This is a genomic window from Burkholderia sp. USMB20 (assembly GCF_000949135.2).
Lineage (GTDB): Bacteria > Pseudomonadota > Gammaproteobacteria > Burkholderiales > Burkholderiaceae > Burkholderia.
Window position 1 is genome coordinate 399,863 of the sequence record NZ_JTAN02000003.1, and the last position, 57,352, is coordinate 457,214.

Here is a 57,352-nt window from a genome sequence, read left to right on the forward strand (position 1 = left end):
CTGCCGGATGCGTCGATCGACCTGATCGTCGCCGATCCGCCGTACGGGCTCGGCAAGGACTACGGCAACGACTCGGACAAGCGTTCGGGCGACGATTTCCTCGCGTGGACGCGCGAGTGGCTCGAGCTCGCGATTCCGAAGCTCAAGCCGAGCGGGTCGATGTACATCTTCTGCACGTGGCAGTACGCGCCGGAAATCTTCAGCTTCCTGAAGACGAGGCTCACGATGGTCAACGAGATCATCTGGGACCGGCGCGTGCCGAGCATGGGCGGCACGACGCGCCGTTTCACGTCGGTGCACGACAACATCGGCTTTTTCGCGGTTTCCAAAGCGTATTACTTCGATCTCGATCCGGTCCGCATCCCGTACGACGCCGACACGAAGAAGGCCCGCTCGCGCAAGCTGTTCGAAGGCAGCAAGTGGCTGGAGATGGGCTACAACCCGAAGGACGTCTGGTCGGTCTCGCGCCTGCATCGGCAGCACGCGGAGCGCGTCGATCATCCGACCCAGAAGCCGCTGGAAATCATCGAGCGGATGGTGCTCGCAAGCTGCCCGCCGGGCGGCCGCGTGCTCGATCCGTTCATGGGCAGCGGCACGACCGCGGTGGCCTGCGCACGGCAGGGGCGCGACTTCGTCGGCTACGAGATCAACGAAAGTTATTGCGCGATCGCGCACGAGCGCGTGAGCGCGCTCGTCGCGCCGGCGTGCGCGTGAGTCGCGCCGCCGAGTCGCCGATCGCATCAAGGAAAATTGCCATGTCCTCCCGTATCCAGCAGACCTTCGCCGCACTCGCCGAACAAGGCCGCAAGGGCCTGATCCCGTTCATCACGGCCGGCGACCCCGATCCCGCGAAGACCGTCGAATTCATGCACGCGCTCGCCGAAGGCGGCGCCGACGTGATCGAGCTCGGCGTGCCGTTCTCGGACCCGATGGCCGACGGCCCCGTGATCCAGCGCTCGTCGGAACGCGCGCTCGCGCGCGGCGTCACGCTGAAGAGCGTGCTCGCCGACGTGAAGCGCTTCCGCGAGACCGACCAGAAAACCCCCGTCGTGCTGATGGGCTATGCGAACCCGATCGAGCGGATGGGCGTCGACGCGTTCGCGGCCGAAGCGCAGGCGGCCGGCGTCGACGGCGTGCTCGTCGTCGACTATCCGCCCGAGGAAGCGGGCGTGTTCGCCGAGAAAATGCGTGCCGCGCAGATCGATCCGATCTTCCTGCTCGCGCCGACGTCGACCGACGAACGCATCGCCGACGTGGGCAAGATCGCGAGCGGCTACGTGTACTACGTGTCGCTCAAGGGCGTGACCGGCGCCGGAAATCTGGATGTTTCGAGCATTGCGGGTAAAATCCCGGCCATCAAGTCGCGCGTGCCGGTTCCGGTGGGCGTCGGCTTCGGCATCCGCGACGCCGAAACGGCGCGCGCGGTGGCCGAAGTGTCGGACGCCGTCGTGATCGGCAGCCGCCTGGTGCAGCTGCTCGAGAGCGCCGCGCCGGAGGGCGCCGCCGCCGCGCTGAAGACTTTCATCGCCGAGCTGCGCGCCGCCCTGGACGGCGCCGGCAACACGGCGCGATAAACACAACACAGGAAGCGGGAACGGGCCGGTCGGCCCGCCCCGCCACGGAACAGGAAACCATACGATGAGCTGGCTCGACAAACTGTTGCCGCCGAAGATCAAGCAGACCGACCCGAAAAGCCGCAAGGGCATTCCGGAAGGCCTGTGGGTCAAGTGCCCGTCCTGCGAGGCCGTGCTGTACCGCAACGACGTGGACGCGAACCTGCACGTGTGCCCGAAGTGCGATCACCACATGCGCATCGGCGCGCGCGAGCGCCTCGACGGGCTGCTGGATCCGGAAGGCCGCTATGAAATCGGCCAGGAAATCGTGCCGGTCGACTCGCTGAAGTTCAAGGACAGCCGCAAGTACCCCGATCGTCTGAAGGAAGCGATGGACGAGACGGGCGAGACCGACGCGATGGTCGTGATGGGCGGCGCGATCCACACGCTGCCCGTCGTCGCGGCCTGCTTCGAGTTCTCGTTCATGGGCGGCTCGATGGGCTCGGTCGTCGGCGAGCGCTTCGCGCGCGGCGCGCAGAACGCGCTGGAGCAGCAGGTGCCGTTCATCTGCTTTACCGCTTCGGGCGGCGCCCGGATGCAGGAAAGCCTGCTGTCGCTGATGCAGATGGCGAAGACCACCGCGATGCTGACCAAGCTGGCCGAAGCCAAGCTGCCGTTCATTTCGGTGCTGACCGACCCGACGATGGGCGGCGTGTCGGCGAGCTTCGCGTTCCTCGGCGACGTCGTGATCGCCGAGCCGAAGGCGCTGATCGGCTTCGCCGGCCCGCGCGTGATCGAGCAGACGGTTCGCGAAAAGCTGCCGGAAGGCTTCCAGCGCGCGGAATTCCTGCTGAAGACGGGCGCGATCGACATGATCGTCGATCGCCGCAAGATGCGCGACGAGATCGCGCAACTGCTCGCGCTGCTGCAGCGACAGCCGGCCGACGCGCTGGCCTGATTGGCGCGGCGTTGTGAACTGCGCGCGTCGCCCGGCTGAACCGCCGGGCGGCGCGTTTCGTTTTTTGGCGTAGTGGCGGTACCGATTCAGATTTGATCCGATGAGCACTTTTCCCACTCTCGACGCGTGGCTTTCGCATCTCGAACGCGCGCACCCGGTCGGCATCGACATGGGCCTCACCCGCATCGGGCAGGTCAAGGCGGCGTTGCAGCTCGAATTCGCGTGCCCCGTGATCACGGTCGGCGGCACGAACGGCAAGGGTTCGACCTGCGCGTTCCTCGAGGCGATCCTCGTTCACGCGGGCTACAAGGTCGGCTGCCACACGTCGCCGCACCTGCTCGAATTCGGCGAGCGTGCGCGCGTGAACGGCCAGCAGGTCAGCGACGCCGAGCTGCTGCCGCACTTCGAAGCCGTCGAAGCGGCGCGCACGTCGCTGCCGGAGCCGGTGTCGCTCACGTACTTCGAATTCACGACGCTCGCGATCCTGCACCTGTTCGCGTCGCGCGGGCTCGATGCGGTGATCCTCGAGGTCGGCCTCGGCGGCCGGCTCGATGCGGTCAACATCATCGATGCCGATTGCGCGATCGTCACGAGCATCGACATCGACCATACCGAATACCTCGGCGACACGCGCGAGAAGATCGCGTTCGAGAAGGCGGGGATCTTCCGCGCGGGCAAGCCGGCGATCTGCGGCGATCCCGCGGTGCCGAACACGCTGGTCGAGCATGCCGAAGCGATCGGCGCCGACCTGTGGCTGGTCGGCCGCGATTTTCGCTACGAAGCGCAGCCGGGCGCGGAGCGCCAGCAATGGAGCTACCTCGGCCGCGAGAAGCGCTATCCGGCGCTCGCTTACCCGGCGCTGCGCGGTGCGAACCAGCTGATCAATGCATCGGCCGCGCTGGCCGCGCTCGAGGCGCTGCGCCCGGTGCTGCCGGTGTCCGCGCAGGACATCCGGCTCGGGCTCGCGAACGTCGAGCTGCCGGGGCGCTTCCAGGTGCTCCCGGGCAAGCCGGCGATCGTGCTGGACGTCGCGCACAACCCGCATGCGGCGGCCGTGCTCGAGCAAAACCTCGGCAACATGGGCTTCTTCCCGTACACGTACGCGGTGTTCGGTGCGATGCACGACAAGGACATCGACGGCGTGCTGCGGCACCTGAAGGGCGAGATCGACCACTGGTGCGTGACCGACCTGCCGCTGCCGCGCGCGGCGAGCGCGGAGCAGCTCGAAGCCGCGCTGCGCAAGGCCGGCGTGGAAGATGGCGCCGATTCGAGCGTGACGCGCTTCGCGTCGCCCGCCGAAGCGTTTCGCGATGCACTAAAAAGAGCATCCGAGAATGATAGAATCGTGGTTTTCGGCAGTTTCCATACGGTGGCGGGTGTGATGGCCTACCGGAAATCGCAGCAACACTGACTGAAGGGCAGTTTCGGACTCAGCCATTCATGGGAATTTTCTCGTTCGGCAAGAAAGACGACGACGCGCCCCCGCGGCGCGGCGGTCGTACCGGGGCCTCCCGGAACGTGCGCACGGAGCGCACTGAACGCGTCGAGCGGCGCACGCGCCGCACCGAGCGTCCGGAATCGGACGCGCTGCTCCTCGATCCGACCCTTCCTGAAAAGCAACGCGCCCGCCGGCGCCTCGTCGGCGCGATCGCGCTCGTCGTCGCCGCGGTGATCGTGCTGCCGATGGTGCTCGATTCGCACCCGAAGCCGGTGACGGACGACATCGCGATCGACATTCCGAACCGGCCCGCGCATCAGGCGATCGCGCCGCGTGACGACGACGCGTCCGACGTGCAGGCGGGCGTCGCGCACGACGAGCCGCCGGCCTCCGACGCCGCGGTGGCGGCCGTTCCGGCCCCCGCGGAGAAGGACACGGCCAAGCCGGCCGCGAAGCCCGAACCCTCGACGACCACGGCGAGCGTGACGCCGCCGAAGCCCGCTGCGAAGCCGGCCGCGGCCGCACCCGCGCCGAAGCCGGCCGCGCCGAAGCCGGCGCCTGCGGCGGTCGCGAACGCCGACGCCGCGGCCGACAGCGGCGACGCATCGTCGCCGGCGTCGCCGGCCGGTGCGCGCTTCGCGGTGCAGCTCGGCTCGTTCAAGGACGACGCAACGGCCCGTTCGTGGGCCACCAAGTTGAAATCGGCGGGCGTGCCCGCATATGTCGAGCATCGCAAGCAGGCGGACGGCAGCACGGCTAGCCAACTGCGTGCCGGCCCGTTTGCGGATCGCGCGGCGGCGTCCGCCGCGATCGCGAAGGTGCGCGAAGCCGGACTCACGCAGTAACGTGCGATGCTGACGGCTTTCGACTACGCTGTATTGGCGGTGATCGCGTTGTCTGCGCTGCGTGGCGCGTGGCGCGGTTTCGTCTCCGAGATTTTCGGGCTGATCGGCTGGATCGCGGCGATCGCGATCGCCGCCCGCTATGTCGGACTGGTCGTGCCGTATATCCCGGCGAACTGGCCGGGCGGCGCGCTGACGCAGTGGGTGATCGCGTTCGCGCTGATCGTGATCGGCGTCGTGTTCGTCGCGGGTGTCGCGAACGCGCTGTTGTCGCGGATCGCGCAGGCGACGGGCCTCGGCGGGGTCGATCGCTCGCTGGGCATGATGTTCGGGCTCGTCCGCGGCTGCGTGCTGGTGGTGCTGCTGGTCGCGGCGGCCGGGCTGACCGAATTGCCCAAACAGGATTTCTGGCGCAATGCGCTATTGCGTCCTTTCGCCGAACAGGGCGTGCACGAGCTGAAGCAGCTCCTGCCCGACGGCATGGCCCAGTATGTACGCGTGTGACGACGCGGCCGGGCAGGACGGAACCGATTTTGTCATCTTGAAGGACATGCCATGTGCGGCATCGTAGGTGTTATCTCCCAAGCCCCCGTCAATCAGCTGATCTATGACAGCCTGCTGCTGCTGCAGCATCGCGGTCAGGACGCAGCGGGCATCGCGACGGCGGACGGCAGCAATTTCCACATGTACAAGGCGAACGGCATGGTGCGCGACGTGTTCCGCACGCGCAACATGCGCAGCCTGCCCGGCACCTTCGGCATCGGCCAGGTCCGCTATCCGACGGCCGGCTCGGCGTCGAGCGAAGCCGAGGCGCAGCCGTTCTACGTGAACGCGCCGTTCGGGATCATCCTCGCGCACAACGGCAACCTGACGAACTGGGAACAGCTCAAGGACGAGATGTTCCGGATCGACCGCCGGCACATCAACACCAATTCCGACAGCGAAGTGCTGCTCAACGTGTTCGCGCACGAGCTGCAGCTGTCGACGACGGGCCTCGAGCTCGATCCGGCCGCGCTGTTCAAGGCTGTCGAGGGCGTGCATCGCCGCCTGCAGGGCTCGTACGCGATCGTGTCGCTGATCGCCGGCTACGGCCTGGTCGCGTTCCGCGATCCGTTCGGCATCCGCCCGCTCTGCATCGGCAAGCTCGAGACCGAACACGGCACCGAATGGATGGTCGCGTCGGAGTCGGTGGCGGTCGAAGGCATCGGCTTCGAATTCGTGCGCGACGTGCAGCCGGGCGAAGCGATCTTCATCGACAAGGCCGGCAACTTCCACAGCCAGCAGTGCGCGGAGAACCCGACGCTGAATCCGTGCATGTTCGAATACGTGTATCTCGCGCGTCCGGATTCGTGCCTCGACGGCGTGCCCGTCTACAACGTGCGCCTGCGCATGGGCGACTACCTCGCCGAGAAGATCAAGCGCGAGCTGCCGAACGTGCCGATCGACGTCGTGATGCCGATTCCCGATTCGTCGCGTCCGGCTGCGATGCAGGTCGCCGCGAAGCTCGGCGTCGAGTATCGCGAAGGCTTCTTCAAGAACCGCTACGTCGGCCGTACCTTCATCATGCCGGGCCAGGCCGTGCGCAAGAAGTCGGTGCGCCAGAAGCTCAATGCGATGAGCATCGAGTTCAAGGACAAGCACGTGCTGATCGTCGACGATTCGATCGTGCGCGGCACGACCTCGCACGAGATCGTGCAGATGGCGCGCGATGCGGGCGCGAAGTCGGTGATCTTCGCGTCGGCGGCGCCGCCCGTGAAGTTCCCGAACGTGTACGGCATCGACATGCCGACGCGCGGCGAGCTGGTTGCACACGGCCGCACCGACGAGGAAGTCGCGAAGATCATCGGTGCCGACCACCTGATCTATCAGGACGTCGACGACCTGCGCCGCGCGGTGCGCGACATCAACCCGAAGCTCGAGGGCTTCGAGGCGTCGTGCTTCGACGGCAACTACATCACCGGCGCCGTGACGCCCGAGTACCTCGATGCGATCGAGCGCGCCCGTCTCGCACCGGCGTCGCAGGCCGATCGCGACACGGCAGGCGACACCGCGCGTTCGCAGATGAACCTGCAGTTGTCGGTCGAGTGATGCCGGCGCACGCTTCGGATGAAGCGTGATAGGATGTGGCCTTGCGTCGATTTGATTCAGCTTGCGGACGCGGGGCGACTTCCCAAAACAGCTAAAGCGAAGGCCGGCGGCAGCCGGCCCGAGTCGATCGCTGTCGTACCGCACCGAAGCCCGCTGATGCCGACGCATAGCGGGCTTTTTGTTTTGGCCTGATTTTTGTGGCTGGGCGCGCGCCCGATGCACGACCCTCGGCGCGACCCCTCGAATACGGATAACGGAACATGGACGACTCCCTCAACTTCGACACGCTCGCCGTGCGCGCGGGCACGCTGCGCAGCAGCGACTTCAACGAGCACTCGGAAGCGCTGTTCCTCACGTCGAGCTTTTGCTTCACGAGCGCGGCCGAGGCAGCCGAGCGCTTCGCGAATTCGGAAGACTACTTCACCTATTCGCGCTTCACGAACCCGACCGTCACCATGTTCCAGGATCGTCTCGCCGCGCTCGAAGGCGGCGAGGCCTGCATCGCGACGGCGTCGGGCATGGCCGCGATCATGTCGGTCGTGATGTCCGCGCTGCAGGCGGGCGATCACCTCGTCAGCTCGCGCAGCCTGTTCGGCTCGACGCTCGGGATGTTCTCGCAGATCTTCAGCAAGTTCGGCATCACGACGACCTTCGTCGATCCGACCGACCTGAACGCATGGCAGGAAGCGGTGCGGCCCGAGACGAAGATGTTCTTCCTCGAAACGCCGTCGAACCCGCTGACCGAACTCGCCGACATCGAGGCGATCGGCAAGATCGCGAAGGCCGCGAACGCGCTGTTCGTCGTCGACAACTGTTTCTGCAGCCCGGTGCTGCAGCAGCCGCTGAAGCTCGGCGCGGACGTCGTGATGCACTCGGCGACGAAGTTCCTCGACGGCCAGGGCCGCGTGCTCGGCGGCGCGCTGGTCGGCTCGAAGGAATTCATCATGGGCAAGGTGTTCCCGTTCGTGCGCAGCGCGGGCCCGACGCTGTCGGCGTTCAACGCGTGGGTGCTGCTGAAGGGGATGGAGACGCTGTCGCTGCGCGTCGAGAAGCAGTCGGCGAACGCGCTGGAAATCGCGCGCTGGCTCGATTCGCATCCTGCGGTCAAGCGCGTGTTCTATCCGGGGCTCGAATCGCATCCGCAGCATGAGCTGGCGAAGCGCCAGCAGAAGGCGGGCGGCGCGATCGTATCGTTCGAGCTGAAGGGCGACACGCCGGAGCAGCAGCGCGCGAACGCGTGGCGCGTGATCGACAGCACGAAGCTGGTCTCGATCACCGGCAACCTCGGCGACACGCGCACGACGATCACGCATCCGGCGACGACGACGCACGCGCGCATCACGCCGGAAGCGCGTGCGGCCGCGGGGATCACCGAAGGGCTGATCCGCCTCGCGGTCGGCCTGGAAAACGCGGGCGACCTGCGCAACGATCTCGCGCGCGGCCTCGAGGGCTGAGCGCGGCGGCACTGATTTCAGGGCCGGCGTGACGACGGGCCGCTCGACATGAACTGCACCCCAAAAGTTGGACTAGATCCAATCTTTGGGGTGTTTTTCATGACGAAGTACGACGAACGTTGCCGGAATCAGCCGGCCCGCGCGTCGCGCATCGCGTCCATCATCCAGCGCAAGGTTTCGTCGAGCGGCGTCACGGGCAGCTCGCCCACCGCGCGCCGCAGCTTGTCGCGCGACCCGCTCAGGCTCTTTACTTCGTTATGCCGAACGAAGCGCGGATCGATCGTCACGTCGATCACGTAACCGGCGATTCGCGACAGCATCGCCAGCACTTCCTTCAGCGAATACGCGCGCTCCGAGCAGATGTTGAACGTCTCGCCGGCCGGCGCGGCTTCGAGCAGCTTCAGATAGGCGGCCGTCACGTCGCGCACGTCGGAGAAATCGCGGCTCACGTCGAGATTGCCGAGCGAGATGCGCGGCGCGTTGCGCGCATAGTGCGATACCAGCTTCGGCAGCAGATAGGCATCGTCCTGGCCGACGCCCGTGTAATTGAACGGCCGCGCGATCACGATCGGCAGGCGGTCGGCCCACAGCTTCGCCGCGTATTCCATCGCGAGCTTGCTGACCGCGTAGTCGTTCGCGGGCGCGGGCGCGACGCTTTCGTCGAGCACGCCGGCCGTCGAATTGCCGTAGATGTTCGCGCTGCTGGCGAGCAGCACCGCCGACGGGCGGCGGTCGAGGCCCGCGAGCGCGGCCAGCAGGTTGCGCGTGCCGACGATGTTGACCGCGTAGGTCTGCGACGGCTCGTCCTGCGCGACGTGCGCGCGCGCGGCGAGATGCACGACCGCATCGGGCCGCGCATCGGCGAGCGCCGCACGGGTCGCGTCCGCATCGAGCAGGTCGACCGGCAGCAGCGTGCAGTGGGCGAGCGCCGGATCGTCGGGCTGCGCCGCGCCGGGTGCCACGGTGCCCCACACGTCGTAGCCGGCCGCAGCGAGCCGCTGCGCCATGTAGCGGCCGGTGAAGCCCGCCAGGCCCGTGACGAACGCCCGGCGCGACGGGCGCCTGGCTTCAGTACGTGTCATGGTGCCGATTCCGCGTCAGATCCGCTTCGACCATCATCTGGCAGAGCTGTTCGAGCGTCGTCTCCGGCGCCCAGCCCAGCTTGGCTTTCGCCTTGTCGGCGGAGCCGATCAGCAGGTCGACTTCGGCAGGGCGGTAGAACTTCGGATTCACTTCGACGAGCACGTCGCCGTTCGATGCGTCGAGGCCGCGTTCCTGCTCGCCCTTGCCGGTCCATTCGATCTGGTAGCCGGCGGCCGCGAACGCCATCTGCACGAAGTCGCGCACGGTCTCGGTGCGGTTGGTCGCGAGCACGTAGGTGTCGGGCTCGTCGGCCTGCAGCATCCGCCACATCCCTTCGACGTATTCGAGCGCGAAGCCCCAGTCGCGCTTCGCGTCGAGATTGCCGAGCTCGAGCCGGGTCGCCTTGCCGAGCTTGATCTTCGCGACGGTGTCGGTGATCTTGCGCGTGACGAACTCGCGGCCGCGCAGCGGCGATTCGTGGTTGAACAGGATGCCGCTGCAGCCGAACAGGCCGTAGGACTCGCGGTAGTTCACGGTCATCCAGTGCGCGTACAGCTTCGCGACGCCGTACGGGCTGCGCGGGTAGAACGCGGTGGTTTCCGTCTGCGGGATCGCCTGCACCTTGCCGAACATCTCGGACGTCGACGCCTGATAGAAGCGCGTCTTCGGGCTCACCACGCGGATCGCCTCGAGCAGGTTCAGCGGGCCGACGCCCGTGACCTCGGCAGTCGTCGCCGGCTGGTCGAACGACACGCCGACGAAGCTCTGCGCGGCCAGGTTGTACAGCTCGTCGGGCTGCGTGCGTTCGAGCAGCCGCAGGCTGGAGCCGGCATCCGTCAGGTCGTGCTCGACGAGCGACAGGTTCGGGTGCGTGTCGACGCCGAGCTCGGCGATGCGCCAGAAGTTGACCGAGCTGGTGCGGCGGTAGGTGCCCGTGACTTCGTAGCCCTTGTCGAGCAGCAGCTTGGTCAGGTAGGCGCCGTCTTGCCCGGTGATCCCCGTGATGATGGCCTTCTTGCGAGTTTGGCTCATGGCAATGTCCTGGTCGAAACGATGGATTGAGAAAGTCAGGCGGTCGTGCGCGCGGCGGCGGGTACCGTGCTGCGCGCGGGGCCGCGGGTCAGGCGCCGCTCGAAGCCGTACCAGCTCACGGTGGCGTATACGAGCGTGATGGCCAGCGCGAGCGCGGCCGTGACGAAGCGGTTCAGGTGCAGCGGCCACAGCGCGTGCAGCACGCTCAGGTGAATCAGGTAGACGGTGTAGCTGACGGTGCCGACGTACACGAGCAGCGGGTTCGTCAGCACGCGCTGCACGACGCCGCGTCCGCGCAGTGCGATCACGACGATCGACGTGCACAGCAGCAGCGAGATGCTGTAGAGCGCGGCGTTCGACAGCGGCGTGTTCGCGGCGCGGAAACGCGGGAACGACAGGTGCAGCCAGCCGAGGATCGCGAGCGACACGAGCGCGCCGACGATCGCGAGCGGATAGAACGGCTCCAGCGCGCGCCGGTCGCGGCGCAGCACGATCGCGAGCAGCGCGCCAGCGGCGAGCAGGTCCATCCGGAACGGCGTCAGGTAGTAGATCGGCCAGAACGAATCGAACCACGGCGTCGCGATCGCGCGCAGCACGGGCGCCGCAACGATCAGCGCGGCGGCGATCCACAGCAGCGCGCGCTCCGAACACCACAGCACGACGAACGGCCAGAAGATGTAGAACTGCTCCTCGACGGCGAGCGACCACAGCACGTTCAGGCTGTCGTGGCCGATGCTGCCGAGCGACAGCCCGATGTTGGTCGAGAAGAACGCGAACCACGGCCAGTGCGGCAGCCAGCTCGCGCCGAACAACAGCGTCGACACGACCAGCAGCAGCACGTACGGCGGCAGGATCCGCCGCACGCGGCGCGCGTAGAAGTGGCTGAAGTACGACTGCCCGCGCGCCTTGCGCTCGAGCAGGATGCCGGTGATCAGCAGGCCGCTCAGCACGAAGAACAGGTCGACGCCCATCCACAGCGGCGCCTTCAGCGCGTGTTGCAGGAACACGGCGCCGACGGCGATCGCGCGCAGCCCGTCGAGCTGCACGATGCGGCCGTGTTGCGGCGGGGCGAGGTCGGCGGTGCGCGAGATGCCCGTCATCGCGCGACTCCTTCGCGACGCGCGGCCGATGCCGACGCGCGCCGCGTATTCGATGCGTGAACGTAATGCATGCGTTTAAAGGAAATATTGATTCGAAATCGATTCTAGGGAAAAGAAATCGGCAAAAAAACGCATGTCATTTATTCGGCTGAAAACATTCAAATGCCGATCGTTTCAATCGCGAGATGAAAGATTTGCAGGCCAGGTAGCCCGTCGGACGGGCCGGAGCGGAATTTTCTACGGATCGTCGCGTGAAAGGCGGTCGTTATTTCCGCTTCGCCGGGGCTATTCGGGACGATTCCGGTTCAATATTTCAGGCGGAAACATCCCCAAATATTTCAAAATTTCTTGTGATTATTTTTGCTTGTAACCTGCATCGCGACGTTTGAAACCTATTTAGCGACAGGTCATCCAGGCAGGCAGCACGCCACGGCGCCGGTCGCTTTTGCATCGAGTCTGGAGAGCGCATTGCGACGTCTGATTCTGGTTGGCATGACGGTATGCGCGGCGTTGTCCGCGAGCGCCGCACCGGCTGAAACCGTGTTGCCCGCGACCACGTCGTGGATCGGCAACACGTTCGGCTATGGCGACGGCAGCTGGACGCAGATCGACATTCGCGCGATCGCGGTGACGCCCGACGGCAAGGTGTATACGAACGCGCCGTGGGACGAGAGCGGCGCCGAGGCGAGCGTCTACCAGGACGGGAAGATGCTCGGCTTCGCCGGCGGCACGCATGGCTGGGGCAATCTCGGCGGCAACGCGGTCGCGGTGAACGGCAAGTATGCGTACGTCGCGATCGGCGTCGGCAACGAGCGCGGCCATCTGCAGTCGCCCGGCATCTGGCCGGACAAGGGCAAGCAGTGGTACGGCATTTCGCGGCGCACGATCGGCGACATGAAGCAGCCCGCGCCGTTCCGCGCGGCGCCGCAGGTCGCGCCCGGCGGGCGCGCCGATGCCGGCCGTGCGCGGATGGCCGCGAGCTTCATGGTGATGAACGAGGTGGCGGCACCCGCGCGGTCGGAGGTCGGTGAGCTGAAGGCGGAAGTGGGCGGCCTCGCGGCCGACGACAAGACGTTGTTCGCGACGAATCCTTCGCATGACGAAGTCGACGTGTACGACGCCGAAACGATGCAGAAGAAGGGCACGTGGAGTGCGCATGAGCCGGGCCGCATCGCGCTCGCCGGCGACGGCACGCTGTGGCTGCTCACCGATACGCTCGGCGGGCCCGCGCACCTCGTGCACGTGCGCGCGGACGGCCGCAAGCTCGACGACGCGCCCGCGCTGCCCGAGGGGACCGACGCGGTGGACGTGGCGGTCGACGCGAAAGGGCGCGTGCTGGTCGCGGACAACGGCCCGCGCCAGCAGGTGCTGATTTTCTCGAAAGGCGGCAACGGCTATGCGCCGTCCGGCACGCTCGGCGAGCGCGGCGGGATCTTCGCGGGCCCGGTGCCGGGCCGCCCCGGGCCGCAACGTTTCAACGGGCTGACGGGCGTGGGCGTCGATCGCGCGGGCAACGTGTACGTGTCGATGAACGGCATCGGGCCGCGCCACGACACGATCGGCGCGGGGCTCGGCGCGGTGCTCGAGAGCTACACGCCGGACGGCAAGCTGCGCTGGCAGGTGCAGGGGCTGCTGTTCGTCGATGGCGCGTGGCTCGATCCCGCACGGCCGAACAGCGTGTACACGGGCAACAAGCGCTTCGAGCTCGACCTGTCGAAGCCGCCCGGCCAGGACTGGAAATACGCCGGCTTCCTGTCGAACCGCTTCAAGTATCCGGACGATCCCGTGTTCCACACGGACCAGTACCCCGGCATGCCGTTCGCGCGGCGCGTCGACGGCCGCACGTTCCTGTACCTGACCGACATGTACGCCGATCACCTGAAGATCTACCGCTTCGACGCGAAGCGCGACGGCGAGGTCGCGATTCCGTCGGGCCTGATCGCCGGCCGTGCGCGGCCGGTCGACAAGGTGCCGAACAAGCCGCCGGGCGGCGACTGGATCTGGCGCGACGCGAACGGCAACGGCCGGCTCGACGAGGACGAGTTCACGACCAACACGACCGGCAAGGCGAAGGCGGGCGGCTGGGGCTGGTGGGTCGACACGAAGGGCGACATCTGGCGCACGAGCGACGTGCGCGGCATTCACCGCTTCGGCTACGGCGGCGTCGACAAGGCCGGCAACCCGATCTATTCGTACGACAAGGTCACGACCTATCCGATGCCGCAGCCGTTCACGCAGCTGCGCCGCGCGATCTACGAGCCGCAGACGGACACGCTGTACGTGACGGGCTACACGGCCGACGCGCCGCCGCAGCCCGGCATCAACAAGGAAGTCGGCCGCGTGCTGGTGCGCTTCGACAAGTGGTCGAGCGGCTCGCCGGTGGTGCGCTATACGGTCGCGCTGCCGTGGCAGCTCGACGCGAAGCCGATCCTCGATCTGATCGGCATCACGGTCGAGGGCCGCTACATCTTCACGGTGGAACCGGTCGGGAAGATCCACGTGTACGACAAGGAAACCGGCAAGGAGGTCGGCGTGATGAGCCCGGGCGCCGAGGTCGGCAAGGCGTCGGGCTGGGTCGACGTGCCGTTCGGCATCAGCGCGTTCCGGCGCGATAACGGCGAATACCTGGTGTTCGTCGAGGAAGACGCGCGCGGCAAGGTGCTGATGTATCGCTGGAAACCGTGACGGGCGGCGCACCGTCGTTGCAGTCGCCGTCACACAAGGCAGAAGCATGGACAAAGGCATACTCAAGAACGTTTCGATCAACTTCATCGGGCTGATCCTGCCGACCTTCGTGTCGCTGGTGACGGTGCCCGCCTATATCCACACGCTGGGCGTCGAGCGCTACGGCGTCGTCAGCCTCGTGTGGACGCTGATCGGTTATTTCGGGATCCTCGATCTCGGGATGAGCATGGCCGCGCAGAACCACATCTCCAAGGCGCTCGCGAGCGGCGACGCCGACGAAAGCGCGCGCGTGTTCTGGAGCGCGTTCTGGCTGAATCTCGGCACCGGCATCGTCGGCGGGCTGCTGATCTATTTCGGTGCGTTCATCTACACCGAGTACTTCACGAAGGTGTCGGCGGCGATGCAGCACGAGGTGTATCTCGCGCTGCCGTGGCTCGCGCTCGCGATTCCGCTCGCGAACGTGTCGTGGGTGTTCGCCGGCGCGATCAACGGCGCCGAACGGTTCGGCGTGTTCAACACGAACCAGACGATCGGCACGTTCCTGTTCCAGCTGCTGCCGCTCGGCGCCGCGTGGTGGATCGCGCCGAACCTGCAGACGGTGCTGGCCGCCGCGGTCGTCGCGCGGCTGATCGCGGCGGTGATGCTCGGTCACGCGAGCATCAAGGTGCTCGGGATCCGGCGCATCGACCCGCCGCAGTGGGGCACCGCGAAAGGGCTGTTCAACTTCGGCGGCTGGATGCTGATCGCGAGCATGGCGAGCATGGTCGCCGATACGCTCGATCGCGTGATGCTCGGCGCCGGCATGGGCGCGAAGTTCGTCACCTACTACACGGTTCCGCAGAACCTCGTCACGCGGCTGAACATGCTGCCGAACGCGCTGGTGCGCACGCTGTTCCCGCGCCTGTCGGCGGTCGGCCGCGATCACGCGGACACGCTCGCGCGCCAGTCGCTCGAATTCCTGAACGGCGTGTTCACGCCGGTCGGCATCGTCGCGATCTTCGCGCTCGCGCCGTTCCTCACGCTGTGGGTCGGCGCCGATCTCGCCGCGCATTCCGCGCCGGTCGGGCGCGTGCTGGTGATCAGCGTGTGGCTCGTCGGACAGGCGAGCGTCACGCGGATCCTGATCCAGTCGCAGGTCAACCCGGCGCGCGCCGCGTTCGCCGGGCTCATCGAGATGCCGTTCTTCGTCTGCGGCCTGTGGTTCGGCATTCATCACTTCGGGCTGATCGGCGCGGCGGTGGTCGTCGCGACCCGCGCGCTGGTCGACTACGGCGTGCTGCTTTATCTGTCGGCGATCCGGATGCGCGCGATCGTGCTCGACATGCTCGCGCATCTCGCCTTCCTGCTCGCGAGCCTGTTTCTCGCGCAAGCGTGGTCGGGGCTCGGCGAGTCGATCGGCCTCTGCGCGGTCGTGCTGGTGCTGAACCTGGCGTGGTCGTTCACGATGACGCCGGCCTTGCGCGCGCTGGTGCGTGACCTGTTCGTCCGTCTCAATGCGAGGAAAACCGTATGAATCGCGATCTGGCGGAACACGCCATCCTGAACCTCGCCACGGCCGATGCCGCCGCGGCCGAAGCCGGCGACGCCGCCACGCTGCGCCGGGCCAAACCGGCCGGGCAGGCGAGCGCACGCGATGCGTCGCGCCCGCTGCGCGTGGCGATCGTCCACGACTGGCTCGTCACGTACGCCGGCGCCGAGCGCGTGCTCGAACAGATCGTCGCGTGCTTTCCCGACGCGGACCTGTTCAGCCTCGTCGATTTTCTCGACGACCGCGCGTTCGTGCGCGGCAAGCCGGTGACGACCTCGTTCATCCAGAAGCTGCCGTTCGCACGCACCAAGTACCGCAGCTACCTGCCGCTGATGCCGCTCGCGATCGAGCAGCTCGACGTGTCGGACTACGACCTGGTGATCTCCAGCAGCCACGCGGTCGCGAAGGGCGTGCTGACCGGGCCGGACCAGATGCACATCAGCTACGTGCATTCGCCGATTCGCTACGCGTGGGACCTGCAGCACCAGTATCTGGAACAGTCGAACCTGACGCACGGGCCGAAGTCGCTGCTCGCGCGGATGATCCTGCATTACATCCGCAACTGGGACACGCGCACCGCGAACGCGGTGGACGGCTTCGTCGCGAATTCCGCGTTCATCGCGCGCCGCATCCGCAAGGTGTATCACCGCGACGCGGCGGTGATCTTCCCGCCGGTCGACGTGGACGGCTTCTCGCTGAACGAGGTGAAGGACGATTTCTACCTGACCGCGTCGCGGATGGTGCCGTACAAGAAGATCGACCTGATCGTCGAAGCGTTCTCGCGCACGCCGGAGCGCAAGCTCGTCGTGATCGGCGACGGCCCGGAGATGCAGAAGATCCGCGCGAAGGCCGGCCCGAACGTCGAGATCATGGGCTACCAGCCGTTCGCAGTGCTGCACGACCGGATGCGCCGCGCGAAGGCGTTCGTGTTCGCGGCCGAGGAGGATTTCGGGATTTCGGTGGTCGAGGCGCAGGCGTGCGGCACGCCCGTGATCGCGTACGGCAAGGGCGGCGCGCTCGAGACCGTGCTCGAGCCGCGCTCGCACGCGCAGCCGACCGGGCTGTTCTTCGACGAACAGACGCCGCATGCGATCGTCGCGGCGGTCGACGATTTCGAGCGCGCGCCGCAGCGCTTCACGGCGCACGCGTGCCGCGCGAATGCGGAGCGCTTTTCCGCCGACACGTTCCGGCGGCGCTTTCTCGATTACGTGGAGACGGCGCTGCCCGGCTCGACCGCGCAGCGCGGCACGGCCGTCGCGCCGATGCCGGCCGCGCGCGGCCCGGCGACGCTCGTGCTGGACCAGAGCGGCGTGCTCGGCGGTGCGGAGCTGTCGCTGCTGGAGATCATGAAGCACATGCGCGCGAACGCCGATGTGCTGCTGTTCGACGACGGCCCGTTCCGCGCGGCGCTCGACGAGATCGGCGCGCGCGTCGACGTGCTCGACCAGGGCGCGCTCGCCGGGGTGCGCAAGCAGGGCGGCGTATCGGCCGGCGCGTTGAAGCAGCTGTTCGCGCTCGTGCGCGACGTCGCGCGGCGCGCTCGCCGCGCCGAGGTGATCTATGCGAACACGCAGCGCGCGATGGTAGTCGCCGCGCTGGCCGGGCGGCTCGCGCGCAAGCCGGTGGTCTGGCACCTGCGCGACATCGTCAGCGGCGACCATTTCGGCAGCAAGCAGCTGATGGCGATCAAGTACTGCGCGCGGCTCGGCGTCACGCGCGTGATCGCGAACTCCGACGCGTCCGCGCAGGCATTTCGTGCGCTGACGGGCTTCACGCCGCAGCACGTCGACGTCGTGTTCAACGGCATTTCGGCCGACCCGTTCGACGCGCTGGACGATGCGAGCCAGGCCGCGCTGCGCGCGCGCTTCGGGCTGCCCGAGCACGCATGGCTGGTCGGCTCGTTCAGCCGTCTCGCGCACTGGAAGGGGCAGCACCTGCTGCTGGAGGCCGCGGCTCGCCATCCCGGCATGCACGTGGTGCTGGTCGGTGCGCCGCTGTTCGGCGAGGACGAATACGCGGCGCAGCTGCACGAGATCGTCGCGCGTCACGGGATGGACGACCGTGTCCATTTCCTCGGCTTCCAGCGCGACGTGGCCGCGTGCATGAAGGCGGTCGACGTGGTCGCGCATACGTCGATCACGCCGGAGCCGTTCGGACGCGTGATCGTCGAGGGCATGCTTGCGCGGCGGCCGGTGGTCGCGGCCCGCGCGGGCGGGGTCGTCGAGATCATCGAGGACGGCGAAAACGGGCTGCTCTGCGAGCCGGGCAACGCGGCCGCGCTGGCCGACGCGCTGGGCAGGCTGCAGCGCGACGCCGCGCTGCGCGAGCGGCTCGTCGTGAGCGGGCGGGCGACCGCGGTGCGCCGGTTCGGCACCGAAACCTATGTGGCGCGGGTCGAGAAGATCCTCGCGGATACGGCGAAGGCCGCGAAGGCGAAGAAGCGGTAGGTGATTGGCGGCGGCATGTGAAGCGTGTCGTCGTGAACCGGCAGAACCCGGCCCCCATGCGGCGTTGCGCTGCATGGGGGCTTTGCGCTTTGGGCGCGGCCGAGCGCTGTCGCGCACCGGGCACGCCGCACGTGACGAATCCGTAATCTGCGCAAAGCCGAGCGATTGCGTGAGCGTGAGCGGCGGAATCCGGGCGGGTCCGGGTCACAGGATGGGGTTTGCAACGACGATGCGCTCGGGCGGCGGAGCGATGCGTCGCAGCGGGCGTGAATCCGGCCGCCGCCCGGTTCGTAATCGCTTCGCGGGACGCCAGGAGCGGCGCCGTGTGGTCCTGCCGCGGATCGCGTGAGGGGTCGGGCGACGCGACCGCCGTGCGGCCGCCCAGGCGGCGCATGACGCCGCGGCTTGCGTACTTCGGTACGTCGTGGCCGCCGCGCCCCGACGCGCAAATGCATCCTCGCGCCGTCCTGCCCGTAAAAAGGCCCCCGCGCAGCCTGACGCCGGGCGGGGGCCGCGAGCGCGCCAACGGCGCCGTTCAGGCGGCCCGTTCGGGGGCCGGTGCGACGACGCGGGCGGTGCGGGTCGGCTTCAGGCTGGCCGCCCACATCATCGCCGGGCGTTCGAACAGCCGGTAGAACACGTAGGCGACCGGAATCGCGGCAGCCATGAACGCGATCGACGGCCAGATCGACAGTTGCAGTTCGGAGTGGAACAGCACCGAGCCGAGGCAGACGAACAGCGGCAGATGGATCAGGTACAGCGAGTAGCTGAAGTCGCCGAACCAGCCGAGCACGCGCAGCAGCGGCGTCGGGCGCGGCGGGCAGGCGAGCGCGCGGTACAGGAAGCACGCGAAGCCGGCCGCCCACAGCTGGAACGCGCCGTACTGGCCGAAACGGAACGCGCCGCAGCCCGCGGCCAGCAGCACGGCCGCCGCGAGGTACCACGCGCGCGACGGCACGGCGGCCGTGCCGCGCACCGGCTGCGCGCGCACGTCGGCGATCCACGCGCCGACGGTCCAGGACAGCCAGTACGACGTGAAGAACTGCAGGTCGTGCCGTTCGAGCAGCCACGCCGACGCGACGTTGACGAGCGCGACGGCCGCCACGATCGCCGGCATGCCGATGCGCCGGCGCAGCGCGAACAGCAGCGGGTAGATCGCGTAGAACTGCACTTCGAGCGATAGCGTCCACAGCGCGCCGTTCGACCCGTACGTGTAGCCGGCGACGCCTTGCAGCGAGAACAGGTTCACGAGGAACGCGGTGATGCCGACGTCGCGGATCTTGTGGCTGACCGGCGCGATCTGCAGGCTGACCGCGTCCATCGCGAGCGTGAACAGCAGCGCGGCGAGCAGCACCGGGTAGATGCGCGCGAAGCGGCGCGCCCAGAAGTTCGGCGCGTCGAGCCGGTACGCGGGGTTGGCCGCGAGCTTGAGCGCTGCATTGCGGTGGATGCAGTAGCCGCTGATCACGAAGAAGATCGGCACGCCGGCGGAGCCCCATGCGAACGGGAAGGTCAGGTAGCCGGCGATCGCGCTCGGGTTCAGCGCATGACCGTAAGCGTGATGGAAGCTCTGCATGCCGACCCAGACGACCTGGCGACAGTGGAAATAGGCGACGAGCAGCGCCGCGAACCCGCGCATCGCGTCGATCACGTGTTCCTTGTGGTCGGCGACGGGCGGCGCAGCCAAAGACGATCCGCTGAAAGCTTGCATGCGATTCGATTCCTTGCGACGGATGAAGGGGATGGTCCAATCGTAATGCGCAAGAATTCGCTCGAATGAATAAAAAAATCGCGCCGGGAAATAGTGGTATTTCAGATGGTGGTGTTATTCCGGTCTGAAAGCGGTTTCGCCGCCGCCACAATTATTTGCCGATTTTTTTCTGATAGTTTGAAGCTCCAGTTGATTGATGCAAGGAGCGGCAAGATGGACATGCATTGGATCGCGAGCGCGGCAGTACTGCTGGTCATGGCCGTGCTGTCGGCGTACCGCGAGGCGCTGAAGAACGAGCCGATTCGCCCGGGGCTCGAGCGGGGCGGCGTCCCGTATATCGAGGAATTCGAATCGTAAGAATTTGTATCCGGAAAATCGGTAATTTGTTTCTGTATCGGCGCCGGGTTCGGCAATATCGACCGGATTTGCAGATTATCTCTTTTCCGGAAACATGGGCAATCGGTTCATATCGAAAATGAGCGGAGTGGAATTGGCCGTGCCGCCGGTTCTCGATATGCCGTTCGGAAAACAATCGCGCCACGTCGTCCAGCGACGCGGCGCAGTCAACGCAATCAGGATGCGAACATGTTGAAAGTCACCAAGGCCGTGTTCCCCGTCGCCGGTCTCGGCACGCGGTTCCTCCCGGCAACGAAGGCGAGCCCGAAGGAAATGCTGCCCGTCGTCGACAAGCCGCTGATCCAGTACGCGGTCGAGGAAGCGATCAACGCCGGTATCACCGAGATGATCTTCGTGACCGGGCGCAGCAAGCGCGCGATCGAGGATCACTTCGACAAGTCGTACGAGATCGAGGCCGAGCTCGAGGCGCGCGGCAAGGAAAAGCTGCTCGAACTCGTGCGCGGCATCAAGCCGAGCCACGTGAACTGCTTCTACGTGCGCCAGCCGGAAGCGCTCGGCCTCGGCCATGCGGTGCAGTGCGCGGAGAAGCTCGTGCACGGCGAGCCGTTCGCGGTGATTCTCGCCGACGACCTGCTGCATGGCGAACAGCCGGTGCTCAAGCAGCTCGTCGACGTGTTCGACCACTATCACAGCTCGGTGATCGGGGTCGAGACGATCCCGCGCGAGGACAGCCGCTCGTACGGCGTCATCGAAGGCCGCGAGTGGGAAGAGGACATCATCAAGCTGTCGGGCATCATCGAGAAGCCGGCGCCGGAAGACGCGCCGTCGAATCTCGGCGTGGTCGGCCGCTACGTGTTCATGCCGACGATCTTCGATCACCTGCGCAAGCTCAAGCCGGGCGCGGGCGGCGAACTGCAGCTCACCGACGCCGTCCAGTCGCTGCTCGCGCACGAACAGGTCCTCGCGTATCGCTACTACGGCACGCGTTTCGATTGCGGCAGCAAGATCGGGTACCTCAAGGCGACCGTCGAACTCGCGCTCCAGCATCCGGAAGTGAGCCGCGAATTCGAGGCGTACCTGCGTACCTGCCTGCCCGCGCTGGCTGCTGTCGCATAAGCAGCCGCGCTGCTCCGCTGTTTCAGGTGGTGGTTGTTCCGTTGGCCCCGGCTGCCTTGTGCGCCGGGGCTTTTTTGCGTGCATTCGCCGCGCAGGCGTGGGCCGGCGGGTGATCCGCGGTGCTGAATCCGGGCGGCGTCGAACGGGTGCGTGCGCGACGATTCACGTGTGCCGCCGGACGGCGATGCCGGTTCGCGTACACGTTGCGCGGTGTTGCGCGGTGCGTCGGATCCCGGACACCGTGGCGATGAAACCGGTGCCGACGCGCTGGTTGCGTGCGGCCTGACGAGCGGTGGTCGGGCGGTGCGATAGCCGTCGGCGTGCCGGGTGAGCGAGTCGATTTGCAATGGCGTTCGATCGCGCATCCCCATGCCGCGGGGAATCGTCGGTCGGCCGATGTCACGCGCGTCTCGAACCAATGGGCGAACCGGGCCGATGGCCGCACCGTTTCGGCGCGCGGCATCGCCGGCCCCGACGCACATGTTCCAGTTGCGGTGCTCCGCTCAGCGCGGCGACGTGCCCGGCCGTGCGACGAAGTACCGGGCCAGCATCGCGGCGATCGGCTTCTTGAAGTCGAGCAGGCGTTTTTCCAGATAGCGCCACGACAGATGTGCGAGCAGCACGGCGAGCGCGAACTGCAGCAGTTCCGGCAGCACGTCCCGGGCGATTGCGGGCATCGGCACGCGCGCGAACAGCGTGGGCATCTCGCCGAGACGTGCCGGAATCAGGTTGTGGAACAGGTAGAAGCCGTAGCTGATCGTGCCGAGATAGACGAGCGGCGCCCAGTCGAGCAGTGCCACGGCCGGGTGGTCGGGTTCGGTGACGATCCACAGCATCAGTGCGCCGAGCGACGCGGACAGGCCGAGATCCGTGAGCCCCGTGACGACGTCCGGCAGCGTCGTGAGCGCGGGCAGCGCGAGGAAGAACGCGACGCCGGCGGCGCCGAGCCAGCCGGGCGGAATGCGGCGGACGACGTCCTGGCCGCGATCGGCGAGCGCCATTGCGCCGACGCCGCCCAGCGCGATCAGCGCGAAATTCCACGGGGAAAACGCGTAGATCAGCACCGGCGATGCGTCGAGCGCGTAGAGCGCGAGATGCGCGAGCGCGCACAGCGCGACGGCCGCGACGCCGAGCGCGACGTGGCGCGCGGCCGGCACTGCGAGCAGCGTGAGCGGCGCGATCAGATAGAACTGCTGCTCGACCGCGAGGCTCCAGAAGTGCGACGTGGAGCCTGGCCAGCCGTCCTTGACGACGCCGATCCAGTAGTTCGACAGGAACGTGGCGTGCCACGCGAGCCCGAGATTGACGCCGCGCTGGTAGAACAGCGCGTGCGCGATCGCGAGCGCGGCGAGCAGCAGGTAGTAGACGGGAAAGATCCGCAGCGCGCGCTTCGCGAGGAACAGCGCCAGCGCATGGCGGCGCGTCATCGTGCCGCTCTCGATTGCCTGACGGTTGCGATGCAGTTCGCCGACGATCAGGAATCCGCTGATGAAGAAGAACGTCCACACACCGAGCTTGCCCACGTCGACAGCGAGGACGTGGCCCTTGTGGGACAGGAAAACGAGGATGACGGCGAGGGCTCGCAGGCCGTCGAGTCCTTTGACGTATCTGACTTCGCGCATGAAGGCATCCGGGGCACTGAGCGAGGTCAGTATAGGCGCGCAAATATCGAACGTAATTCGCGTTCGGACGCGTGTCGACGTATACGTGAAGGCGTTTTTCGTTGCTCGAGCGTCGGCGAAGTCGGTCGCGCGCAACAAAACCTGCGGGAAACCCCGCGAAAACGCATAAAAGTACTGCACGAAGCGTCACGGCGCTTGTAGAATCCGGCGTTGAAGCGCGCGCGTTGCACGCTTCGTGTATCCAACGACCACACCTGGTAGGAGAAACATGGCGACTTCCGCAAAAAAGGTGGCCAAGAAGGCTGCCGCACCGGCCACCAAGAAAGTGGCTGCCAAAAAGGCTGCGCCCGCGAAGAAAGTAGTGGCCAAGAAGGCTGTCGCGAAGGCAGCACCGGCCGCTCCGACGCCGCTGAAGGACAAGTTCACGAAGGCATCGCTCGCAACGCACATCGCTGAGCGTGCAGCTGTCGAAGTGAAGGCGGTCAAGGCAGTGCTCGTCGCGCTCGAGAACGTCGTGCTGGGCTCGGTCCACAAGAAGGGCGCAGGCGAGTTCACGCTGCCGGGTCTGCTGAAGATCACGGCGCAAGTCGTGCCGGCGAAGAAGAAGCGCTTCGGCAAGGATCCGTTCACGGGCGAAGAGCGCTGGTTCCCGGCAAAGCCGGCCAGCGTGCGCGTGAAGGCACGTGCGCTGAAGAAGCTGAAGGACGCGGCTGCGTAATGCCGCGTAACGGTCGCCGATTGCAGGTCGGCGGCCGTTGCGATGTCCGACGATCCCCGTACGCGAAAGCGTACGGGGATTTTTATTGCGCCGCGCAAATCGAGCAGCCGCGTCGGCATCGCACTGCGCGGATACGGCATGACGTGACGCGCATCCTGTGTCGCGGGCCGCTTGCGCGGATGGCCGGATCGTCGTGTTCGTGCCGGCGCGCGGTCTTGCATCGCTGCGCATTGCGCGTGTGTCGCGCGAGTCTCGCGCGAGTCTCGCGTGATGAACGCAGCGATCGTTCCCGTCGGGATCGCCGACCAGGCGACTGCCGCGTGTGCGTCGATCGAGCGGCATCCCGGCGCGATGCCGCAGGCGATGCATCCGTTCGGGTTCGGCTCGGCACGCGACGGCGCGCAGCGACATCGACCTGCGGGTGACGGTCGCCGCGTTCGTGCGCTACGCGCGACGGATTGTCGAAGCGATGCTGTCGAAGTAGCGTCGCACGAGCGCCCGCTGCCCGCGATTGCGTCGCGGCGCGATGCAATCCGGTGGGCGCACGCGGTCGTGCGCGAACCGCACGCGCTGCACGTGCGTGCCGCATGTCCGCGCAAAGGGCGCGCAGCGTCCGTGACTTCGTCAGCCCGCCGTGCCGGCGTATGCGGCCTTCAGCGCGGCGACGTCGAACTTCGTCATCTGCATCATGGCAGCGGCCACGCGCGCCGCCTTGACCTCGTCGCGGTCGGCCATCATCGGAATCAATGCGTCGGGCACGATCTGCCACGAGACGCCGAAGCGGTCACGCAGCCAGCCGCAGCCGTCGGCCGTGCCGCCGTTGTCGAGCAGCGCGCTCCAGTAGCGGTCGAGCTCCGCCTGGTCGGCGCAACTGATCATCAGCGAGATCGCATGGTTGAACGTCTCGGTGCGCGGGTGGCTCATCGCGATGAACGGCTGCCCGAACAGCTCGAACTCGACCATCCGGGTGCCGCTGGTGCCGGCGACCGCCGTGACGCGCACGACGCGCGAGTCCGGGAAAATGCCCGCATAGAAGGCCGCGGCTTCTTCGGCTTCCGTCGAGTACCAGAGGAACGGCGTGATCTTCTGAATCGTCATGGAGCGTCTCCTGTCGGGTGTGTCGGTGAGGAACGGGGCAATCTGCGTGCCGCCATCGATACGACGGACGAAGGCCGTCGAAATCGACACGTCGAAGCATAGTGCTTCGCGTCGCGGTATCGAAATCGGCAGGGTGGACACACATGCGTCCGTTGCGGCGCCGGATCCTCCAGGCGCGCGTCAGCAGGAATATGGGAGCGCGGTGGTAGCCAGTGCGGCATGCGCCTGACCGGCCGTATGCCGCGGTCTGACAATGCAGGGTATCCGCATGCCTTCGGACACGCTTCCGGCGCGCGACAGGCGGCCCAGGCGCCGCTCCCGGCCGGTCGCCGTACCCACGGTGCCGGCCACGGTCGCCGCTCGCCACGGCGCCGCCGGCAACGGACGAAAAAAAACCAGCCACGGCCGAAACCGGTGACTGGTTTTGCAGTTCGGCGGCACGGCGTCGGAGACGCCATGCACACCGGAAACGTACTTCTTAGAACTTGTGGCGAATGCCGAGTGCGACCAGTTCGGCCGAGCTCTTGCCGGCGAAGCCGTACGAAGCGATCGACGCTTGCGCGCTTTGCTGCACGCCGTCGACGAGCTGCGTGCCGCTCGCGTGCTGGTATGCGCCAACCAGGTAGATGTCCGTGCGCTTCGACAGCGAATAGTCCGCGCCGATGCCGACCTGGTGGTACTTCGCGCTCGTGTCGCCGGTTGCCTTCGTGTACGAGTAGCCGAGGCCCAGCAGCAGCGGCGGCGTGACCTGGTACGTCACGAACGCGCGGCCCGTGTTGTACTTTTCGGTCGAACCGAAGCCCGAGAATGCGTCCGGCTTGTACTGTGCGTTGCTGTAGCCGAGGCCGAACGTCACCGGGCCGAGTGCGTACTGGCCTGCGACTTGCGCGATCGCGATCGACTTCGCCGTTGCGTAACCCGAGTTGATCGGGCCGTCGAAGATCGCGTCGGACGTCGTCGAACCCCAGCCTGCGCGGCCGACAGCCGTCGTCGGCGACGGGTTGGCTGCGTAGAAGTAGCCTGCTGCAACGCCGACCGGGCCGTTGTTGTAGGCAGCTGCGACCGACCACGTCTGGCCCGAGCCCGTCTTGCCTGCGACGCCGCCGAGGGCGTACATGCCTTCGACCTGGAAGCCTGCCCAGACCGGCGACGTGTACTTGATTGCGTTGCTGACGCGCAGCGAGTTGTCGTTGTTGTCGACGTCGCCCGGCGTTGCCATCACGCTGCCGAAGTAGTTGTCAGCCGTGACTGCCTGGACCAGGTCGACCAGCGGGTCGTACTGGCGGCCGAGCGTCAGCGTACCGTACTGGGCGCTCTCGAGGCCGACGTATGCCTGACGACCGAACATGCGACCGCCCTGGTTCAGGTGGCCCGTGCCCGGATCAAAACCGTTTTCCAACTGGAAGATCGCCTTCAGGCCACCGCCGAGGTCTTCAGCACCTTTCAGGCCCCAACGGCTGCCTTGCAGGTTGCCCGACAGCATTTGCCACGAGTTGTTGGCTTGGCCGTCGTTGCCGTGGACCCATGCGATCGACGTATCGATCACGCCGTACAGCGTCACGCTCGACTGAGCGTGAGCAGCGCCAGCGGCGCCCAGCAGGGCGAGCGAGAGGGTCGAGAGTGCGAGTTTCTTCATCGTTGAGTATCTCCACGCAAATGATTCGTCATTCATTATTTGTTGCGGATTGGAGAATAGCTCAGTGCCATACCTGCAAGAAAGCTTAAAAAATAAAGTGTCTCGAAAAGGTAACAGCGAGAAAAAGTCTATATATATCAAGCACATCAAGGACTGTTCCTCTTTTTGAAATAGTTGACAATTGCTGCGCCGCGATTGTTGCAGCGGTTGGTGCGTTCGGCAGCGGAGGGGCGGGTTTGGCCGGTTGACGCACGGAAATCGAGGTGTGCAAACGTTTGCCGTTGCAGCATGCGTCGCGCGCTGATGCAAAGAACGCATCAACGCGCGGCGGCCGGGGTGGGTTGCGGAAACGAAGGCAGTCGCGTAGGGCGACGATGAGGCGCGCGCGACGCGCGGCCGCGCGGGAAAAAATACGTGGGGATTCAGTTGCCGCCTGAGCGATCGGCGGCGCGATCCGTCGGCGCGGACGCAGCCGGGACGTTGCCGTTGCGGCGATGCGCATCGCCGCGCGCGGCCGCGAATTCCGCGCCGAGCAGCAGCACGGCCGCCGAGAAGTACAGCCACATCAGCAGGACCGCGAACGATCCGGCCGCGCCGAACGCACTGGCCGTGCCCGCGCGCGCGAGATACAGCGCGAACAGCTTCTTGCCGCCGGAGAACAGGATCGCGGACACGATCCCGCCGATCGTCGCGTCGTGCCATGCGACGCGCGCATCGGGCAGGAACTTCATCAGCGCGGCGAACGCGCCCGCGAGCACCGCGATGCCGACGAAGAACTGCAACAGGTTGGTGATCGCGACATACGGTGAATCGCCGAGCAGCCAGGTGCCGATGAACGTGATCGCGGTATCGAGCACGAGCGACACGATCAGCAGGAACGCGACGCCGAGCACGAGCCCGAACGAAATGAGCCGCACGCGCACGAGCCCGAGCATGCTCGACCAGCGGCTTTCCGTACTCGGCCAGATCACGGAGAGCGCGGTGTTCAGCGACGCGAACGTCGCCGACGCGCCGATCGCGAGCGCGGCGAACGAGATCAGCGTCGCGATGCCGCCGCGCTGGCCCGCGCGATGCGCGTTCTGCACGATCGTCTGGATGCTGGCCGCCGCATCGTCGCCGATCAACTGGTGGGCCTGCTCGAACACCTGGCCGCGCGCGGCGTCGTCGCCGTAGAACCAGCCGGCCACGGCGATCACCATCACGAGCGTCGGCGCGAGCGAGAACGCCGAGAAGAACGCGATGCTCGCGGCCATCGCCGAGCAGCGGTCGGAGGAGAAGCGCCTGAACGCGTTGAGCGCCCAGTTGGCCTGTTGTTGCGCGAGGCGGGTCGCCTCGGACGTGATCTGTCGTTTCATGACGGTTCGGTTGTGCGTTGAACGCAGGACATCGGTGGATCGGCAAATCGGTATTGATCCGACGAATCGATCATAGTTGCCTGAACTGTCTATAATTCCTTTCAGTTTCACCCCACCCCACAAAAACGCCGAGACCATCATGCTACAAATGTCCCGGCGCCAGTTCCTGAAGGTGACGGCCACGTCGCTTGCCGGATCGAGTCTTGCCCTGCTGGGCTTTTCTCCAACGGAAGCGCTCGCCGAGGTCCGACAGTACAAGCTGGCGCGCACAGTCGAAACGCGCAACACCTGTCCTTATTGTTCAGTGGGTTGCGGCATCCTGATGTACAGCCTCGGTGACGGCGCGAAGAATGCGCAGCCGAGCATCATCCATATCGAAGGCGATCCCGACCATCCCGTCAATCGCGGCACGCTGTGCCCGAAGGGTGCGAGCCTGATCGATTTCATCCACAGCCCGAACCGCCTGACGCACCCCGAGTATCGTGCGCCCGGCTCGGACAAGTGGGAACCCATCTCTTGGAACGACGCGCTCGACCGGATCGCGAAGCTGATGAAGGCCGACCGCGACGCGAACTTCGTCGAGACGGCGGAAGACGGCGCGAAGGTCAACCGCTGGCTGACCACCGGCATGCTGGCTGCGTCGGCGGGCAGCAACGAAGTCGGTTACCTCACGCACAAGACTGTCCGCAGTCTGGGGATGCTCGCATTCGACAATCAGGCGCGTGTCTGACATGGCCCGACGGTGGCAGGTCTTGCCCCGACGTTTGGCCGTGGAGCGATGACGAACCATTGGGTCGACATCAAGAACGCGGACGTGATTCTCGTGATGGGCGGCAATGCAGCCGAGGCCCATCCGTGCGGTTTCAAGTGGGTGACGGAGGCGAAGGCGCACCGCAAGGCGCGGCTGATCGTCGTCGACCCGCGCTTCACGCGTACGGCCTCGGTGGCCGACTACTACGCGCCGATCCGCACCGGCACCGACATCGTCTTCCTGGGCGGTGTGATCAACTATCTGCTGACGAACGACAAGATCCAGCATGAGTACGTGAAGAACTACACGGACTTCTCGTTCATCGTGCGCGAGGATTTCGCGTTCAACGACGGCATCTATTCCGGCTACGACGCCGAGAAGCACGCGTATCCGGACAAATCGAGCTGGGACTACGAGCAGGGCGACGACGGCTTCGCGAAGGTCGACCCGACGCTGCAGCATCCGCGCTGCGTGTACAACCTGCTGAAGCAGCACTACGCGCGCTATACGCCGGACATGGTCCAGCAGACCTGCGGCACGCCGAAGGAGAAATTCCTGAAGGTGTGCGAGATGCTCGCGACGACGGCCGTGCCAGGCCGCGCCGGCACGATCCTGTACGCGCTCGGCTGGACCCACCATTCGGTCGGCGCGCAGATGATCCGCACCGGCGCGATGGTGCAGCTGCTGCTCGGCAACATCGGCATCGCCGGCGGCGGGATGAACGCGCTGCGCGGCCACTCGAACATCCAGGGCTTGACCGACCTCGGGCTGATGTCGAACCTGCTGCCGGGCTACATGACGCTGCCGATGCAGGCCGAGCAGGATTTCGACGCCTACATCAAGAAGCGCGTGCAGCTGCCGCTGCGGCCGAACCAGCTGAGCTACTGGAAGAACTACAAGGCGTTCCACGTCAGCTTCATGAAGTCGTGGTGGGGCGACGCCGCGACCGCCGAGAACAACTGGGCCTACGACTACCTGCCGAAGCTCGACAAGCAGTACGACCTGCTGCAGGCGATCGAACTGATGAATGCCGGCAAGATGAACGGCTACATCTGCCAGGGCTTCAACCCGCTCGCGGCGGCGCCGTCGAAGGTGAAGACGGCGGCCGGCCTCGCGAAGCTGAAGTGGCTCGTGATCATGGATCCGCTCGCGACCGAGACGTCCGAGTTCTGGAAGCATCACGGCGACTACAACGACGTCGATGCGTCGAAGATCCAGACCGAGGTGTTCCGGCTGCCGACCACGTGCTTCGCGGAGGAAAACGGCTCGCTCGTCAGTTCGAGCCGCGTGCTGCAATGGCACTGGAAGGGCGCGGAGCCGCCGGGCGACGCGAAGAGCGACCTCGAGATCATGTCGGGGCTGTTCCTGCGCATGCGCAAGATGTACCAGGCGGACGGCGGCAAGTATCCGGACCCGATCGTGAACCTGACCTGGCCGTACGCGAACCCGGAAAGCCCGACGCCCGAAGAGCTCGCGATGGAGTTCAACGGCCGTGCGCTCGCCGACCTGCCCGACCCGAAGGATCCGGCCAAGACGCTCGTGAAGAAGGGCGAGCAGCTCGCCGCGTTCGCGCAGCTGAAGGACGACGGCACGACCGCGAGCGGCTGCTGGATCTTCTGCGGCGCCTGGACGCAGGCCGGCAACCAGATGGGGCGGCGCGACAACTCGGACCCGACCGGCATCGGCCAGACGCTGAACTGGGCGTGGGCCTGGCCGGCCAACCGGCGGATCCTGTACAACCGCGCATCGTGCGACGTCGCCGGCAAGCCGTTCGACCCGACCCGCAAGCTGATCGGCTGGAACGGCAGCGCGTGGAAGGGCCCCGACATTCCGGACTTCAAGGCGGACGAACCGCCCGAGAACGGGATGGGGCCGTTCATCATGAACCCGGAAGGCGTCGCGCGCTTCTTCGCCCGCGCGGGGATGAACGAAGGTCCGTTCCCCGAGCACTACGAGCCGTTCGAGACGCCGCTCGCGGCGAACCCGCTGCACCCTGACAACCCGCAGGCGCTGAACAACCCGGCTGCCCGCGTGTTCCCGGACGACCGGGCGTCGTTCGGCAAGGCATCGGAGTTCCCGCACGTCGCGACGACGTACCGGCTGACCGAGCATTTCCACTACTGGACCAAGCATGCGCGGCTGAACTCGATCATCCAGCCCGAGCAATTCGTCGAGATCGGCGAAGACCTCGCGAAGGAAGTCGGCGTCGCGCACGGCGATCGCGTGAAGGTGTCGTCCAAGCGCGGCTACATCGTCGCGGTCGCGCTCGTCACGAAGCGGATCAAGCCGCTGACGATCGAGGGCAAGAAGGTCCAGACGGTCGGCGTCCCGTTGCACTGGGGCTTCAAGGGTCTGACGAAGCCCGGCTATCTCGCCAATACCCTGACTCCGTCCGTAGGCGACGGCAACTCGTACACACCGGAATTCAAGTCGTTCCTGGTGAAGGTCGAAAAGGCGTAAGGGGGAAGAGATGGCATTGCAATCGCTGGATATCAAGCGCGTCTCGGCCACCACGACGCCGCCGCCCACGGCGCGCGAACCGGTGACCGGGAGCGTCGCGAAGCTGATCGACGTATCGAAGTGCATCGGCTGCAAGGCATGCCAGACGGCATGCATGGAGTGGAACGACCTGCGCGACGAGGTCGGCACCAACGTCGGCGTGTACGACAACCCGGCCGACCTGTCGGAGCACTCGTGGACGGTGATGCGCTTCGCCGAATACGAGAACCCGGCGGGCGACCTCGAGTGGCTGATCCGCAAGGACGGCTGCATGCACTGCGAGGATCCGGGCTGCCTGAAGGCGTGTCCGTCGCCGGGCGCGATCGTGCAGTACAACAACGGGATCGTCGATTTCCACGAGGAGAACTGCATCGGGTGCGGCTATTGCGTGACCGGCTGCCCGTTCAACGTGCCGCGGATCTCGAAGAAGGATCATCGCGCGTACAAGTGCACGCTCTGTTCCGATCGCGTCGCGGTCGGCCAGGAGCCGGCCTGCGTGAAGACCTGCCCGACCGGCGCGATCGTGTTCGGCACCAAGGAGGACATGAAGCAGCACGCGGCCGAGCGGATCGAGGACCTGAAGGAGCGCGGCTTCGAGCATGCGGGGCTGTACGACCCGCAGGGCGTCGGCGGTACGCACGTGATGTACGTGCTGCACCACGCCGACAAACCGTCGCTGTACCACGGGCTGCCCGACAATCCGTCGATCAGCCCGATGGTGAAGCTGTGGAAGGGCATCGCGAAGCCGCTCGCGGTCGCCGGCCTCGCGCTGACCGCGCTGGCCGGGTTCTTCCACTACACGCGGATCGGTCCGAACGAGGTCAGCGACGAGGAAGAAGCCGCCGCCCGCGACGAGGCGCGACGCATCAAGGAGGACGCAAAATGAAGCACGACGACCCCAACCTGATCGTCCGCTACACGCCGAACGAGCGCACGAACCACTGGATCACCGCGATCACGTTCGTGCTGCTCGCGCTGTCCGGGCTCGCGCTGTTCCATCCGTCGATGTTCTGGCTCACCGCGCTGTTCGGCGGCGGCCAGTGGACGCGGATCCTGCATCCGTTCGTCGGTCTCGTGATGTTCGTGTCGTTCGCGATTCTCGTGGTGCGCTTCTGGCATCACAACACGCTCGACGCGGACGACCGCCAATGGCTGAAGCAGATCGGCGACGTGCTGACCAACCAGGAAGACAAGCTGCCGCCCGTCGGGCGCTATAACGCCGGACAGAAGCTGCTATTCTTCACGTTGGTGGCGTGCCTGCTACTGCTCCTGCTGTCGGGGATCGTGATCTGGCGGCGCTACTTCTCGTTCTACTTCCCGATCGGGGTGATCCGCGCGGCCGCTGTCGTGCATGCCGTGGCGGCCTTCGTGCTGATCGCGAGCATCATCGTGCACATTTACGCGGCGTTGTGGGTGAAGGGCTCGATCGGGGCGATGGTGCGCGGCACCGTCACGCTGGGCTGGGCCCGCAAGCATCACCCGAAGTGGTTCCGTGAAAGCGTGAAATAACGCAGTGGAGCGGGGCGGCTCGCCGATCGCGGCGGGCCGTTCCGTCAGCCGTCGGAATCGCCTGAAGCGCCGACCTGTCGGCGCTTGTTTATTTGGAAGACATTTTCGTGACACAACGCATTCTCGAACCGACCGAGATTTCGGCGCTCGATCATTCGGCCATTCCGCGCTTTCGCCTGCCGGAGCGCGGCACCGCGTTCGCCGCGCGTGCCGCCCGGCTGCGCAAGCTTGCCGACCTGAACCCGATCAGCGGCTACCTGCGGCTGATGGCGACCGTTGCCGACGCGCAGCACGCGACGCTGCAGGCGCTGGAACTGCCGCTGCCGTCGCCCGAAGCGATCGCACGCGCGCAACAGCATTCGATGCCCCTCGTGCCGGCGCTCGACGGCGAGCGCAACCCGCAGTGGCGGGCCGTGCTGTACGAACTGCTCGATCGCGTCGAAAGCGCCGGGCTCGTCAATCCGTCGCTCGCGAAGCTGCTCGACCGGCTGCGCCTGATGGCGCCCGCCGAACTCGACGCGCAGGCCGACGCGATCCTCGCGTTGCGCTTCGCCGAAGTCGACCCGGCCACCGCGCCGTTCCTGATGGCCGCGCTGCAGGTCGTCTGGACCGATCTCGCGAGCCGCGTGGCACCGGCCGACGTCCCGTATCTCGACCAGCCGGGGCTGTGCCCCGTGTGCGGCACGCATCCGGTCGCGAGCGTCGTGCGCGTCGGCGGCCAGTACCAGGGCTACCGTTTCCTGCAGTGCGGGCTGTGCACGACCGAGTGGCACATGGTGCGCACGAAATGTTCGCACTGCGATTCGACCAAGGGCATCGCCTATCACGGGATCGAAGGCGGCAGCGAAGCCGTCAAGGCCGAGTCGTGTGACGAATGCAAGACCTATCGCAAGATCGGCTACCAGGAGAAGGACTACGAGTTCGAGCCGCTGGCGGACGATCTCGCGAGCCTCACGCTCGACCTGCTGATGAACGAAGCCGGCTACCAGCGCAGTTCGCCGAACCCGCTGCTGTGGCCGGACATGTCGCGCGAAGCGGAATGACGGTACGGAGCCGGGGCGCGCGCGAGCGCCGGCGCCGGCTGCCTGCCGCGCATGGAATTGGAGCCACCATTACGTGACCGAACCGGGTTTGAATGAACTGAATGCCGTCCTCGCACGCGTGCCGTCGGTGGAGCGCGTGCTGACGTCGGCGCCGCTGCAGCCGCTGCTCGCCGACTATGGACGTACGCGCGTGCTGAACGCGGTGCGCGCCGAACTCGAACGCTGGCGCACCGCCGCGCAGCAGGATCCGCCGGCGGCCGGGCCGCTCGACGAGCCGCGCATCGCGGCGGCCGTCGCCCGCACGCTGGCCGCGCAGAGCGCGGGCGCCGTGCGCGCGGTGTTCAACCTGACCGGCACCGTGCTGCACACGAATCTCGGGCGCGCGCTGTTGCCCGACGACGCGGTGCGCGCGGTGGTCGACGCGCTCACGCAACCCGTCAACCTCGAATTCGACCTCGCCACCGGCCGCCGCGGCGACCGCGACGACCTGATCGACGATCTGCTGTGCGAACTGACCGGCGCGGAAGCCGCGACCGTCGTCAACAACAATGCCGCGGCCGTGTTGCTCGTGTTGTCGGCGCTTGCGCCGAAACGCGAAGTGATCGTGTCGCGCGGCGAACTCGTCGAGATCGGCGGCGCGTTCCGCATTCCCGACATCATGAGCCGTGCGGGTGCGAAACTGCGCGAGGTCGGCACCACCAACCGCACCCATCTGCGCGACTACGCGGACGCGATCGGTCCGCGCACGGCGATCCTGATGAAGGTGCACTGCAGCAACTACGCGATCAGCGGCTTCACCAAGGAAGTGACGCTGGCCGAACTCGCGCCGCTCGCGCGCGAGCACGGCCTGCCGGTGGCGGTCGACCTCGGCAGCGGCACGCTCGCCGATCTGTCGCAATGGGGCCTGCCGCACGAGACGACCGTGCAGGAAACCGTCGCGGCCGGCGCGAACCTCGTCACGTTCAGCGGCGACAAGCTGCTCGGCGGGCCGCAGGCCGGGCTGATCGTCGGCGATCGCGCGCTCGTCGCGAAGATCAAGAAACATCCGCTCAAGCGCGCGCTGCGCGTCGGCAAGCTGACGCTCGCCGCGCTCGAACCCGTGCTGAGGCTGTACCAGGCGCCGGAATTCCTGCGCGAGCGGCTCACCACGCTGCGTCTGCTGACGCGGCCGCAGCGTGACATCGCCGAGGCCGCCGAGCGCGTGCGTCCGGCGTTGCAGGCCGCGCTCGGCGGCGGCTTCGACGTGCAGGTCGAGCCGATGTTCAGCCAGATCGGCAGCGGTGCGCTGCCGGTCGACCAGTTGCCGAGCGCCGGGCTCGTCGTGCGCACGCCGGATGGCAAGCGCGGCGGCCGTGCGCTCGCGCAGCTCGAGAAGCGGTTGCGCGAATGGCCGCGCCCGGTGATCGGCCGCATCGCCGACAATGCGCTGCGGCTCGACCTGCGCTGCCTCGAAGCGGCGGACGAAGCGGCATTCGTCGCGCAATGCGTGCAGGCCGCGGGGCCGGCTGCATGATCGTCGGTACCGCGGGACACATCGATCACGGCAAGACGACGCTCGTGCGCGCGCTGACCGGCGTCGACACCGACCGCTTGAAGGAAGAGAAGGCGCGCGGCATCTCGATCGAGCTCGGCTATGCGTATACGCCGCTCGAGAACGGCGACGTGCTCGGCCTGATCGACGTGCCGGGCCACGAGAAGCTGATTCATACGATGGCGGCCGGTGCGAGCGGGATCGACTTCGCGCTGCTCGTGATCGCCGCCGACGACGGCGTGATGCCGCAGACCCGCGAGCACCTCGCGATCCTGCAACTGCTCGGCGTCGCGCATGGCGTGGTTGCGCTGACGAAGTGCGATCGGGTCGACGCCGCGCGCCTGTCGGCGGTGCGCGACGAGATCGCCGCGTGGCTGCACGGCTCGACGCTCGATGGCGCGCCGATCTTCGAGACCTGCGCGACGCGCGAGGACGATCCGGGCGTCGCTGCACTGAAGCGTCATCTCGCCGATGCGGCACTCGCGTGGCGTGCGCGCCGCGACGACGGCCTGTTCCGGCTCGCGGTCGATCGCGTGTTCACGCTCGCCGGGCAGGGGACCATCGTGACCGGCACCGCGTTCGCGGGCCGCGTGGCGACCGGCGACACGCTCGCGGTCGTGCGCACCGGCGGCGCGGCGCGCGTGCGCAGCATCCATGCGCAGAACCGGCCGGTCGACGCGGGCCGCGCGGGCGAGCGCTGCGCGCTGAACCTGGCCGGCGTCGACCGTGCGGACGTCGAGCGTGGCGACACCGTCGCGGATGCGCGGCTCGTCGCGACGTCGCCGCGTCTCGACGTCGAACTGACGCTCCTGGCCGATGCGGGGCTCACGCTGACGCACTGGGCGCCGCTACACGTGCATCTCGGCACGCTGCATCGCGTCGCGCACGTCGCGCTGCTCGACGGCGATACGCTCGCGGCGGGCCACACGATGCGCGTGCAACTGGTGTTCGACGAACCGGTGTTCGCGCTGCCGGGCGATCGCTTCATCGTCCGCAATCCGCAGGCGACGCGCACCGTCGGCGGCGGTCGTGTGCTCGATCCGTTCGGTCCTGCACGCAAGCGTCGCACGCCTGCGCGCCGCGCATGGCTCGACGCACTGGCGGCGTGGCTCGACGAAGGGCGGCTCGATGCGCTGCTCGCGCAGGCGCCGCTCGGGATCGCACGCGCGATGCTCACGCACCTGACGGGCTTCGCGCCCGACGTGCTGGCGTTGCCGGACGACGCACTGGCGATCGGCCAGCGCGAGCGCGCGTCGAACGACGGCACGGTGATCGCGCGAGTGCACTGGGACGCGCTGCAGGCGCGGGCGATCGATACGCTGCACGCGTATCACGAACGCGTGCCGGACGAGCAGGGGCTCGATGCGGCGCGCCTGCGGCGGATGGCGGCGCCGCTCGTCGGCGATGCGCTGTGGCGTGCGTTGGTCGATGCGCTGGTGGACGGCGGTGAGGTTGCGCGAAGCGGGCCGTGGCTGCATCTGCCGTCGCATTCGGTGAGTTTCGATGCGCGCGAGGAAGCGCTGGCGCAGCAATTGCTGCCGCTGATTCATGCGGGGCGTTTCGATCCGCCGTGGGTCCGCGATCTGGCGCGCGACACGGGCGCGCAGGAGGAGGCCGTGCGCACGCTGTTGCGCAAGCTCGCGCGGCGCGGCGACGTGCATCAGGTCGTGCGCGACCTGTTCTATCACGCGGATGTCGTGCGCGAACTGGCCGGGCTGGTCGCGCATCTCGCGCCGGCGCGCGGCGGCGGGCTCGACGCGGCGACGTTTCGCGACGCGACGGGGCTCGGCCGCAAGCGCGCGATCCAGATTCTCGAGTTCTTCGATCGGGTTGGGTATACTCGCTTCCACCGCGATCTTCACTTCCTGCGGCCTGACAGCGGTTGGGTGGGTGTACAGGCGTAGGCGCTCGTCGTTCTTTGGTTTTTTTCCCCACGGAAGGCATTCGTATCCGGTGGTACGGCCGGGCTTCAAATCCGGTTAGGGGCGTCAGACGCTCCTGGGTAGGTTCGACTCCTGCTGCCTTCCGCCACAAGGGTTACAAGATTTTGGTGCTCCGGGCAGTCTTTCCACGGCGGAACATCGAAATTTACGCAGCGAGCGATGGCGGCAATATCCGCTTTGGGAAGTGCGCCGGGCCGATTTGTGCCGCGTTCGAGTCCTCCGGACGCCTGTCCAAAACTCCCGCCCATCAGGCGTTTTCTTGCTTTTTCGAAACGGAATCGCGTGCCTGTCACCCGCCGTCTCCCATTTCGCAATCGACAAGTCTGTTCGCGCGCGTTGGAATCAGGTCAGTGATCACTACCGCCCAGCGCCTTGTATAAGTCCATCCGGTTGTTGAGTCGATGCAGGCGGTTCAGCGCGACGGCGCTCTGCGCGTCGCGCAGCCGCTGCTGCTGGTCGAGCCATGGCCGTACGTCGGTCGCGCCGGCCACGAAGCGGACTCGCGCCAGCGCTTCCGCATGCTGTGCCCACTTGAGCGACAGCGTGTGCTGTTCGCCTTCGCGTTCGAGCTGCACACGTGCAGACAATACGTTTTCGACCTCGCCGAGCGCGGTGTGCAACCGCTGGCGGAAAGCGACGACTGCTTCCTCGTACTCCGTCTGCGACACCTTGATCTTCAGTCGCATCGAATTCCATTCGATGAGCGGCAGCGAGAGCCCGAGGCCGAGCATCGCGATCGGATTCGACAGCACGCGCTCGAGGCTCGTGCTCGACGTGCCGAAGGAACTTGTCAGCGTGAACGAGGGATAGAATCTTGTGCAGGCGAAGTCGAGGTTCGCGAGTGATTCGCGCAGCCGGAATTCCGCTTCACGGAGATCCGGGCGTCGACCGAGCAGATCCGCAGGCACGCCCGCAGGCACCGCCGGCAGCGGCCGGTCGGGCAGCGCGGTCAGCTCTGCGGCTTTCGCCTGCGGCGGCCTGTCGAACAGGATCGCAAGCGCGTGACGTTTCACGGTGCGTTGCTGGATCAGATGCGTCTGAGCCGCGCGCTGCGCGGACACGCTCAGCTCGGCCTGTGTAACGTCGAACCCGGACACCGCGCCCGCCGCATGGCGCGCGCGCACCAGCGCAAGCGTGCGCTCCGCATACGTGATGCTTGCGTCGCCGAGCGCGATCTGCTGGTTCAGATAGCCGATCTCCCAGTACAGCGTGGCCGTCGCGCCGATCAACGAGAGCCGCGCCGCGTCGCGATTGGCCTGCGTCGCGTTGGCGCTCCAGCGCGCCGCATCGCGCAGCGCGGCGAGCTTGCCCCAGAGGTCGAGTTCGTAGCTGAGCATGCCGGACAGATTGCTCATGCGCGACGTTCGATGTGAATCGAGCGTGCGCGGCACGCTGTCATTTTCGTCAAAACTGCGCGACATGCCTTCGTTGCCGCCGAGCGAGTGCGACACGCTGCCGGCGCCCTCGTGCGTGACGTTCGGCGTCAGATTGGTCGCGACGAGTCCCGCCTGCAGGCGTGCACGATAGACGCGGATCGTGGCAGCAGCGAGGTCATTGTTGACATCGAGCGCGTCGGCGATCAGCCGGTCGAGCACCGGGTCGCCGAAGCCGCGCCACCAGTCGGCCGGGATCGGCGAGGTAGCAAAGGGCGCGGATGCGCTCGACGCAGCGGAAGCGGGCGCCGTGCCGGCCGCGTCGTACGTGGTCCATTGCGCGGGCAGGTTCACGGCGGGTAGCGGCTGGCGACGCGCGTTTGCGCAGCCGGCGAGCAGCGCGGCTGCGCATGCGAGCGCGAGCACGCTGCGAGGGGCGGTCGGGATGCAGATCATCGCGACCTCAATCGCGCGCGAGCGCATCAATCGGATCGAGCCGCGCCGCGTTGCGCGCGGGCATGAAGCCGAAGACGATGCCGATCAGCGTCGAACACAGGACTGCGGTGACGATCGAGCCGACAGAGAACACCATTTTCCATTGGGTGACAAACAGCGAAAAGATGAAGCTCATGCCGAACGACAGCACGATCCCGATCGCGCCGCCCATCAGGCATACCATCACGGACTCGACGAGGAACTGTTGCATGATATCGCTCTGCCGCGCGCCGACCGCCATCCGGATGCCGATTTCGCGCGTGCGCTCCGTGACCGACACGAGCATGATGTTCACCACTCCGATCCCGCCGACGATGAGCGAGATCACCGCGATCAGCGACAGCAGCAGCGCGATCGACTGGCCGGTCTTCGCGGTCGTCTTGGCTACGCTGTCCAGGTTGTACGTGAAGAAATCCTTGCGCCCGTGGCGCTGAGTCATCAGTTTCACAAGGCTGTTCTCGGCGGCCTTGCTCGGCTGGCCGTCGCGTACGCGTACGGTGATACTGCCGAAATGGGGTTGGCCGAACAGCCGGCCGCTCGCGGTCGTGTACGGTACCCATACGTTCAGGTCCTTCATGTCGCCGAACGCGCTCTTCTTGTCCGCCGTCACGCCGATCACGATGCACGGCAGGTTGTCGACGAGGATCACCTCGCCGAGCGGATTCGGGTTCGCGCCGAACAGCTTGCGGCGCGTGTTCTGGTCGATCACCGCGACCGGTGCCTGACGACGCACGTCATCCATGCTGAAACCGACACCCAGTGTGAAGTTCATTCCGCGCACGTCGAAGAAGCGCTCGCCGACACCGCTCACGAGCGCATTCACGTCGATATTTCGGTACCGCAGCAGCAGGCTGCGCGCCGTTTCGGGCGTCGCGCCGTCGATGTAGTGCTGCTCGGCGAGGGCGGCCACGTCGGCGGCCACGAGCGTCTGGATCGTGCCTGCCTGGCTGTCGCCCCAGTCGCGGCCCGGGTAGATGCCGATCGTGTTGGTACCCATACTGGCGATTTCGTCGAGCATGTAGCGCTTCGCGCCTTCACCGATCGCGGCGATCGACACGACCGACGTGATGCCGATGATTATGCCGAGCATCGTCAGGATCGTTCGCAGCCGGTGCGATACGAGTGCGAGCCAGGCCATCCGGAACGCCTCGGCGAAGCTGCCGGCACTCGCCGACCACTGGCGCGGGCGAAGCGGCGGGGCAACCAGTGCGTCCGCTGAGGCGGCTCGGACGCCGCGATCGGCCGACGCGTTTGCCTGCGCGGTTCGGTCGCCGGCGACGGTGGGCGACGCGTCGGCAGCATGCGCCGGGGTCGGCGCGCCATCCTCGACCGGCGAGTTTGGTCGGTCCGCGACGATCTCGCCGTCGTGGATCTCGATGATGCGGCGCGCGTGCGCGGCGACCTGCTCGTCGTGCGTGACGATGATCACCGTATGGCCGAGCGCATTCAGTTCGCGCAGGATCCGGATGACGTCCTGACCGCTTTTCGAATCGAGTGCGCCCGTCGGCTCGTCGGCAAGGATCACTTCGCCGCCGTTCATCAGTGCGCGTGCGATGCTGACGCGCTGCTGCTGGCCGCCGGACAGCTGGCTCGGCCGGTGGCCGGCGCGTTCCGTAAGCCCGAGGCGAGCAAGCAGGTGCTCGGCGCACGCGCGCCGGGCAGCATGCGCGCTCCCCGCATAGATAGCCGGCATCTCGACGTTTGCCCCCGCATTGAGATACGGCAGCAGGTGGTAACGCTGGAAGATGAAGCCGAAGTGCTCGCGCCGCAATTGAGCGAGCTCGTCCGCGTCGAGGTCGCGCGTCTCGCGGCCGCCGACCCGGTAGCTGCCAGCGCTCGGGTGGTCCAGGCAGCCGAGCATGTTCATCAGCGTCGACTTGCCGGAACCCGACGCGCCGACGATTGCGACGATCTCGCCAGCGTCGATCGACAGATTGACGTCTTTCAGCGCGATCACATCCCGATCGCCGGCCGGAAAGCGCCGTGTGACGTTGGTGAACTGCAGCAGCGGCCGGGTCATCGCTAAATTTCCGAACCGGGAGTGTCGTCTGCCGCTTCGCCAATCACGACGCGCTCGCCGGCCATCAGGCCGTCGCGCACCTCGATCTTCACGTTGTTGTTCAGTCCGGTGAGGACCTGGCGCGTGACAACCTTGTCGTTGGCGCCAATCACGCGCACCGCATAGCGGCCGTCCGGCGCCCGCGCGCCGAGCGCGGCAACGGGAATGCTAAGCGCTTGGCGCGCGGTCTCGAGCACCACGCTGACCTGCGCGGTCATCGAGATGCGCAGCCGATGGCCGGGATTCGGCACCTCGAACAGTGCGTTGTAGAACACCGCAGTATTCGGCTTGGACAAGCCGCCGCCCATACCGGCGAGCGAACTCTGCGTGTCGAGGAAGTTCTGCGGCGCGGGCTCGATTGCTCGCAGCTTGCCGTAGTAGCGCTTGTCGGGGTCGCCGAGGATCGTGAAGTACGCGGTCTGGCCGGGGTGCACGCGGATGACGTCGGCTTCGGACACCTGCGCCTTGACGGTCATCGTGTCGACGTCGGCGAGCTTCAGGATCACGGGCGCCTGCTGCTGCGCGAGTACGGTTTGCCCCTCCTGCGTGACGATCGCGACGACTTCGCCGTCCATCGGCGCGACGATTCGCGTGTAGCCGACGTTGGCCTGCTCGGTCTCGATCTGGATGCGGGCCGCGCGGATCTGTGCGTCGAACGACGCAAGGGTTGCACGCTGCACGTCGAGTGTGGCCTGCGCAGCTTCGTAGTCCTGCCGTGAGGTCGCGTCGTCCGGCAGCATTTGCCGTTGGCGGCGGAATGCGAGCTCGGCCTGAGCGAGCTGCGCGGCCGTCGCGCGTCTTTGCGCGACGAGGTTCTGCTCGCTGATTTTCGCTTGACGCAGCGCGTTCTTCGGGAGCACCGGGTCGATCTCCGCCAGCCATTGCCCCTTCTTGACCTTGTCGCCGAGTTTGACCTTCAGCGACTTGAGCTGGCCGGTCACCTGCGCGCCGACGTCGACCCCCTTGAAGGCCTGCAGCGTGCCCGTCGCGAGCACCGCACTCTCGAGATCGCCGCGCTCGACCTTCGCGCTCAGGTATTGCGGACGCTTGTCCGGCGCGAGCCAGCGCCACGCGAACGCAATGAGCAAGACAGTGACGGCGAGGCCGGTAGCCACGTAGCACCCGCGTTGGGGGGATTTCTTCATGAGAGCAATGTGCTTCGGGGGTGTACGAGCGGCCGTCTGTAATGAAATGGAAATGGACTGGTTGAAATGCAGAAAGCTTCGGAGTTTCTGGGTTCCGGGGCGAATTCAGCGCGGGCGTCGTCGATCGAATCCCTTCGAGTTCCTCCCCACCAGCACATCGGACCGCCGTATTGCGGCAGGACCATCCGGAACGCTGTCGTGATAGAACATGGCTTGACTATGAAACATCCGCGCGTACTTCCCGTTTCGGGCGATGAGTTCGTCGTGAGACCCCTCCTCAACGAGATGGCCCTTGTCGAGCACGACGATGCGATCGACGAATCGCGTCAACGCGAGACGGTGGCTAACGATGACGGTCGTCCGTTGCTCGGCCAGTTCGAGAATGAGTCGCATGATGTCCGCTTCGGACTCTGGATCGAGTGCTGAAGTGGGTTCGTCGAAGACGAGCAGGTCGGCTTCGTCGGCATGTGCCATCGCACGCGCGATGGCTAGCCTCTGCCACTGCCCCCCTGAAATATCGGTTCCGCCCGCCGTCTCCGTGGTCAGAGGGGTGTCCGGGCGGCGGCCCAGGAACTCGAGGCCGACCGCCTTCAGGTATTCGTCGGCTTGCTGCATGTCGTGCTCGACGAGGTTCTCGCGCACGTCGAGCGGAAAGCGCGCAAAGTCCTGAAACACACCGACCACACGCGGAGGATGATGGGCCGTCGACCACGCCAACACACCTGTCGTCGGCTCGTAGAGCCCGCACAGCAATTTGAGCAGGGTCGTCTTGCCGGCGCCATTTTCGCCGACGATCGCGATGACCTCTTGATCGCGAATCTCCAGACCGATCTGATCAAGCGCGGCATGTTCGGCGTCGCGGTACCGCAGACCCACGTTGCGCAGCGTCACGCAGGGTGCGGCCGCCGACGTTTCGCGCACCGGCGGCGGCCGGCGGGCAGGGTCGACCGCCTGCTTCTGCTGCGCAGCGTGAAGGGCGATCAGCTTGCGGAACGGGCGCACGGCATAGGAAACGCGCAACAGATCGCCGAAGTTGTAGACGATCGCGGCTAACCCGTCTTTCAACTGAACGAGCGCGCCGAGCAGGAACGCGAGCTGGGCGATGCTGAACTTGCCGAGCTGAAATCCGTCGATGACGGCATAGAGCGGCAGTCCGAGGCAGACACTTGCCGCCAGCGACGTCGCGGCGAGCTTGAGCGCGTTGCGCGTGCGTACTCGCTTGATGGTCTCGAGATAGTTGTCGTAGAGACCCTGCCACTTGGCCAGCAGACGCCCCTGCATGCGGTAGATGCGCAAGTCCTTGGCGAATTCGGGCTGCGTCAGAACCCGCTCGAGAAGGCGCAGATCGTTGAACGTTGCCGCATGATGCTCCTGGACATTCCAGCTCTCGCGTTCGGCCCGCGCCCGGAACAGGAGGGGCGGCACCATGCCAGCCAACACGAGGAAGGGAATCCACCATGCCGTTTGCCCCGTCAGGAGCAGGATCGGAATGATCATCACGGTTCCAATGCAGACTGCATAAAGATGCAGCACAAGGTCACCCACCTGGTCGCTCGCGCCGGCCGCGAGAATCGCCGTTTCGCGCAGATCGGCATCCTCGTGTATGCCGAGGTTCGGGAACGTCGCGACGATCGAGTTCACATCTCGCTTCAGCAGCATGCGCGCCGAATCTCCAAGCGAGTCGACGATGAAGCTCGATATCGCGTTCAATCCATCGTGAAAGCCGCCGAGTATGAAGTAGGCGATGACGAGCGCCATGACAGCGGCTGCGGCCGCATTGGACGTCAGGCGCTCGATGAGCTGCGCGTTGATGTAGAGCAGCACGCTCGGTATGACGCCGACGACGAGGTTCGACATGATGGCGAGGCTCAGCGCCCGCGGCGCCGCTCGCCACAGCAGCAATAGCGTCTCGCCGAGATTGTGCAGGATTTCCCAGACTTTCATGGCGGCTGGCTCAGCCCGCAAGGGCACGTAGTGGACGGAATTTCAAATGCTTGACGACAGTAGCCCGCGCTCCGGAGAATCTTACGAGCCAGGCTTCAAGATCGGTCACGCCGCGAATATAGTGGTACTGAGTGCCGAGCTGTGCGTTAGGGTCTTCCGTCGCGACAATATAGGCCGTCAGGTGGCGGCGGAAACAAGCCTGATCGACGAGTCCCCAGTCATTCAGAATCATGGGGCGATCGGTCAGGCGCAGCAGCGCCCCCGCGCTATTGCGAAACATTCGCCGTGCCATCAGCGCATAGCTCGTCTTGCTCTTTTTCTCCGTCGCGAAATCCGGCAGCGCTCCGCGATAGGCGTTTCGCGCCAGCATTTTCGACGTCGCGTAGGGATTCGCGCGATTCAGGCGTCTATAGTCGTGGTGAAGATGCGGCGGACACGCGAGTGCGAACGAGATCATCCGCGGGTCGAGGAACGGATGGGAGTGGGTGCAGTAGACATTCAAGGTGTCGAAGTAAGTCGCCCGCGGAAACAGCATTGCCCTGATGTAGTCGTGGCCCAGGTATCGCGTCCGCGAATGCCTCGCGTGCCCCTTTCCGGCGCGCGCATGGCGCCGCGCTCCCGCGAGCAGGCACTTTCCGAGATAGTCGGGCAATATCGCGCGCCCTTCGGTCGATTCCTTCTCAAGCCACTCGCGTCGCCCCAGGCGTGGCGACAGCGAGGTCAGCATCTTGTGAAAGTAGGCTCGCGAGAAGGCTCGAATGCCGAGGTTTTCCGTCACGTAGTCGTGGAGTGCTTCGATCCCGTCATGCTCGCGAATGGAATCGAGAATCCAGGGATGCGTCGACTCGCCAAGAATGACGTCTCCCCCTTCGCCCGTCATGACGAGCGAAACATCGTGATCCTGGAACACGCGTGCGCAGGCTTCCTTGGCGAGCGGATTGGCGGCTGCGTCGGGCCCGTCGACATAGGCGCAGGCATCGTCCAGCGCCGGAAGACGCAAAAAATCGTCGGCGTAGATGATCCGATGAGGAACGTCGCAGTGCCGAACGAGCGCCTCGACGAGCTTGTCATCCTGGCTCATCGCGAGATCCGCATCCCTGAAGCCCATGTTGGCGCAGAAGGGCGCGCTGCGCCCGTGCACCGAGAGGGTCGCCCCGAGGACGGTATTGGAGTCAACGCCGCCGCTCAGCATGATCCCGCCCGCGCCGGCTTCGATGCGGTCGAGCACGCAGGCGTCGAGGCGAGCCCGAAACACCTGCTCGAAGTCCTCCCGACGGGAGATCGCGCTGTCAAGCCGGAAAGCGACATCGTCGCGCGCCTGCGTCAGCTCGAACGTCTGGCCTGTTCTGTCGATGCTCAGAACGCCACTCGCCGGCATCTTCAGTACCTCTGCGAAGAATGTCGCTTCGCCGGCCAATTCGTTTTCGCCGACCATGACGGATTGCGTCAGGAACTCGATGCAAGACTCGCGCCTGATTTTCAGCGGCACGAGGCGGCATAGCAAGAGCAGCCGCAGATCGTTGCTCGCTACCCATTGCCCGTTTTTGCCGCGCCAGTAGTAAATCGGGTGCGTCGCATAATGGTCGGTCATCAGGATCACGCGTTCGGGCCGGATCGACGCGTAGCTGAACTCGCCGAGCACGACGTTTTTCGATGGATCGAGCGCAAGCGCGTCCTGGCGGAACGACGAATGGAGCGTGCCGCTGTGCAGGTCGCGCAACCAACCGCTATACGCGGTGTCGCCGGCCGATGCGTCGATCCGTCGGGGGCTCCGGCATTCGGCTTCGCACAGGCGTATATCCATCTCGATCAGAGTCGCCCAGCCGTGAGCCATCCGCTTCGCGCTGTCGACCTGAACATCGCCCAAGGCATCGAAGAGGTCGTCGATGTAGGCGTCGACGTCCACCGTTGTGCCGTTCATCACTATCGTCCAGAGTTTCATAGCGAGGCAACCCATCCCGTGACAGCCGTTTCAGGATTCATGCGCGTCAGCGCCCGATATTCGTTCAAATCCATGCGCCCTGGATTGACGATTTCCGGCACGGATCCCGTGCGACACAATTCGATCCACGCGTGTCCGACGACCTTCTCATCCTGCCTTTTGACGCCGATCACCAGGTCGCTTGGAATGCCATGCAGAAATGCCAGGGCCTGCACGACGATGCTGGCCGAATAGCACGACGCGCCACCCATTTCGAGCAGGTCGGCCTGGTAAATGGAATCGCAGACTTCCTGAAGATAAGGTTGGTCGATACGGCCGACCGCGCCCGCGTACCTGCCTCTAACCGCGCCGGGAAAGATCGACTTGAAAATACCGAGATAGGCGTCGCTGACCGGCCGACCAAGCAACATGGCTCGCACGAGGCTATGGGTGAGAAAGATGTACGCGCCGTCATTTTTCATAAAGGGCGCCCAGATCGATTAATGTGGTGACTCCATCTAAAATCAATTTCTTATCGGTGGTCGTTAGTGCTCGGCTACCTGCAATCTCATTAATAAAATCCTCCGCGCGTAGCCCCGTGTGCAATCTCCGAGAGATCGTCAAAATATCGACTGCTACCCCTGACAGACCGAAATAACTATTCTTTGTCTCGCTATAGAAGATCGTCTCACCATCAAGTAAAACGCATTCGAGCGAATAGTTCGGATAAAGCAATTTCGCGTCTTGTTCTGTCGAGTGCTTGTGTGACATGCATGCCCACCATGAGAGCATTCGCGAGGCACGCGCCCAGCCGATACTTGGGCGCGTGCCTCGTATCATCGTGTGACTCAGCGCGCTACTGTTACATACCTTTCACGCCGCGCCCGTAGAGTCCATCGCCTGGAATAGATTTCTTGGACAGAATGACGGCAAGAAACGAGCCATAGGCGACGACTTTGGTGGGTTGAATCGAGACAGCATTCATTTCACTCTCCTTCAGTAAGGAAGCATTTGCGAAAACAACTGTTCTTGATGTTGCACTTCAGGTGTTGCGGTTGAAATGCAATCGTAAGTATATAGATGGGATCGGGAAAGTAAACAATTTATTTCGGTGTGCTATATTTGAGATAATTCGTCGCGAGATATGTCACTATTTTTCTGGAGATGGATGGAGATAATAGGCATGGGGAATGAATCTATTGCCGTTCCAACGTCAGTCGCCGCGACGCAAGATTAATGATTGCAGGTCGAACGACCAAACCTGGCTTCATTTTTCGATCACCGTGGTGTCGTCAAGTCGATCGATCAAGCGTAGATCGTGCGTCGCGTATCTGTCGCATAGTCGACGCAAATCGGGCGGCAGCGCGTTGGAGAGTTCGCGATTTAGTGCGCATGCCGGGAATGTAGCTCTCGCCGCGTTTGTCGATGCCTTGCCGGCGCGCAGCTCGCCCAACGTGGTTGCGCGATGCGGGCGGGCAGCTATCGCCGGAGGCTGTCGGTGGGTTTGACGTCGCGGATTTCGCGGCGGGTCGACCGGAATGACGACGGACCTCGTCGCGTTGCTTGGGATTGCCTTCGGTTTACGTTTTCGGGCTTGGACGATCATTGGCCATCAGCTGGCCGCACCTGCACAGGTTGGCATCGCGACTGCCTCAGTTCGAGCGCTGCGAACGATGGGTGGATTGATCGGTGTTGCGGTGACCGGCGGGCTAATCTCGTTGACTCATCGGGCGGCCGCGTCAAGCGGTGCGCCGACGCTGGATGGAAGCGGCGGTTTGGCGAATGCGATTCGCTTTGGACACGCCGCGGTGTATATGTCCTCGGCGGCCACATTGCTGATCAGCTCGCGGGTCTCCACGGTATCGTTCAATGTGGCCAATCGTGGATCACGGTAGTCGCGTGCGCGGCATGTCTGCCGCTGAGGGAATGCCCATGACGTTGTCGCATTGGTCAGCCCGCCCGCCACGCATCTGTGCGAAGCGGCAAGCGCTTCTCGGCATGCAGCGAGTGATGCGGGTCGCAGTTGAACTGGCGCGAAGCATGGGTAGGAGGAGACTCGCAACGATGGAAGTCAAACCCTGGCGAGGCTTCCCGCCCGACAGTTGTAGTCGGCTGCCTTCCGCCATTCCGCCGCCATGCCCGTCATGCAGCGACCATGAAAAAGGCCCGCAAAATACGCGGGCCTCGTGCAATCAGCAATTGCCTTTCTTCGCCTGTCCGGGCGGGCAGAACCCGTTCCCCGGCCCGCCCTGCGGTGCCACGACGACCGGCGGACCCGGCACGTATGCGACGCACCCGCTGAGCGCGCCGACCACGCTCGCCGCGGCGAGCAATGCGATAACCCCTTTCTTCACTTCGTTCTCCCGTTTATCGAGGAAAGGGCCGTGAGGCCCTTTCGATGATGCTGCCGATGCGTCAGAAGCTGAAATTGACGTTCGACTGGCTGGTCGTCGCGTTGACGTTCGTCGATTGCGTTGCGCCCGACGCTGCGTCCGCTTCGATCGTGTATTGTGCCGCGGCGGTCGGCGATGCGGCCAGCGCGACCGGCAGCGAGCCCGAGTACGTGCCGACGATCGGCGCGGCCGTGGGCACGTTGAGCGCATACGTACCCGTATCCAGGTTCGCGGTGATCGACGTGATCTCGTACGCGTTCGCATCGACGGTCTGCAACGCGCGCACGAACGCGTTGGCGCTTGCCGTCACCGTGCCGCCGACCGTGCTCATCGTCGATGCCGGCAGCGTGATCGGGGCAGTCGACGCCGACACGGCCGTGGTCGTGTTCACCACGACCGGGACCGAGCGGACGATGCCGGACGCGAAGTTGTTCTGCACGATCACGACGTCGTAGTTGCCTTGCGTCGAGCTCTGGATCAGCGGCGACAGCACGAATTTCCCGGTGTTGTCGGCAACCGTGCCGCGGACCACCTTGCCGCCTTGTTCCGCATACACGGTCGCGCCGGCTTCGGCCGAGGCGACATAGCCGGAGATCGCGCCGCTCACGACGGTCGGGATCGCGGTGACGACCGGCTTCAGCGCATACGTGCCGTTGCCGCGCTGGACGATCGACTTGCACGCGTTGAAGTCGAGCACGAGATCGACGAGCGTGTTCGGCTGGACCGTGAAAGGCTGGATGATCTTGTAACCGCTTTGCGTCGCGCTCGGCGTGGCGAGCGCCTGTTCCGTGCCGCCCGTCGGGACGACCGAGTTCGCGAGGGTGTTGCCCTGGTTCGGCGCGAGAACGAGGCGGATCTGCTGATACTGGCCGGCCGGCAAGGCGGTCTGGCCGATATCGGCGAGCACGCCGTTGGTCAGCGACAGCAGGTCGATCTTCTGCGGTGTCGCCAGCGTGATGGTCGACCAGCCGGCGTCGTTATCGGAAGCATTCCCATTCGCATTGACGCGGACCTGAGAAACGGTCACGAATACGTGATCGAAGCCGCATGACGGTGCATCGGTCATCGCGACATGCAGCGTGCCGGTTTGCGGGCTGCCGCCATCGTCGCCGCCGCCGCATCCTGCGAGTGCGAACGGCACCGCCGCCGCGCATAGTGCGGCCTTCCAGAATGTGTTGTTCATTGTTTTGTCCCCTTTCGAGGTTATTGTGCGTGCAACGAAGCATAGCCGCGGGGAACGCCCACAGTATGAGCAGCTTTGAAACGAACCGTAATTCCTGCGTCGGAGCGTAAGAACCGCTGCCCGTCGATCGATATTCGCGACGCAATGGCAGGCAATAAGGCTCACAGCGAAGGAATCCTGTCCGGATCGATCGAGCAGGGCATGAGTCGCCGGGACACGGCATGTTCGCGATCGGCAAAAACTTGATCGGTGAAAGCACTAAATCCGCCCTGATTATTTCGCCGCTATAGTCGAATCACGAATGGTAGATGCGAGCGCCATGCGCCGCCGCCATTCAGGCAAAGACTGTAGACGGGTGCTGTATGAAAAACACAATCGAAAAGACCACCGGACCGGTGTGGGGTGTGGCGGCAGGCGTGTTTCTGGCTGCCGCAGGACTGAGTCTCGGCATCTTCCCGAAATCGCTGAACAGCACGGGAACCGCAAACGACTTCCTGGCGTCCGGCGTCGCGATGCTCGGTATCTTCCTCGCCGTCTATTCCACACACGAACTACGACGAAAGCGCCTGCACTGAGCGCCGGCACGCGCGCACACCGCAAAACGCCGCAAAGACGATACCGGGTCGATCGACGGCTCAGGAATGCGCGCGTCCTTTTGCCTGACCTGGATCGATCAGCAGATCGTCGACGAGGATTTCGCCGGCCGCACGGCCTGCGCGCAACGCATTGCGGGTGTTGCCGAACAGGCGGCCGCCGTCGTCGGCGAGGCGAATCGGTCCGAGCAGGCGCGGCGCGCTGCCGGCCGAGCGCACCTGCACGACCGCGACGAACCCGAACCGCAGCTGGGCGGGCGGCGCGTGGTCGCGCGATTCGTCGAGCCGGAATTCGCAGCGGATATCGATTGTGTATCCGCGGTAGGTGTACGCACTGTTCATCTGCAGCTCGCTCGGAAGGGAACGCGGTGATGGACCGTGGGCGCATCATATCGGCTCGCGCGAGCCGGCGGGGGTGGGGTGTCTACCTACTCGAGGATTTCGTGCTCGTAGACGAGCTCGACGATGCGCTTCGTCGGGATGCTCGCGCGCAGTTCGTCGACGTTGTCGATGCGAAACCACTTGCACTTCTCGATCTCGTTGCTCGCCTGGGCCGTGTGCTCCGGGCCGACTTCGGCGAAGAACACGTGATGCACCTTCGCGAGCCCGGTGAACTGCATCGAGTAGACGAGTGCCTGGCCCGTCAGGCCGGTTTCTTCATCGAGCTCCCGATGCGCGGCTTCGAGCGGCGTCTCGCCGCGCTTGATCGTGCCGCCGGGCAGCGCCCAGCGCGACGATGCGCGCGCAACGAGCAGGACCTGCTGGTCGCGGTAGCAGACGACGGTCGCGCGTTCCTTGACGGGGACCGCACTGGCTTCCGGCGCATTCGTGGAGACGGGGGCTTGAGGCATGAACCGATTCTAGCGAGAGTCGGGCGCCCGGCCAAGCCGGGCTCGTCGAGCGCGACGCGGCCTGTCGGCCGGGCCGCGTCGTCATGGAGTCCGTAGCGTTACTTCTGTTCCGGCAAGAACCAGTTCATCACGAGCGCGCAGATGCCACCCGTCGCGACACCCGACTCCAGCACGTTCTTCAGTGCATGCGGCAGGCTGTTCAGGATGTCCGGCACTTGCGACACGCCGAGGCCGAGCGCGAGCGACACCGCGATGATCAGCAGCGCGCGGCGATCGAGCTGGATGCCGGACAGGATGTTGATGCCCGACGCGGCCACCGCGCCGAACATCACCATTGCCGCACCGCCGAGCACGGGCTCCGGCACGGCCTGCAGCGCGCCCGCGACGACCGGGAACAGGCCGAGCACCACGAGCATGCCCGCGATCCAGATGCCGACGTAGCGGCTCGCGACGCCGGTGATCTGGATCACGCCGTTGTTCTGCGCGAACACGGAGCTCGGGAACGTGTTGAACATGCCGGCCAGCAGCGAGTTCGCGCCGTTCACGAGCACGCCGCCCTTGATCCGCTGCATCCACACCGGCCCTTCGACCGGCTCCTTCGAGATCTTGCTGGTGGCGGTGACGTCGCCGATCGCTTCGAGCGACGTGACGAGGTAGATGATCAGCATCGGCACGAACAGCGACCACGAGAAGCCGATACCGAAGTGCAGCGGCGTCGGGACCTGGAACAGCGCGGCCTGGTGCACGCCGGTGAAGTCGAGGCGGCCGAGCACGGCGGCCGCGACATAGCCGATCACGAGCGCGATCACGAGTGCGGTGCTGCGCACCCACACGATCGGCACGCGGTTCAGCAGGATGATGGTGCCGAGCACGAGGCACGACAGCGTCAGGTTCTGGGCGCTCGCGAACGTGCCGTTGGCCATCGCGCCGTAGCCGCCGCCCATGCTGATGAGGCCGACCTTGATCAGCGTGAGGCCGATCAGCAGCACGACGATGCCGGTGACGAGCGGCGTGATCAGGCGCTTCACGAACGGCAGGATGCGCGACACGCCCATCTCGACGAACGACCCGGCGATCACGACGCCGAAGATCGCGGCCATCACGGTCTCGACCGGCGTGCCTTGCTTGACCATCACGCTGCCGCCGGCGATCAGCGGGCCGACGAAGTTGAAGCTGGTGCCCTGTACGATCAGCAGGCCGGCGCCGAGCGGGCCGAAGCGCTTGCACTGCACGAAGGTCGCGATGCCGGAAATCACCAGCGACATCGACACGATAAGGGTCGTATCGCGACTCGATACGCCGAGCGCCTGGCAAATCAGCAGGCCGGGCGTGACGATCGGCACGATGATCGCCAGCAGGTGCTGCAGCGCGGCGACGAAGGCGACCATCGGCGCGGGCCGGTCGTCGGGACCGTAGACGAGATCGTGCGACAGGTCTGCATCGTCGGCGCCGTGGGCGGCGGATCGGGCGTGGGAAGCGGGTTGCATGGCGAGCGGGCCGGACAAGGTGGAAAGTGCGGCATTTTAGCCGAAGGGCCCACCGGCGCCGCCCGGGGGCGATGCAATAGCCGGAATTCGGAATTCTGCTCGCCGCGCTGCAGGAGCGTATTGCCGGGCCGGTCCATGCGATCCGCGCCGCGTTGCCGCTGATGCCCGCGACCGGCTCGATCGTGCTCACCGGCGGACAGCTGGCGGACCGTCCGTCCGGGCAAGGCACGTCGGTCATCGCGGCCGCCGTGCGCGGCGTCGAAGCACTGGCGCAGTCGCTTGCGCTGGAGCTCAAGCCGATTCGCGTGAACGTCGTCGCGCCCGGTTTCGTCGACACGCCGCTGTACGATGCATTCGGCCCGGAAGCGCGCGACGCGATGCTCGGCCAGGCCGCGTCGACGCTGCCCGGCGGACGCGTCGGTCGCGCCGACGAAGTCGGCGAAGCGATCGCGTTCCTGCTGGGCAACGGCTTCGTGAATGCCGAAATCCTGCATGTCGACGGGGGCGGCCGGCTGGTGTGACGCGCGGGCATTCGACGGTCCCGCCGTGAACCTTTCGCGCGAAGCGTGCCGTCGCATGCATGGCGCGTGCGCGGCGCAAGCGGCACCGATTCAATACAATGCGACGACGAGGCGTCGGCACCGTGTCGGGCCGCCGACTGCCACCTTCGACGAGCGACCGCGCATGGTCGAATGACGACCCGTCTTGACGGGCCGCTGGCGAATACGGAGCGCAGCATGAACGAACCTTACCTGCAGGTCATCGCCCATTTCTTCGCGAAACCCGGCAACGGCGAGCGCGTGATCGAACTGCTCGCGGAACTCGCCCAGGCCACGCGTGCCGAGCCGAAGAACCTCGACTATGCGTACTTCCGGTCGCCGGTCGATCCCGACCACATCGTGATCCTCGAGCGTTACCGGGATGCCGACGGCCTCGACGTGCATCGGGAAACGCCGCATTTCCAGCGGATCGCTGTCGGCGCGATCATTCCGTTGCTCGATCGCCGCGACGTGACGCGCTACATGGTGCAGCCGGACAGCGGCACGGCGACGCCACCGGGAGGCACCCGATGAACCCGTTTCAATTCCGTACCGTGCCGACGCAGATCGTCGAATTCGGCGCCGCGCGCCGGCTCGGCGCGCTGTTGCGCGAACGCTTTCCGGCGCTTGCGCGGCTGTGCGTCGTCACCGACGCGTTCCTGCATCGCAGCGGCGTGCTCGCGCCCGCGCTGGAGAGCCTCGCCGCGCACGGCTGGCAGGTGACCGTGATCGACGACGTGATCGCCGATCCACCCGAGCACGTCGTGCTCGAGGCGACCGCGCGGGCGGAGGCGGCCGATGCCGAGATCGTGCTCGGCCTCGGCGGCGGTTCGTCGATGGACGTCGCGAAGCTGATCGCGGTGCTCGCGCCGGGGCGGCAGGCGCTGGCCGACATGTATGGCGTCGACAAGGTTGCCACGTCCCGGCTGCCGCTCGTGCAGATGCCGACCACGGCCGGCACCGGCTCCGAAGTGACGGCCGTGTCGATCGTCACGGTCGGCGAGGCGCGCAAGATGGGCGTCGTGTCGCCGCAGCTGTTCGCGGACGTCGCGATCCTCGACGCCGAGCTGACGCTCGGGCTGCCGCGCGCGGCAACCGCCGCGACGGGCATCGACGCGATGGTGCACGCGATCGAAGCCTATACGTCGTCGCGGCTGAAGAATCCGGTGTCCGACATGCTGGCCGTGCACGCATTGACGCTGCTGTCCCGCAACCTGCTGAAGGCCTGCGACGACGGCAACGATCGCCGCGCGCGCGAAGCGATGCTGGTCGGCGCGATGTTCGCCGGCCAGGCGTTCGCGAACGCGCCGGTCGCGGCCGTGCATGCGCTGGCCTATCCGGTCGGCGGCATGTTCCACGTGCCGCACGGGCTGTCGAACGCGCTCGTGCTGCCGCACGTGCTGCGCTTCAATGCGCCGGCTGCCGCGCCGCTGTATGCGGAACTCGCGGCGATCGTCGCGCCGTCGGCCGCGGGGAGCGACGAAGCGAGGACGCAGGCGCTGATCGACGAGATCGATCGCCTGATCGTCGCGACGGGCATTCCGCGCACGCTGCGCGAGGTCGGCATCGGCGAGGGCGACCTGCCGAGGATGGCGTCGGATGCGATGCTGCAGACGCGCCTGCTCGTGAACAATCCGCGCGAGGTGACGGAAGCCGACGCGCTGGCGATCTATCGGCAGGCGTGGTGATGCGGCGCGTGACTGAGTGGCGGCTGCACGGGCAACGACGCGACGGCGCCGGCAAACGCGTGGCCGCATGGAATCGAGTCGGATCGAATCGACGGACGGGTTTCGAGGCGAGGCTTCGGTTATCCGGAAAGCAGACGGTACCACTCGGGCGGGTGTGCGCGCTCAGGGTTTGCTTCTGTCCAAAAGCGCCGGAATCTCCTTCTTCAGCAGATCGACGACGACCCGCACGCGCGGCGGCAGCGGCCGTTGCGCCTGGACCAGCGCGTTGAGCGCGAATGCGGGAATCGTGTATTGCGGCAGGATCTCGACGAGCCTGCCGTGCGCGAGCGCATGGGCGCAGGCCGGCGCCTGCACGACGCCGATGCCGCCGCCGGCCAGGATCGTGTCGAACATCGGGCGCCAGTGGCTCGTCGTCATCACCGTCTGGATCCGCGCGTATTCGAGCGTCTTGTCTTCACTCCGCAGCGGCAACTGCTCGTTCGCGAAGATGCCCTTGACGCGGATGAACGGGTGGTTCGCCAGATCGGCCTTCGTTTCGATCGGGCCGTAGCGGTCGAGATAGGCGGGCGCGGCCACGAGCGCGCGGTCGACCTGGCCGAGCGGATGCGCGACGAATCCGCCGTCGTCGAGCTGGCCGAGGCGGATCGAGATGTCGACGCCTTCCGTGACCGGATCGACGATGTTGTCGTTCAGCACCAGGTCGATGTGCAGTTGCGGATACGCGGTGCGGATATGCATCAGCGCCTGCGGAATCACGACCTCGCCGAAGCATTGCGGCGCGGCGAGCCGGATCGTGCCGCCGAGCGTGTTTTCCGTTTTCGATACCGATGCGATCGACGCTTCGGCCGCTTCGAGCAGCGCCTTGCTGTGTTCGTAGAAAATGCGGCCTTCGTCGGTGCACGTGAGCGTACGTGCACTGCGCATCAGCAGACGTGTGCCGAGACGTTTTTCGAGCTTTTCGATGCGCTCGCTGACGGCCGGTTGGCCCATGTCCAGATCCCGTGCCGCGCCCGACATCGTGCCGCGCTCGACGACCCTCACGTAGATGCGCATCGTCGCCAGCAAATCCATGAAATCACGCCCCTTGTCCGGTTCGGGTGATGCCGAGCGGTGATGGTACCAAAGCAGGACCGGTACCGAAGGTGCGCGACGAGCCGATACTCGGTATCGGTACGAAGGCACGCGCCAGACAAAGGCCGTGAGATCATCGACGCCGTGAGCGAAAATCCGGCTCATGCGATCGACGGGAGCCGACATGACGCAACGGGACGAAGCGGCGCGCACGCGCTGCGTCGCATGGCAGATCGCGCAGACCTGGCAGGCGGCCGAATGGTGCCGGCTCGCCGAGGCGCGTGCGGGCATCGACCTGTCGGGCGCGGTGGCGGGCGCGATCGACGGCACGCCGTTTCGCATCGACTATGCGATCGTGTGCGGCACCGACTGGCTGACGCGCTCGGTGCGCGTGACATACTGGCTCGGCGCAGCGCCGCCCGGGCAACTCGCGATCGAATGCGACGCGGGGCACTGGACGATCGACGGCGGCGCAGCGCCGGCCCTCGCGGGCGCGACCGACATCGATCTCGGCTTCAGTCCGTCGACCAATACGCTGCCGATCCGGCGTCTCGGGCTGGCGGTCGGCGCATCGGCCGTCATTCATACCGCGTGGCTGCGTTTTCCGTCGTTCGAGATCGTGCGCGGCGAGCAGCGTTATGCGCGCACGGCGGAGCACGTGTACCGCTACGAGAGCGGCGCGTATGCGGCCGATATCGCGGTCGACGACGCGGGTCTCGTCACCGATTACGACGAATGGCGGCGGATCGGCGCGACGCGTTCGCCGTAACGCGTCGCGGCAGCGGTGCGTCAGCGCGCGTTGGCGACCGTCACCTTGCCGGGAATCAGCTTCAGCGTGCTGAACGCGTCGGCGATGCCCTGCTGGTACGCCAGCGTCGCATCGGAGACGGGCTGCACGCCGTAGCCGGCACGCTTGAGCGCGACTTCGAGCGTCGGCGCATCGAGGCTGACGAGCGGCGACAGTTGCGCGGCGACTTCCGGCACATGGTCGCGCCCCCAGCGATCGACCGCGTCGACTTCCTCGAGCAGCGTGCGCAGCACCTGCGGCTGCGCGGTCGCATACTTGCGCGCGGCGAGGTAGTACTGCGTGTTGCGCACGAGCCCGTCGCCGTCCGCGACCACGCGTGCGCCGAGCTGCCGTTCGGCCGCGGCCAGGTACGGATCCCAGATCACCCACGCGTCGACGTTGCGCTGCACGAACGCGGCGCGCGCGTCGGCGGGCGTCAGGTAGATCGGCTGGATGTCGGCATACGTGAGGCCCGCATGCTCCAGCGCCTTCACGAGCAGGTAGTGGACGTTCGAACCCTTGTTGAACGCGACCTTCTTGCCGCGCAGCTGCGCGACGGTGCGGATCGGCGAATCGGGCAGCACGACGATCGCCTCGCCGTGCGGCGCGGGCGGTTCGTTGCCGATATAGACGAAATCGACGCCCGCGGCCTGCGCGAAGATCGGCGGCGTTTCGCCGACCGTGCCGACGTCGATCGCGCCGGCGTTCAGCCCCTCGAGCAATTGC

Annotated in this window: 49 protein-coding genes and 1 tRNA gene (2 of these 50 cut by a window edge); 28 read left to right on the forward strand and 22 right to left on the reverse strand. The window is 66.1% G+C overall.

Annotated features, from left to right (window positions below):
- From PL79_RS05885 to PL79_RS05925, 8 genes are all read left to right on the forward strand, one after another.
- Window positions 1-714, forward strand: the 3' portion of a protein-coding gene (locus PL79_RS05885) for a DNA-methyltransferase (RefSeq protein WP_044843818.1). It extends 138 nt beyond the left edge of the window; the window shows 714 of its 852 coding nt (coding positions 139-852); the start codon falls outside the window, past its left edge; its stop codon occupies window positions 712-714.
- 41 nt (window positions 715-755) lie between these two features.
- Complete coding sequence (gene trpA, locus PL79_RS05890) at window positions 756-1,574, forward strand: tryptophan synthase subunit alpha (RefSeq protein WP_044843819.1); 819 nt, start codon at window positions 756-758, stop codon at window positions 1,572-1,574.
- Between the two features lie 64 nt (window positions 1,575-1,638).
- Entirely contained in the window at window positions 1,639-2,511 is an 873-nt protein-coding gene (accD, locus tag PL79_RS05895; RefSeq protein ID WP_044843820.1) for an acetyl-CoA carboxylase, carboxyltransferase subunit beta, read from the forward strand.
- Between the two features lie 100 nt (window positions 2,512-2,611).
- Window positions 2,612-3,922 carry a bifunctional tetrahydrofolate synthase/dihydrofolate synthase gene (folC, locus tag PL79_RS05900; protein WP_044843821.1) on the forward strand — a complete coding sequence of 437 codons (1,311 nt, stop codon included), beginning with the start codon at window positions 2,612-2,614 and terminating at the stop codon, window positions 3,920-3,922.
- A 29-nt stretch (window positions 3,923-3,951) separates the two neighbouring features.
- Window positions 3,952-4,794 carry an SPOR domain-containing protein gene (locus PL79_RS05905; protein ID WP_044843822.1) on the forward strand — a complete coding sequence of 281 codons (843 nt, stop codon included), beginning with the start codon at window positions 3,952-3,954 and terminating at the stop codon, window positions 4,792-4,794.
- A 6-nt stretch (window positions 4,795-4,800) separates the two neighbouring features.
- Window positions 4,801-5,295, forward strand: coding sequence for a CvpA family protein (locus PL79_RS05910; RefSeq protein WP_044843823.1), 495 nt, complete (start codon window positions 4,801-4,803; stop codon window positions 5,293-5,295).
- A gap of 51 nt (window positions 5,296-5,346) precedes the next feature.
- A complete protein-coding gene (purF, locus tag PL79_RS05915) occupies window positions 5,347-6,879 on the forward strand; it encodes an amidophosphoribosyltransferase (protein ID WP_044843824.1) in 1,533 nt (510 codons plus the stop codon).
- Between the two features lie 260 nt (window positions 6,880-7,139).
- On the forward strand, window positions 7,140-8,333 hold the full coding sequence (locus PL79_RS05925; RefSeq protein WP_044843825.1) for an O-succinylhomoserine sulfhydrylase: 1,194 nt from the start codon (window positions 7,140-7,142) through the stop codon (window positions 8,331-8,333).
- Between the two features lie 128 nt (window positions 8,334-8,461).
- Here the strand turns inward: PL79_RS05925 and PL79_RS05930 are convergent, their stop codons facing one another.
- The 3 genes from PL79_RS05930 to PL79_RS05940 are packed head-to-tail and all read right to left on the reverse strand — an operon-like array spanning window position 8,462 to window position 11,548.
- Window positions 8,462-9,415 (reverse strand): NAD-dependent epimerase/dehydratase family protein, encoded by a 954-nt coding sequence (locus tag PL79_RS05930; RefSeq protein ID WP_044843826.1) that lies wholly within the window; start codon window positions 9,413-9,415, stop codon window positions 8,462-8,464.
- Entirely contained in the window at window positions 9,402-10,448 is a 1,047-nt protein-coding gene (gmd, locus tag PL79_RS05935) for a GDP-mannose 4,6-dehydratase (RefSeq protein WP_044843827.1), read from the reverse strand. Before gmd ends, PL79_RS05930 begins: the two co-directional genes overlap by 14 nt.
- 35 nt (window positions 10,449-10,483) lie before the next feature.
- The gene (locus PL79_RS05940) at window positions 10,484-11,548 is read right to left on the reverse strand and encodes an acyltransferase family protein (RefSeq protein WP_044843828.1); all 1,065 of its coding nucleotides are present in this window, start codon (window positions 11,546-11,548) and stop codon (window positions 10,484-10,486) included.
- A gap of 492 nt (window positions 11,549-12,040) precedes the next feature.
- Here PL79_RS05940 and PL79_RS05945 point away from each other — a divergent pair, with 492 nt between their 5' ends.
- Genes PL79_RS05945 through PL79_RS05955 form a run of 3 tightly spaced genes read left to right on the forward strand, consistent with a single transcriptional unit; the run spans window position 12,041 to window position 18,208 of the window.
- Window positions 12,041-14,233 carry a hypothetical protein gene (locus PL79_RS05945; RefSeq protein ID WP_044843829.1) on the forward strand — a complete coding sequence of 731 codons (2,193 nt, stop codon included), beginning with the start codon at window positions 12,041-12,043 and terminating at the stop codon, window positions 14,231-14,233.
- Window positions 14,234-14,279: 46 nt separating this feature from the next.
- Window positions 14,280-15,746, forward strand: a complete 1,467-nt coding sequence (locus PL79_RS05950; RefSeq protein WP_044843830.1) for a flippase — start codon at window positions 14,280-14,282, stop codon at window positions 15,744-15,746.
- Window positions 15,743-18,208, forward strand: coding sequence for a glycosyltransferase family 4 protein (locus PL79_RS05955; RefSeq protein ID WP_044843831.1), 2,466 nt, complete (start codon window positions 15,743-15,745; stop codon window positions 18,206-18,208). The genes PL79_RS05950 and PL79_RS05955 overlap by 4 nt, the downstream gene beginning before the upstream one ends.
- A 535-nt stretch (window positions 18,209-18,743) precedes the next feature.
- Here PL79_RS05955 and PL79_RS05960 read toward each other — a convergent pair.
- Window positions 18,744-19,919, reverse strand: a complete 1,176-nt coding sequence (locus tag PL79_RS05960) for an acyltransferase family protein (protein ID WP_044843832.1) — start codon at window positions 19,917-19,919, stop codon at window positions 18,744-18,746.
- Between the two features lie 213 nt (window positions 19,920-20,132).
- Here PL79_RS05960 and PL79_RS36050 point away from each other — a divergent pair, with 213 nt between their 5' ends.
- Both PL79_RS36050 and galU read left to right on the forward strand, forming a co-directional pair.
- Entirely contained in the window at window positions 20,133-20,276 is a 144-nt protein-coding gene (locus PL79_RS36050; RefSeq protein ID WP_006479318.1) for a hypothetical protein, read from the forward strand.
- Window positions 20,277-20,504: 228 nt separating this feature from the next.
- Complete coding sequence (gene galU / locus PL79_RS05965) at window positions 20,505-21,392, forward strand: UTP--glucose-1-phosphate uridylyltransferase GalU (RefSeq protein ID WP_044843833.1); 888 nt, start codon at window positions 20,505-20,507, stop codon at window positions 21,390-21,392.
- Between the two features lie 503 nt (window positions 21,393-21,895).
- On the opposite strand, the gene PL79_RS05970 is transcribed toward galU, so the two are convergent.
- Window positions 21,896-23,014, reverse strand: a complete 1,119-nt coding sequence (locus PL79_RS05970; RefSeq protein WP_044843834.1) for an acyltransferase family protein — start codon at window positions 23,012-23,014, stop codon at window positions 21,896-21,898.
- Window positions 23,015-23,282: 268 nt separating this feature from the next.
- Between PL79_RS05970 and PL79_RS05980 the strand changes: the two genes are divergently transcribed.
- Window positions 23,283-23,732: an HU family DNA-binding protein gene (locus tag PL79_RS05980; protein WP_011548077.1), complete on the forward strand. Its 450-nt coding sequence runs from the start codon at window positions 23,283-23,285 to the stop codon at window positions 23,730-23,732.
- A gap of 624 nt (window positions 23,733-24,356) precedes the next feature.
- Here PL79_RS05980 and PL79_RS05985 read toward each other — a convergent pair.
- The 3 genes from PL79_RS05985 to PL79_RS05995 form a co-directional block, all read right to left on the reverse strand.
- Window positions 24,357-24,830 (reverse strand): VOC family protein, encoded by a 474-nt coding sequence (locus tag PL79_RS05985; protein WP_044843835.1) that lies wholly within the window; start codon window positions 24,828-24,830, stop codon window positions 24,357-24,359.
- Between the two features lie 478 nt (window positions 24,831-25,308).
- Window positions 25,309-26,466: a porin gene (locus PL79_RS05990; protein ID WP_044843836.1), complete on the reverse strand. Its 1,158-nt coding sequence runs from the start codon at window positions 26,464-26,466 to the stop codon at window positions 25,309-25,311.
- A gap of 422 nt (window positions 26,467-26,888) precedes the next feature.
- On the reverse strand, window positions 26,889-27,821 hold the full coding sequence (locus PL79_RS05995; RefSeq protein WP_044843837.1) for a YihY/virulence factor BrkB family protein: 933 nt from the start codon (window positions 27,819-27,821) through the stop codon (window positions 26,889-26,891).
- A 139-nt stretch (window positions 27,822-27,960) separates the two neighbouring features.
- Between PL79_RS05995 and fdnG the strand changes: the two genes are divergently transcribed.
- From fdnG to PL79_RS06030, 7 genes are all read left to right on the forward strand, one after another.
- Window positions 27,961-31,032 carry a formate dehydrogenase-N subunit alpha gene (gene fdnG, locus PL79_RS06000; RefSeq protein ID WP_135800977.1) on the forward strand — a complete coding sequence of 1,024 codons (3,072 nt, stop codon included), beginning with the start codon at window positions 27,961-27,963 and terminating at the stop codon, window positions 31,030-31,032.
- Window positions 31,033-31,042: 10 nt separating this feature from the next.
- Window positions 31,043-31,957 (forward strand): formate dehydrogenase subunit beta, encoded by a 915-nt coding sequence (fdxH, locus tag PL79_RS06005; protein WP_044843840.1) that lies wholly within the window; start codon window positions 31,043-31,045, stop codon window positions 31,955-31,957.
- The gene (locus PL79_RS06010; RefSeq protein ID WP_044843841.1) at window positions 31,954-32,580 is read left to right on the forward strand and encodes a formate dehydrogenase subunit gamma; all 627 of its coding nucleotides are present in this window, start codon (window positions 31,954-31,956) and stop codon (window positions 32,578-32,580) included. Before fdxH ends, PL79_RS06010 begins: the two co-directional genes overlap by 4 nt.
- 107 nt (window positions 32,581-32,687) lie before the next feature.
- Window positions 32,688-33,623 (forward strand): formate dehydrogenase accessory protein FdhE, encoded by a 936-nt coding sequence (gene fdhE / locus PL79_RS06015; protein ID WP_185733814.1) that lies wholly within the window; start codon window positions 32,688-32,690, stop codon window positions 33,621-33,623.
- Between the two features lie 73 nt (window positions 33,624-33,696).
- Window positions 33,697-35,136 carry an L-seryl-tRNA(Sec) selenium transferase gene (gene selA, locus PL79_RS06020; protein ID WP_044843843.1) on the forward strand — a complete coding sequence of 480 codons (1,440 nt, stop codon included), beginning with the start codon at window positions 33,697-33,699 and terminating at the stop codon, window positions 35,134-35,136.
- On the forward strand, window positions 35,133-37,058 hold the full coding sequence (selB, locus tag PL79_RS06025; protein ID WP_044844001.1) for a selenocysteine-specific translation elongation factor: 1,926 nt from the start codon (window positions 35,133-35,135) through the stop codon (window positions 37,056-37,058). The genes selA and selB overlap by 4 nt, the downstream gene beginning before the upstream one ends.
- Window positions 37,059-37,089: 31 nt before the next feature.
- Window positions 37,090-37,185, forward strand: a tRNA-Sec gene (locus PL79_RS06030).
- Between the two features lie 259 nt (window positions 37,186-37,444).
- Here the strand turns inward: PL79_RS06030 and PL79_RS06035 are convergent.
- The 8 genes from PL79_RS06035 to PL79_RS36855 form a co-directional block, all read right to left on the reverse strand.
- Complete coding sequence (locus tag PL79_RS06035) at window positions 37,445-38,926, reverse strand: efflux transporter outer membrane subunit (protein ID WP_044844002.1); 1,482 nt, start codon at window positions 38,924-38,926, stop codon at window positions 37,445-37,447.
- 7 nt (window positions 38,927-38,933) lie between these two features.
- Window positions 38,934-40,985 carry a MacB family efflux pump subunit gene (locus PL79_RS06040; RefSeq protein WP_044843844.1) on the reverse strand — a complete coding sequence of 684 codons (2,052 nt, stop codon included), beginning with the start codon at window positions 40,983-40,985 and terminating at the stop codon, window positions 38,934-38,936.
- A 2-nt stretch (window positions 40,986-40,987) separates the two neighbouring features.
- Window positions 40,988-42,169 carry a macrolide transporter subunit MacA gene (macA, locus tag PL79_RS06045; RefSeq protein WP_044843845.1) on the reverse strand — a complete coding sequence of 394 codons (1,182 nt, stop codon included), beginning with the start codon at window positions 42,167-42,169 and terminating at the stop codon, window positions 40,988-40,990.
- Window positions 42,170-42,274: 105 nt separating this feature from the next.
- On the reverse strand, window positions 42,275-44,113 hold the full coding sequence (locus PL79_RS06050) for an ATP-binding cassette domain-containing protein (protein ID WP_135800978.1): 1,839 nt from the start codon (window positions 44,111-44,113) through the stop codon (window positions 42,275-42,277).
- 10 nt (window positions 44,114-44,123) lie between these two features.
- Window positions 44,124-46,055 carry an asparagine synthase-related protein gene (locus PL79_RS06055; protein WP_044843846.1) on the reverse strand — a complete coding sequence of 644 codons (1,932 nt, stop codon included), beginning with the start codon at window positions 46,053-46,055 and terminating at the stop codon, window positions 44,124-44,126.
- Window positions 46,052-46,516, reverse strand: coding sequence for a lasso peptide biosynthesis B2 protein (locus tag PL79_RS06060; RefSeq protein ID WP_044843847.1), 465 nt, complete (start codon window positions 46,514-46,516; stop codon window positions 46,052-46,054). The genes PL79_RS06055 and PL79_RS06060 overlap by 4 nt, the downstream gene beginning before the upstream one ends.
- Window positions 46,506-46,805, reverse strand: a complete 300-nt coding sequence (locus tag PL79_RS06065) for a hypothetical protein (protein WP_124668447.1) — start codon at window positions 46,803-46,805, stop codon at window positions 46,506-46,508. Before PL79_RS06065 ends, PL79_RS06060 begins: the two co-directional genes overlap by 11 nt.
- Before the next feature lie 91 nt (window positions 46,806-46,896).
- Window positions 46,897-47,019 (reverse strand): lariocidin family lasso peptide, encoded by a 123-nt coding sequence (locus PL79_RS36855; protein ID WP_260426306.1) that lies wholly within the window; start codon window positions 47,017-47,019, stop codon window positions 46,897-46,899.
- A gap of 553 nt (window positions 47,020-47,572) precedes the next feature.
- Between PL79_RS36855 and PL79_RS06070 the strand changes: the two genes are divergently transcribed.
- Together PL79_RS06070 and PL79_RS36055 are read left to right on the forward strand one after the other, a co-directional pair.
- Window positions 47,573-47,929: an MFS transporter gene (locus PL79_RS06070; RefSeq protein WP_135800979.1), complete on the forward strand. Its 357-nt coding sequence runs from the start codon at window positions 47,573-47,575 to the stop codon at window positions 47,927-47,929.
- 169 nt (window positions 47,930-48,098) lie between these two features.
- Window positions 48,099-48,422 carry a hypothetical protein gene (locus tag PL79_RS36055; RefSeq protein WP_193759818.1) on the forward strand — a complete coding sequence of 108 codons (324 nt, stop codon included), beginning with the start codon at window positions 48,099-48,101 and terminating at the stop codon, window positions 48,420-48,422.
- A 27-nt stretch (window positions 48,423-48,449) separates the two neighbouring features.
- On the opposite strand, the gene PL79_RS06080 is transcribed toward PL79_RS36055, so the two are convergent.
- Window positions 48,450-49,610: a DUF4382 domain-containing protein gene (locus tag PL79_RS06080; protein ID WP_044843849.1), complete on the reverse strand. Its 1,161-nt coding sequence runs from the start codon at window positions 49,608-49,610 to the stop codon at window positions 48,450-48,452.
- 362 nt (window positions 49,611-49,972) lie between these two features.
- Between PL79_RS06080 and PL79_RS06085 the strand changes: the two genes are divergently transcribed.
- Entirely contained in the window at window positions 49,973-50,185 is a 213-nt protein-coding gene (locus tag PL79_RS06085; RefSeq protein WP_044843850.1) for a hypothetical protein, read from the forward strand.
- Window positions 50,186-50,245: 60 nt separating this feature from the next.
- Here the strand turns inward: PL79_RS06085 and PL79_RS06090 are convergent, their stop codons facing one another.
- The 3 genes from PL79_RS06090 to PL79_RS06100 all read right to left on the reverse strand — a co-directional run bounded on the left by PL79_RS06090 (window position 50,246) and on the right by PL79_RS06100 (window position 52,541).
- Entirely contained in the window at window positions 50,246-50,545 is a 300-nt protein-coding gene (locus PL79_RS06090; protein ID WP_044843851.1) for a hypothetical protein, read from the reverse strand.
- 86 nt (window positions 50,546-50,631) lie between these two features.
- Window positions 50,632-51,054, reverse strand: a complete 423-nt coding sequence (locus PL79_RS06095) for an NUDIX hydrolase (protein ID WP_044843852.1) — start codon at window positions 51,052-51,054, stop codon at window positions 50,632-50,634.
- Window positions 51,055-51,152: 98 nt separating this feature from the next.
- A complete protein-coding gene (locus PL79_RS06100) occupies window positions 51,153-52,541 on the reverse strand; it encodes a uracil-xanthine permease family protein (RefSeq protein WP_044843853.1) in 1,389 nt (462 codons plus the stop codon).
- Window positions 52,542-52,660: 119 nt separating this feature from the next.
- Between PL79_RS06100 and PL79_RS06110 the strand changes: the two genes are divergently transcribed.
- From PL79_RS06110 to PL79_RS06120, 3 genes are all read left to right on the forward strand, one after another.
- A complete protein-coding gene (locus PL79_RS06110) occupies window positions 52,661-53,062 on the forward strand; it encodes an SDR family oxidoreductase (protein ID WP_268906919.1) in 402 nt (133 codons plus the stop codon).
- A gap of 216 nt (window positions 53,063-53,278) precedes the next feature.
- Window positions 53,279-53,614, forward strand: a complete 336-nt coding sequence (locus PL79_RS06115) for a putative quinol monooxygenase (RefSeq protein ID WP_044844005.1) — start codon at window positions 53,279-53,281, stop codon at window positions 53,612-53,614.
- The gene (locus PL79_RS06120; RefSeq protein ID WP_044843854.1) at window positions 53,611-54,768 is read left to right on the forward strand and encodes an iron-containing alcohol dehydrogenase; all 1,158 of its coding nucleotides are present in this window, start codon (window positions 53,611-53,613) and stop codon (window positions 54,766-54,768) included. Before PL79_RS06115 ends, PL79_RS06120 begins: the two co-directional genes overlap by 4 nt.
- Window positions 54,769-54,930: 162 nt before the next feature.
- Here PL79_RS06120 and PL79_RS06125 read toward each other — a convergent pair whose 3' ends face one another.
- Window positions 54,931-55,839, reverse strand: a complete 909-nt coding sequence (locus tag PL79_RS06125; RefSeq protein ID WP_044843855.1) for a LysR family transcriptional regulator — start codon at window positions 55,837-55,839, stop codon at window positions 54,931-54,933.
- Between the two features lie 184 nt (window positions 55,840-56,023).
- Here PL79_RS06125 and PL79_RS06130 point away from each other — a divergent pair, with 184 nt between their 5' ends.
- Entirely contained in the window at window positions 56,024-56,608 is a 585-nt protein-coding gene (locus PL79_RS06130; protein WP_044843856.1) for a putative glycolipid-binding domain-containing protein, read from the forward strand.
- A gap of 20 nt (window positions 56,609-56,628) precedes the next feature.
- Here the strand turns inward: PL79_RS06130 and PL79_RS06135 are convergent, their stop codons facing one another.
- Window positions 56,629-57,352, reverse strand: the 3' portion of a protein-coding gene (locus tag PL79_RS06135; protein ID WP_044843857.1) for a sulfonate ABC transporter substrate-binding protein. It continues 269 nt past the right edge of the window; the window shows 724 of its 993 coding nt (coding positions 270-993); its start codon lies beyond the right edge, outside the window; it ends in the stop codon at window positions 56,629-56,631.

Excerpts from the sequence above, each read along its gene's own strand:
- trpA (WP_044843819.1), top strand. The coding sequence starts at position 756 with ATGTCCTCCCGTATCCAGCAGACCTTCGCCGCACTCGCCGAACAAGGC.
- accD (WP_044843820.1), top strand. The coding sequence starts at position 1,639 with ATGAGCTGGCTCGACAAACTGTTGCCGCCGAAGATCAAGCAGACCGAC.
- folC (WP_044843821.1), top strand. The coding sequence starts at position 2,612 with ATGAGCACTTTTCCCACTCTCGACGCGTGGCTTTCGCATCTCGAACGC.
- PL79_RS05905 (WP_044843822.1), top strand. The coding sequence starts at position 3,952 with ATGGGAATTTTCTCGTTCGGCAAGAAAGACGACGACGCGCCCCCGCGG.
- PL79_RS05910 (WP_044843823.1), top strand. The coding sequence starts at position 4,801 with ATGCTGACGGCTTTCGACTACGCTGTATTGGCGGTGATCGCGTTGTCT.
- purF (WP_044843824.1), top strand. The coding sequence starts at position 5,347 with ATGTGCGGCATCGTAGGTGTTATCTCCCAAGCCCCCGTCAATCAGCTG.
- PL79_RS05925 (WP_044843825.1), top strand. The coding sequence starts at position 7,140 with ATGGACGACTCCCTCAACTTCGACACGCTCGCCGTGCGCGCGGGCACG.
- PL79_RS05930 (WP_044843826.1), bottom strand. The coding sequence starts at position 9,415 with ATGACACGTACTGAAGCCAGGCGCCCGTCGCGCCGGGCGTTCGTCACG.
- gmd (WP_044843827.1), bottom strand. The coding sequence starts at position 10,448 with ATGAGCCAAACTCGCAAGAAGGCCATCATCACGGGGATCACCGGGCAA.
- PL79_RS05940 (WP_044843828.1), bottom strand. The coding sequence starts at position 11,548 with ATGACGGGCATCTCGCGCACCGCCGACCTCGCCCCGCCGCAACACGGC.
- PL79_RS05945 (WP_044843829.1), top strand. The coding sequence starts at position 12,041 with ATGACGGTATGCGCGGCGTTGTCCGCGAGCGCCGCACCGGCTGAAACC.
- PL79_RS05950 (WP_044843830.1), top strand. The coding sequence starts at position 14,280 with ATGGACAAAGGCATACTCAAGAACGTTTCGATCAACTTCATCGGGCTG.
- PL79_RS05955 (WP_044843831.1), top strand. The coding sequence starts at position 15,743 with ATGAATCGCGATCTGGCGGAACACGCCATCCTGAACCTCGCCACGGCC.
- PL79_RS05960 (WP_044843832.1), bottom strand. The coding sequence starts at position 19,919 with ATGCAAGCTTTCAGCGGATCGTCTTTGGCTGCGCCGCCCGTCGCCGAC.
- PL79_RS36050 (WP_006479318.1), top strand. The coding sequence starts at position 20,133 with ATGGACATGCATTGGATCGCGAGCGCGGCAGTACTGCTGGTCATGGCC.
- galU (WP_044843833.1), top strand. The coding sequence starts at position 20,505 with ATGTTGAAAGTCACCAAGGCCGTGTTCCCCGTCGCCGGTCTCGGCACG.
- PL79_RS05970 (WP_044843834.1), bottom strand. The coding sequence starts at position 23,014 with ATGCGCGAAGTCAGATACGTCAAAGGACTCGACGGCCTGCGAGCCCTC.
- PL79_RS05980 (WP_011548077.1), top strand. The coding sequence starts at position 23,283 with ATGGCGACTTCCGCAAAAAAGGTGGCCAAGAAGGCTGCCGCACCGGCC.
- PL79_RS05985 (WP_044843835.1), bottom strand. The coding sequence starts at position 24,830 with ATGACGATTCAGAAGATCACGCCGTTCCTCTGGTACTCGACGGAAGCC.
- PL79_RS05990 (WP_044843836.1), bottom strand. The coding sequence starts at position 26,466 with ATGAAGAAACTCGCACTCTCGACCCTCTCGCTCGCCCTGCTGGGCGCC.
- PL79_RS05995 (WP_044843837.1), bottom strand. The coding sequence starts at position 27,821 with ATGAAACGACAGATCACGTCCGAGGCGACCCGCCTCGCGCAACAACAG.
- fdxH (WP_044843840.1), top strand. The coding sequence starts at position 31,043 with ATGGCATTGCAATCGCTGGATATCAAGCGCGTCTCGGCCACCACGACG.
- PL79_RS06010 (WP_044843841.1), top strand. The coding sequence starts at position 31,954 with ATGAAGCACGACGACCCCAACCTGATCGTCCGCTACACGCCGAACGAG.
- selB (WP_044844001.1), top strand. The coding sequence starts at position 35,133 with ATGATCGTCGGTACCGCGGGACACATCGATCACGGCAAGACGACGCTC.
- PL79_RS06035 (WP_044844002.1), bottom strand. The coding sequence starts at position 38,926 with ATGATCTGCATCCCGACCGCCCCTCGCAGCGTGCTCGCGCTCGCATGC.
- PL79_RS06040 (WP_044843844.1), bottom strand. The coding sequence starts at position 40,985 with ATGACCCGGCCGCTGCTGCAGTTCACCAACGTCACACGGCGCTTTCCG.
- macA (WP_044843845.1), bottom strand. The coding sequence starts at position 42,169 with ATGAAGAAATCCCCCCAACGCGGGTGCTACGTGGCTACCGGCCTCGCC.
- PL79_RS06050 (WP_135800978.1), bottom strand. The coding sequence starts at position 44,113 with ATGAAAGTCTGGGAAATCCTGCACAATCTCGGCGAGACGCTATTGCTG.
- PL79_RS06055 (WP_044843846.1), bottom strand. The coding sequence starts at position 46,055 with ATGAAACTCTGGACGATAGTGATGAACGGCACAACGGTGGACGTCGAC.
- PL79_RS06060 (WP_044843847.1), bottom strand. The coding sequence starts at position 46,516 with ATGAAAAATGACGGCGCGTACATCTTTCTCACCCATAGCCTCGTGCGA.
- PL79_RS06065 (WP_124668447.1), bottom strand. The coding sequence starts at position 46,805 with ATGTCACACAAGCACTCGACAGAACAAGACGCGAAATTGCTTTATCCG.
- PL79_RS36855 (WP_260426306.1), bottom strand. The coding sequence starts at position 47,019 with ATGAATGCTGTCTCGATTCAACCCACCAAAGTCGTCGCCTATGGCTCG.
- PL79_RS06070 (WP_135800979.1), top strand. The coding sequence starts at position 47,573 with ATGACGACGGACCTCGTCGCGTTGCTTGGGATTGCCTTCGGTTTACGT.
- PL79_RS36055 (WP_193759818.1), top strand. The coding sequence starts at position 48,099 with ATGGAAGTCAAACCCTGGCGAGGCTTCCCGCCCGACAGTTGTAGTCGG.
- PL79_RS06080 (WP_044843849.1), bottom strand. The coding sequence starts at position 49,610 with ATGAACAACACATTCTGGAAGGCCGCACTATGCGCGGCGGCGGTGCCG.
- PL79_RS06085 (WP_044843850.1), top strand. The coding sequence starts at position 49,973 with ATGAAAAACACAATCGAAAAGACCACCGGACCGGTGTGGGGTGTGGCG.
- PL79_RS06090 (WP_044843851.1), bottom strand. The coding sequence starts at position 50,545 with ATGAACAGTGCGTACACCTACCGCGGATACACAATCGATATCCGCTGC.
- PL79_RS06095 (WP_044843852.1), bottom strand. The coding sequence starts at position 51,054 with ATGCCTCAAGCCCCCGTCTCCACGAATGCGCCGGAAGCCAGTGCGGTC.
- PL79_RS06100 (WP_044843853.1), bottom strand. The coding sequence starts at position 52,541 with ATGCAACCCGCTTCCCACGCCCGATCCGCCGCCCACGGCGCCGACGAT.
- PL79_RS06115 (WP_044844005.1), top strand. The coding sequence starts at position 53,279 with ATGAACGAACCTTACCTGCAGGTCATCGCCCATTTCTTCGCGAAACCC.
- PL79_RS06120 (WP_044843854.1), top strand. The coding sequence starts at position 53,611 with ATGAACCCGTTTCAATTCCGTACCGTGCCGACGCAGATCGTCGAATTC.
- PL79_RS06125 (WP_044843855.1), bottom strand. The coding sequence starts at position 55,839 with ATGGATTTGCTGGCGACGATGCGCATCTACGTGAGGGTCGTCGAGCGC.
- PL79_RS06130 (WP_044843856.1), top strand. The coding sequence starts at position 56,024 with ATGACGCAACGGGACGAAGCGGCGCGCACGCGCTGCGTCGCATGGCAG.